Origin of the sequence: Rhizobium sp. NRK18 (assembly GCF_024385575.1) — a bacterium.
Classification (GTDB): Bacteria; Pseudomonadota; Alphaproteobacteria; order Rhizobiales; family Rhizobiaceae; genus JANFMV01.
This window is the reverse complement of sequence record NZ_JANFMV010000001.1, coordinates 4,018,858-4,063,999: the sequence shown is the minus strand read 5'-3', so window position 1 is coordinate 4,063,999 and position 45,142 is coordinate 4,018,858. Positions and strand designations below refer to the sequence as shown.

38 protein-coding genes and 1 riboswitch (1 of these 39 cut by a window edge) are annotated in these 45,142 nt (G+C 62.3%); of the genes, 25 read left to right on the top strand and 13 right to left on the bottom strand.

Going from position 1 to position 45,142, the window contains the following annotated elements; genetic code table 11:
• The first annotated feature begins 1,270 nt into the window (after positions 1-1,270).
• The 6 genes from NN662_RS19255 to NN662_RS19230 are packed head-to-tail and all read left to right on the top strand — an operon-like array spanning position 1,271 to position 8,931.
• On the top strand, positions 1,271-2,347 hold the full coding sequence (locus tag NN662_RS19255) for a sn-glycerol-3-phosphate ABC transporter ATP-binding protein UgpC (protein ID WP_315972605.1): 1,077 nt from the start codon (positions 1,271-1,273) through the stop codon (positions 2,345-2,347).
• A gap of 33 nt (positions 2,348-2,380) precedes the next feature.
• Positions 2,381-3,676, top strand: coding sequence for an ABC transporter substrate-binding protein (locus tag NN662_RS19250; protein ID WP_261931816.1), 1,296 nt, complete (start codon positions 2,381-2,383; stop codon positions 3,674-3,676).
• A gap of 58 nt (positions 3,677-3,734) precedes the next feature.
• Positions 3,735-4,628: a carbohydrate ABC transporter permease gene (locus tag NN662_RS19245; protein WP_261931815.1), complete on the top strand. Its 894-nt coding sequence runs from the start codon at positions 3,735-3,737 to the stop codon at positions 4,626-4,628.
• Entirely contained in the window at positions 4,625-5,452 is an 828-nt protein-coding gene (locus tag NN662_RS19240; RefSeq protein WP_261931814.1) for a carbohydrate ABC transporter permease, read from the top strand. The genes NN662_RS19245 and NN662_RS19240 overlap by 4 nt, the downstream gene beginning before the upstream one ends.
• Before the next feature lie 4 nt (positions 5,453-5,456).
• A complete protein-coding gene (locus NN662_RS19235) occupies positions 5,457-7,874 on the top strand; it encodes a glycoside hydrolase family 95 protein (protein ID WP_261931813.1) in 2,418 nt (805 codons plus the stop codon).
• Positions 7,875-7,887: 13 nt separating this feature from the next.
• On the top strand, positions 7,888-8,931 hold the full coding sequence (locus NN662_RS19230) for a LacI family DNA-binding transcriptional regulator (RefSeq protein WP_261931812.1): 1,044 nt from the start codon (positions 7,888-7,890) through the stop codon (positions 8,929-8,931).
• A gap of 126 nt (positions 8,932-9,057) precedes the next feature.
• On the opposite strand, the gene NN662_RS19225 is transcribed toward NN662_RS19230, so the two are convergent.
• Positions 9,058-11,376, bottom strand: a complete 2,319-nt coding sequence (locus NN662_RS19225; protein ID WP_261931811.1) for an FdhF/YdeP family oxidoreductase — start codon at positions 11,374-11,376, stop codon at positions 9,058-9,060.
• A 151-nt stretch (positions 11,377-11,527) separates the two neighbouring features.
• Positions 11,528-12,736, bottom strand: a complete 1,209-nt coding sequence (locus tag NN662_RS19220) for a DNA topoisomerase IB (protein WP_261931810.1) — start codon at positions 12,734-12,736, stop codon at positions 11,528-11,530.
• Positions 12,737-12,775: 39 nt separating this feature from the next.
• On the opposite strand from NN662_RS19220, the gene NN662_RS19215 reads away from it, so the two are divergent.
• Positions 12,776-13,678, top strand: coding sequence for a formate/nitrite transporter family protein (locus tag NN662_RS19215; RefSeq protein ID WP_261931809.1), 903 nt, complete (start codon positions 12,776-12,778; stop codon positions 13,676-13,678).
• Between the two features lie 164 nt (positions 13,679-13,842).
• Positions 13,843-15,060, top strand: a complete 1,218-nt coding sequence (locus NN662_RS19210) for an NAD(P)/FAD-dependent oxidoreductase (protein ID WP_261931808.1) — start codon at positions 13,843-13,845, stop codon at positions 15,058-15,060.
• A gap of 40 nt (positions 15,061-15,100) precedes the next feature.
• On the opposite strand, the gene NN662_RS19205 is transcribed toward NN662_RS19210, so the two are convergent.
• On the bottom strand, positions 15,101-15,739 hold the full coding sequence (locus NN662_RS19205) for a BA14K family protein (RefSeq protein ID WP_261931807.1): 639 nt from the start codon (positions 15,737-15,739) through the stop codon (positions 15,101-15,103).
• Between the two features lie 618 nt (positions 15,740-16,357).
• Between NN662_RS19205 and NN662_RS19200 the strand changes: the two genes are divergently transcribed.
• On the top strand, positions 16,358-17,098 hold the full coding sequence (locus NN662_RS19200) for a sulfite exporter TauE/SafE family protein (protein WP_261931806.1): 741 nt from the start codon (positions 16,358-16,360) through the stop codon (positions 17,096-17,098).
• Between the two features lie 55 nt (positions 17,099-17,153).
• Entirely contained in the window at positions 17,154-17,906 is a 753-nt protein-coding gene (locus tag NN662_RS19195) for an SDR family NAD(P)-dependent oxidoreductase (protein WP_261931805.1), read from the top strand.
• Positions 17,907-17,959: 53 nt separating this feature from the next.
• On the opposite strand, the gene tpa is transcribed toward NN662_RS19195, so the two are convergent.
• The 3 genes from tpa to NN662_RS19180 all read right to left on the bottom strand — a co-directional run bounded on the left by tpa (position 17,960) and on the right by NN662_RS19180 (position 21,922).
• Positions 17,960-19,342, bottom strand: coding sequence for a hypotaurine--pyruvate aminotransferase Tpa (gene tpa / locus NN662_RS19190; RefSeq protein ID WP_261931804.1), 1,383 nt, complete (start codon positions 19,340-19,342; stop codon positions 17,960-17,962).
• 108 nt (positions 19,343-19,450) lie between these two features.
• The gene (locus tag NN662_RS19185) at positions 19,451-20,956 is read right to left on the bottom strand and encodes a PLP-dependent aminotransferase family protein (protein WP_261931803.1); all 1,506 of its coding nucleotides are present in this window, start codon (positions 20,954-20,956) and stop codon (positions 19,451-19,453) included.
• 66 nt (positions 20,957-21,022) lie between these two features.
• On the bottom strand, positions 21,023-21,922 hold the full coding sequence (locus NN662_RS19180; protein ID WP_261931802.1) for a LysR family transcriptional regulator: 900 nt from the start codon (positions 21,920-21,922) through the stop codon (positions 21,023-21,025).
• 112 nt (positions 21,923-22,034) lie between these two features.
• On the opposite strand from NN662_RS19180, the gene NN662_RS19175 reads away from it, so the two are divergent.
• The 15 genes from NN662_RS19175 (at position 22,035) to atzF (ending at position 39,907) form a co-directional block, all read left to right on the top strand.
• Positions 22,035-23,060: a D-cysteine desulfhydrase gene (locus tag NN662_RS19175; RefSeq protein ID WP_261931801.1), complete on the top strand. Its 1,026-nt coding sequence runs from the start codon at positions 22,035-22,037 to the stop codon at positions 23,058-23,060.
• A gap of 12 nt (positions 23,061-23,072) precedes the next feature.
• Positions 23,073-24,281, top strand: a complete 1,209-nt coding sequence (locus tag NN662_RS19170) for a DegT/DnrJ/EryC1/StrS family aminotransferase (RefSeq protein WP_261931800.1) — start codon at positions 23,073-23,075, stop codon at positions 24,279-24,281.
• On the top strand, positions 24,281-24,994 hold the full coding sequence (locus tag NN662_RS19165) for an aspartate/glutamate racemase family protein (protein ID WP_261931799.1): 714 nt from the start codon (positions 24,281-24,283) through the stop codon (positions 24,992-24,994). Before NN662_RS19170 ends, NN662_RS19165 begins: the two co-directional genes overlap by 1 nt.
• A 134-nt stretch (positions 24,995-25,128) precedes the next feature.
• Positions 25,129-26,076, top strand: a complete 948-nt coding sequence (tauA, locus tag NN662_RS19160; protein WP_261931798.1) for a taurine ABC transporter substrate-binding protein — start codon at positions 25,129-25,131, stop codon at positions 26,074-26,076.
• A 71-nt stretch (positions 26,077-26,147) separates the two neighbouring features.
• The gene (locus tag NN662_RS19155) at positions 26,148-26,936 is read left to right on the top strand and encodes a taurine ABC transporter ATP-binding protein (protein WP_261931797.1); all 789 of its coding nucleotides are present in this window, start codon (positions 26,148-26,150) and stop codon (positions 26,934-26,936) included.
• Between the two features lie 68 nt (positions 26,937-27,004).
• On the top strand, positions 27,005-27,832 hold the full coding sequence (locus tag NN662_RS19150; RefSeq protein WP_261932039.1) for an ABC transporter permease subunit: 828 nt from the start codon (positions 27,005-27,007) through the stop codon (positions 27,830-27,832).
• 58 nt (positions 27,833-27,890) lie between these two features.
• Positions 27,891-29,195: a histidinol dehydrogenase gene (hisD, locus tag NN662_RS19145; protein ID WP_261931796.1), complete on the top strand. Its 1,305-nt coding sequence runs from the start codon at positions 27,891-27,893 to the stop codon at positions 29,193-29,195.
• 5 nt (positions 29,196-29,200) lie between these two features.
• A complete protein-coding gene (locus NN662_RS19140; RefSeq protein ID WP_261931795.1) occupies positions 29,201-29,959 on the top strand; it encodes an alpha/beta fold hydrolase in 759 nt (252 codons plus the stop codon).
• Between the two features lie 139 nt (positions 29,960-30,098).
• Positions 30,099-30,210: riboswitch (guanidine-I (ykkC/yxkD leader) on the top strand.
• A 73-nt stretch (positions 30,211-30,283) separates the two neighbouring features.
• Positions 30,284-31,357, top strand: coding sequence for a putative urea ABC transporter substrate-binding protein (locus tag NN662_RS19135; protein ID WP_261931794.1), 1,074 nt, complete (start codon positions 30,284-30,286; stop codon positions 31,355-31,357).
• 73 nt (positions 31,358-31,430) lie between these two features.
• Complete coding sequence (locus NN662_RS19130; protein ID WP_261931793.1) at positions 31,431-32,249, top strand: ABC transporter permease; 819 nt, start codon at positions 31,431-31,433, stop codon at positions 32,247-32,249.
• Complete coding sequence (locus NN662_RS19125; RefSeq protein WP_261931792.1) at positions 32,246-33,031, top strand: ATP-binding cassette domain-containing protein; 786 nt, start codon at positions 32,246-32,248, stop codon at positions 33,029-33,031. Before NN662_RS19130 ends, NN662_RS19125 begins: the two co-directional genes overlap by 4 nt.
• A gap of 41 nt (positions 33,032-33,072) precedes the next feature.
• Positions 33,073-33,900 (top strand): urea amidolyase associated protein UAAP1, encoded by an 828-nt coding sequence (locus NN662_RS19120; RefSeq protein WP_261931791.1) that lies wholly within the window; start codon positions 33,073-33,075, stop codon positions 33,898-33,900.
• A gap of 11 nt (positions 33,901-33,911) precedes the next feature.
• Positions 33,912-34,562: an urea amidolyase associated protein UAAP2 gene (locus NN662_RS19115; RefSeq protein ID WP_261931790.1), complete on the top strand. Its 651-nt coding sequence runs from the start codon at positions 33,912-33,914 to the stop codon at positions 34,560-34,562.
• Between the two features lie 3 nt (positions 34,563-34,565).
• On the top strand, positions 34,566-38,102 hold the full coding sequence (gene uca / locus NN662_RS19110; protein WP_261931789.1) for an urea carboxylase: 3,537 nt from the start codon (positions 34,566-34,568) through the stop codon (positions 38,100-38,102).
• The gene (gene atzF / locus NN662_RS19105) at positions 38,102-39,907 is read left to right on the top strand and encodes an allophanate hydrolase (RefSeq protein ID WP_261931788.1); all 1,806 of its coding nucleotides are present in this window, start codon (positions 38,102-38,104) and stop codon (positions 39,905-39,907) included. The genes uca and atzF overlap by 1 nt, the downstream gene beginning before the upstream one ends.
• 75 nt (positions 39,908-39,982) lie before the next feature.
• Here atzF and hisC read toward each other — a convergent pair whose 3' ends face one another.
• The 7 genes from hisC to NN662_RS19070 all read right to left on the bottom strand — a co-directional run.
• Positions 39,983-41,098 carry a histidinol-phosphate transaminase gene (gene hisC / locus NN662_RS19100; RefSeq protein WP_261932038.1) on the bottom strand — a complete coding sequence of 372 codons (1,116 nt, stop codon included), beginning with the start codon at positions 41,096-41,098 and terminating at the stop codon, positions 39,983-39,985.
• Positions 41,099-41,138: 40 nt separating this feature from the next.
• Positions 41,139-41,876, bottom strand: coding sequence for a histidine utilization repressor (gene hutC / locus NN662_RS19095; protein WP_261931787.1), 738 nt, complete (start codon positions 41,874-41,876; stop codon positions 41,139-41,141).
• 40 nt (positions 41,877-41,916) lie between these two features.
• Positions 41,917-42,708, bottom strand: coding sequence for an amino acid ABC transporter ATP-binding protein (locus tag NN662_RS19090; protein ID WP_261931786.1), 792 nt, complete (start codon positions 42,706-42,708; stop codon positions 41,917-41,919).
• Between the two features lie 2 nt (positions 42,709-42,710).
• A complete protein-coding gene (locus tag NN662_RS19085) occupies positions 42,711-43,373 on the bottom strand; it encodes an amino acid ABC transporter permease (RefSeq protein ID WP_261931785.1) in 663 nt (220 codons plus the stop codon).
• Complete coding sequence (locus NN662_RS19080; RefSeq protein ID WP_261931784.1) at positions 43,373-44,011, bottom strand: amino acid ABC transporter permease; 639 nt, start codon at positions 44,009-44,011, stop codon at positions 43,373-43,375. Before NN662_RS19080 ends, NN662_RS19085 begins: the two co-directional genes overlap by 1 nt.
• 92 nt (positions 44,012-44,103) lie before the next feature.
• On the bottom strand, positions 44,104-44,931 hold the full coding sequence (locus tag NN662_RS19075) for a transporter substrate-binding domain-containing protein (protein WP_261931783.1): 828 nt from the start codon (positions 44,929-44,931) through the stop codon (positions 44,104-44,106).
• 173 nt (positions 44,932-45,104) lie between these two features.
• Positions 45,105-45,142, bottom strand: partial view of a LysR substrate-binding domain-containing protein gene (locus NN662_RS19070; protein WP_261931782.1) — the 3' end only. The gene runs 892 nt beyond the window's last position; the window shows 38 of its 930 coding nt (coding positions 893-930); the start codon falls outside the window, past its right edge — the gene reads right to left on this strand; it ends in the stop codon at positions 45,105-45,107.

The following is a 45,142-nucleotide window of genomic DNA, read 5'->3' as shown; positions in this document are numbered from 1 at the left end:
GCAGCCCGGTAGCTCGTCAGGCTCATAACCTGAAGGCCGCAGGTTCAAATCCTGCCCCCGCAACCAATCCAGCACAAATACATAGCCGCTCCTCGCTAGGGGCGGTTTTTGCGCTCAGGGGGCGATATCAGTCCGAATGTCCGCGTTAGGGTTCGTCATCGGTCATCGTGCCGATGGCGATGGGGGATCTGTAACGTTCTGCATTGCCGGGGGACGCATGCATGAAGACCTGCAAGCCGCTGACATCCTGCTGCCCATGAGCGACTACCGCCGTGCTCTGGGAGACGAGTAGGGAGGGGCGCCGGCCAGCGGAGAGGTTTTTCCCGATCACGCTTGAATGGCCCGACTGTTTTAGAAACCCACGGGATAGTGATCTGCCGCTTGTCGAGCTCGACCGCCGACAGCATTCCGGTTCTGTCAGGCTTGCGTTTCCGGTTGTTGCGGACCGCGAGCTATTCGAACACATCATGCCCTGCCTGATCTCCGGAGCGCCAGGCCTGACGGAAAATCCGCCGGGTTCGGGCCAAAGTTCGCTTGCAGCGCCATGGTGTGGCGGCCGAGAGGTCAGGCGCGTCCTCCGGGCTTATCGACAGCCTGGATGCGCCGTGCGGTGAAGGCTTCACGCTCCCCGGCGATTGCCTCTTACTGCACATGCGGGAACCCACCGCGATGCGCCCTGGCATTTCACCTTGCCCGTGAACAACGGCGAGCGGGCCTGCACGATCGACCCGGTATCTGCCTTTTCCGCCTTCGGACTTGACGCTCCTGCCCGCCGCTGGAAGTTCGGAGTGGGTCTGCCGGCTGATCCCGCACCGTGGCGATCTGGAGGATGCGGCTCAAGGATCGGAGCGACAACGGGGGTCTCCTTCCGCAGGCGCATCACCCGTTCGCGCAATTCCGACGATTGCTGCGGGGAAGCGGCGACGGGAAAGGCGGGTTGGCTTCCGTCATCGTTCACTGTTGCGCCTTGCGGTCGACATTTCGGTCGAAGGACTGAATGCTGGTAGGATGACCGGGCAAGGCGTTCGCCGATCGGTGAGAGGCAGGTTGCCGAACCTTCAGCGTGCTGCTGACGGACAGAAAACGAGATCGATATCAATTGTAGGCAGTCCGATGTCGCCTTGTACATACCGCCAGATATGTTCGGCTATGGGCAGAACGATCGTTCGCTTGAGAGAACACGGAGATTTTGCGGAAGAGAACTGAAATATAGTTGACATCGATATCAACATGTAGATAACCGTATTGGTGAGGAAGAGGAGACTGTGCAGTGGGAGAATTTGTTCGCCTGGACGGAGTGACCAAGCGCTTTGGTGACGTTTACGCGGCTGTGAGTGCGGTCGATCTTTCCGTCGACGAGGGTGAGTTCATCGCGCTTCTGGGACCATCCGGCTGCGGCAAGACCACGCTCCTGAGAATGATCGCCGGTCTGGAAACCATCTCGGCAGGCAGCCTCTGCATTGACAATGAGCCGATGCAGGACAGGCATCCGCGCGATCGCGACATCGCGATGGTCTTTCAGAACTACGCGCTCTATCCGCATATGACGGTCAGGCAGAACCTGGAATATCCCTTGCGCCTGCGCGGTGTATCGCGCGAAGCCAGGGCGGCTCGGGTGGTCGAGATCGCCGCACTTCTCGAGCTCGAGGCTCTTCTCGATCGAAAGCCCGCCGCTCTTTCCGGCGGTCAGCGCCAGCGCGTCGCCATGGGGCGCGCATTGATGCGCAATCCCAAGATCTTCCTGATGGACGAGCCGCTTTCGAACCTCGATGCCCGCCTGCGCATGCACATGCGCGTCGAGATCGCCGGCCTTCAAAGACGGCTCGGCATCACAACTCTTTATGTCACGCACGATCAGATCGAGGCGATGACGATGGCCGATCGTGTCGTGATCATGAACGGCGGACAAGTGCAGCAGGTCGGTCGGCCGCAGGATGTGTACGATCGCCCGGCCAATCTCTTCGTTGCAACCTTCATCGGTGCGCCGGCGATGAATGTCTTCGAGATCGAACACCTGCCGATCGAGCCGAACGGTTCCGTAACCGCAATCGCGAAAGTCGGCATTCGTCCCGAGGATATCACCTTGGCGCCCGACGCCGAAGCGCCGGGCATCCGTCTGCCCTGCACCGTGTCGCTGGTCGAGACGCTCGGCGCTGATTCCATCCTGCACTTGACGAGGGTGCGTGGGGGCGAACGGGCAGCGGAGCCGGTCGTCCTCAGGATGAACGGCAATGCACGTGACTTACAGGGCCAGACGCTGGAGCTCTGTCTGCCGCTGTCGCGCCTGCACTTCTTTGATGCTTCGGGGGCGCGCGTCGAGCCCTCGCCAGCCTGGCTAAAGGCCTAAATTCGGCGCGTTGAAACTTTCTGGGAGGAAATCATGCGTGTTTCGAAATTCATCGTGCTGGCCGGGACGCTGGCCGTCTCATGGAATTCCTGGGCAGTGGCCCAGGAGCAGACGACCCTGACATTCTGGACCTGGGCTCCGCCCGCTCCGGTGGTCGACAGGATGGTTGCGGCCTTCGAGAAGGCCAATCCCAACATCGACGTCAAAGTGAACTTCCTCGAATCATCCGCCTATCAGCAGCGCCTGCCTCTGGCGCTCTCTTCAGGCGATCCGGTGGATGTCGCCGCCGTCCAGACGAGCAGCATGGTGAAGCTGGTCAAGGACTATCTCGAGCCCTTGCCGGAACTCTACAGCCAGTACGGCACGTCTCCGATCGAGACGCAGCTCGCGCCCAAGGCGCTCGAGCAGGCCAAACTCCTGGCGGGCGACGACACGCTTTACATCGCCCCCATGGGAACGCTCGGCTCGGTTGTTGCCTATTACAATCTCGATCTGATGGACGAACTCGGACTGCAGATTCCGAAGAACAGGGCCGAACTCGCTGCCTTCGTGAAGACGGTCAAGCAAAAGCGGCCCGATCTGGTGCCTGTCGCGTTCACCGGCGCAAACTGGTTCCTGGATGAGATCTGCGACACGATTATCGAGCAAGGCTCTCCGGGCTGGTTCAACAGGCTGCGGTATGACAAGGGCGGTCGCCTGGATTCGCCGGAGGCCAAGGCCGGTTTCGAAGCCACCGTCGGCCTCTTCAAGGACGGCATCTTCGGCAAGGATACCCTCGACCTCGACTATGGACGTTCCGTCGAGCTGTTCCAGCAGGGCAAATCGGTGATGTTCCTGCAGGGCACCTGGGAGATGGGCACTCTTTCCGTCCCTTTCCGCAAGGCCAACGGGATGAAGCTTGACAACGTCACGGTTTCGCCGTTGCCGGTCATGCTGGATGGCGGCACGCCTGCAATCCGCAGCTTCATCGAAGTCGGTCTCGCCGTGCCGAAGGCCTCCGAGCACAAGGCGGAAGCGACGAAGTTCGTGGAATTCATGACGTCGGGCGATGGCGTCTCTCAATGGGACGACACTCTCTTCGTGGTGCCGGCGAAGCAGAACTACACCCTACCGACGGACTACTTCTCCAGCGAAAGGGTCGCCAAGGATTACGGCGTGGTAGCGGATCTGATGCGCAATGCCTCAAGCGATCGAAACAATGTGTCGGACTTCTCCAATGTTGTCGGGGACGCCCTCATTCAATCGATAACGAGCGGCACGCCGGTCGACCAGCAGCTCAAGTACCTGCAGGGCGAGTGGGATAGCGGTCGCTATTCGAACGCCCTGTAATTCAGGCTGCCCCGTTGCGCGGTCAGCGCACGGGGCACTCTTCTCCGAAGGAAACGTCATGTCGAACCAGAAGCCGATCATCCATCGTCTCGGCCTGCGGGAATCCATTCTCTTCTTTGGCCCGCTCGCACTCATGTTCGCGGTCTACTATGTCTTTTCGACGGGCTTCCTGTTTTATACCAGCCTGCAACGCATCTCGATGTCACTGGTCAACGGCAAGTGGATCGGACTGCAGAACTTCGTGCTCCTGTTCACGGATCACCGCTTCCTCAAGGCCTTCGTCAACAACCTGGTCTTCGCGGGCGTCAGCATTGGCGCCGCCTTGACCCTCGGTTTCTTCATCGCCGTCACCCTGTCGGCAACATGGCGCGCACGAACCCTGCTCTACACGATATTTCTGCTGCCGGCGCTGATGCCCTTGTCGCTGGTCGCATCCGTGTTCCGCACCCTGCTGGAGGCGCGGTTCGGCTCGGTGAACGTCCTGCTGTCCGATATCGGACTGGGATGGATGGCGCAGAACTGGCTGATTGATCCGACGCTTGCCTATGGCGTGGTGATCATCCTTTTCGTCTACATCATCGGTCTGCCGGTGCTCTATTACACGGCCAATCTCAGCACCATCAACACCTCTCTGATCGAATCGGCCGTCATCGACGGCGCCGGAACCTGGCGTCTCTTCGTCGAAATCCTGTTTCCGATCATGAAGGGTACTCACCGGACGATTGTCATTTCCACGCTTCTGACCAGCTTTCGCGCCTTCGACATCGTCTTCTTCTCCACTGGCGGCGGCCCGGCCGGCGCGACGGAGATTACCGGTACCTACGTGTACGCGTTTTCAACCACCGGGGCGAATGTCGGATACGGGTCCGCGGCGGCCATCGCGACGCTGCTGGTGACCCTCGTTCTCTCCGCCATTCACATGCGGTTTTCCGGCAAGGATCGGCACCAATGAGCGCATCATCCGACATGCTGTATCGTCGCCGTTACGAAAAGATCGTGATGACGACATTCATCATCCTCTTGGCAGCGCTTTGGTCGCTGCCGCTGATCGCGGCGGTGTCACGCGGATTCGCCTTCAACGGCGTGCAGAACTTCATCGACGTGCTGACCCAGGAGATCGGCGGCGTGTCCTTGCTGCGCACCTATTTCAACTCCTTCGTCATCGCACTGACGCATGCGCTCGTTGTCGTGTTGATTTCCGCGCTTGCCGGCTACGGTTTCACATTCTTCGAGTTTCGGGGTCGCGAAGTCCTGTATTCGGTGGTGTTGATCTTCATGGCGGTGCCGCTCACCTCCATTCTGATTCCGCTGTTTTTCATTACGCGGGAGACGAACCTGCGCGACACGCTCATTGGCGTCGCTCTCCCCGAGGCCGCGATGACACTGCCCTTCGGTGTGCTTCTGGTTCGCAATTACGCGGAAAGCCTGCCGAAGACGTTCATCGAAGCGGCGCTGATGGACGGCGCCTCGCATTTCCGGGTCTTCGTCGACATCTTCGTGCCCCTCAGCAAGCCGGCGCTGGTCAATCTTGGCGCTCTTTCCATCATGTGGTCCCTGCAGGATTTCCTGTTGCCGTCCCTGTTTCTCTCGGACGTGACCCACACCACGGCGGCGCAAGCCGTGTTGCGCTTCAAGGAGGTGCTTGGCGCGACGCCATCGGGCATAGGACGTTACAATGCCAGCCTCGTCCTGCTGGCGGTCCCGGCCCTGCTGGTGGTGCTGTTCGGCTTGCGCTTCATCACGCAGGGCCTGACGGCTGGCGGCGTGAAGGAATGAAGAGATGAACGAGGACTGCAGACAGGCGGAGGCCGAAAGCCTCCCGACGACCGGGGATTGCCGCTTCCAGGACGAATATCACAGGCTCTTCTACAGTGCGCCGGGCCGCAATTTCAATGAAGCCCTTCCGTTGGGCAACGGCAACCTCGGAGCGATGATCCGGGGCGGCACGACCACAGACGTGATTTGCCTCAATGACGATCGCTTTTGGGCGGGACGGGATGCCCCCGCGCCGGTAGCCATGGGCCCCCTTGTTCTGGATGAAGTGCGCCGGCGTCTGTTTGCAGGTGACGTGGCGGGCGCCGAGGTTCTCGTCGAACAAAAGCTGCTCACCGAGTTCAACCAGCCATATCTGCCGGCGGCCGATCTGATCATCGGGTGGGATCACGAGGCCGTGGAGGGTTACACGCGACGGCTCGATCTCGGCACGGCGATCGCTGAGGTTGATTATGACGCACCGGAGGTCGGTCATGTCAAAAGACGGGCATTTGCGTCGGCTCCCGATCAGCTTTTCGTACTCGACGCCGGCTTCGACAATCCTTCACAGGCCAGAACCGTTCTTTCGCTCACGTCCAAGACCCGCCATGTGTCCCGCAGCACCGGTCGGGAACTTGTCATCTGGGCTGACGCGCCATCGATGGTGGACTGGTCTGGCGTGGACGAACGGGTCCGCGATGGCGAGAACATTTTTTATGAGGATGATCCGCCACGAAAATGCGTCACCGTTGTCCGCGTTCTCGGGGCATCCGTGGCATCGGATGGTGAAGGGCTGGTCGTCGAAGGCGATTTCACGCTGCTTGTCGCAACCTCTGTCGGATGTGAGGACGACGTGCAGCTTCGGGATTGCATGGACAGGCTAGATGCTGCCGAACGTTTGGGGTTGGCCAGTCTGCTTGAGCGACATGTGGCTGCCCATCGCGCACTCTACGACCGGGCCTCCCTGACGCTTGGCTCCCCGATCGGTCCGTCCGCCCTGGCGACGGACGAACGCCTGCAGCGCCAGGCGGGGCCCGCGCGCGACCCTGCCCTGGAAGCCTTGCTGTTCAACTACGGTCGCTATTTGATGATCTCGTCGAGCAGACCGGGGTCACGGGCGATAAACCTTCAGGGCATCTGGAACGACAAGGTACAGCCGCCATGGTGGTCCAATTACACCATCAACATTAACCTGCAGATGAATTACTGGCCGGCCGAGCCCTGCAACCTTGCCGAATGCCATCAACCGCTCTTCGATTTCATCAGTAGCCTGAGTGTGTTCGGCATGCGGACCGCGTCCGTGCAGTACGGGATGCGTGGCTGGGTTGCCCACCACCAGGTGGATGGTCGGTACCAGACCACCGCCATCGGTGCGCTCAACGGTCGGGCCCATGACTATCCGATCCGTTACGGCCTCTGGACCATGGGGGGCGCGTGGCTCTGCCAGCATCTCTGGCAACACTATCTGTTCGGCGGCGACAGAAAATTCTTGCGTGACACGGCCTGGCCGATCCTGCGCAGCGCGGCCGAGTTCTACCTTGACTGGGTGGTGGAGCTGCCGGACGGCAGCCTGACGACGGCGCCGTCGACATCGCCGGAAAACACGTATTTCCTGCCCGACGGAAGCCGCCACGCACTCAGCATCGGTGCGACCATGGACATCGCGATCTTGAGGGAGTTCTTCTCGACGATCGTCGATGCCGCCGCTGTTCTGGACATGCCCGAAGATGCGGTTGTGCTTGAAGCGGCAGCTGCCCTCACCCGGCTTCCGGGCTTTGGCATAGCCGCCGACGGGCAGCTTCTGGAGTGGAGCGAAGACCTGCCGCAGGCCGAGCACCCCCATCGCCACGTGTCTCACCTTTACGGCGTCTTTCCGGCGGCGCAGATATCGCCTGCCGAGACGCCCGAGCTTGCCGCCGCCGCTTCGCGCGTGCTCGAAGAGCGCGGCGATGTCGGCACCGGTTGGTCCTTTGCCTGGAAAGCGGCGCTCTGGGCGCGGCTCGGCCGTGCGGATATGGCCTATCGCAACATCGGGCACCTGCTGAACCCGGTCGACTCCACCATTGAGCGACAGGCCGATCTCGGCGGTGGCCTATATCCCAATCTTCTGACGGCCTGCCCGCCGTTCAACATAGACGCGAATTTCGGCTACACCGCCGCCGTCGCTGAAATGCTGGTACAAAGCCAGTCCGGCGAAGTCGTCATCCTGCCGGCTTTGCCTGGAGCCTGGGCCGATGGCGAGGCGCGGGGATTGAGAGGCCGGGGGCAGCTGGAAATTGATATGATCTGGTGCGGCGGCAGGCTCTCGGAGTTGCGGATCAGAAGCGAAATCGTGCAAGGTCGCACATTCAGACTGGAAGACGAGAAAATTGCCTTGACGCTGCCGGCGGGTGGAGAAGTCCGGTTGATCCGGTCTGCGGACGGCGGGATGAAAAGGGCGGCATGAGGGGAGGTCTTGGTTGAAATCGAAAGAGGATCCTGAGCAGGCGTCGACCATCACGCGGCCGCGCAAGCCGACCATTCACGATGTCGCTCGCGATGCCGATGTCGCGGTTGGCACAGTGTCGCGCTTTCTCAATGGTCGCCCGATCCGGATCTCCAGCCAGGAGCGGATCGAGGCGGCGATCGCACGGCTTGGCTTCGTCAAGAATGTCGCCGCCGCGACCATCCGCAAGGACGCCAGCCGGATGATCGGCTTCCTCGTTTCCTCTTATGATGAATTGCAGATTGCCATTCTGGCCGGGCTGACGGCCCGCATGCAGGCTCGGGGGCGCATCGTGCTGCCACTCACCCACGATGGCAGCCCGGACACGATGACGGAGGCGCTGCGGTTTTTCGAGGAACACAGGATCGAAGCGCTGATCGCCTCGGGTGACTTCGCGGCGATGCAGGCTTCGCCGCTGCTGACCGGGCTCGATACGCATATCATCCTCTTCAACAATGATGTGCCTGCGCTCGCCTGTGACAGGGTTCTGTTCAATGATGCCTCGGGCATGAAAAAGGCCGTCGAGCATCTTCTCGGCCTCGGGCATCGGCGCATTGGCCTGGTTGCGGGCCGCAAGGGGCACAGTTCGGCGGAAGGCAGACTTGCAGGATATTTGCGGACCATGTCCGATGGGCCGGGCGTCGACGAGACGCTCATCGTCGGTCATGATTGGGAGCGTCAGACGGGCTATTTTGCAGGTATCGAATTGCTTGATCGGCCGGATCCGCCGACGGCGGTCATCTGCGCCTCCTATTTGAGCGCGCTGGGACTTCTCGATCTTGCGCGGGAGCGCAACATCAGCATCCCGCGTGATCTTTCTGTCATCAGTTTCGGAGATTGCGACACCTTCGGACTGATCGGCCCCGGTATCGATGCGCTCAATATGCCGGTCAAGAAGATCGTCGAGCACATCGACTATCTCTATGCGAGCCGGGCGAAGGACAGACCCCGGACGCCGGCCCTGGTCGAACTGGAACTCATCGTACGGGGCTCTTCAAGCCAGCCGGCGACACCCTGACCGGTTTGATCATGAGGCCGCCTTGATGGGGCGGCCTCTGGCGCATCTCCTGTTCACCGAACGTATCGAAGGCCGGGATAGCGAGCGAGGGCAGCCAGCGGAGCCGGCGCGAGCACCGATGTCAGGTCATTCCAAAAGAAAGCGCACGGGCGTTCCCTTGTAGGCCGGCGTCTTAGAATGCTTTTCGTGGTAGGAGAGCGGAACGAGCGGGTTGAGTTCCGGGTAATATCCGGCAACGCAACCCGGCGGAAGATCGTATGGCGTAACGGTCAGGCCGGATACCGTGCGCTCCACCCCGTCATCAATGTCGCAGGTCAGCGACACGGTCTGCCCTTCGGTCAGGCCCAGCCGTCGCATCTCGTCGCGATTGATCAGCACCACGTTGCGGCAGCCCTCGAGGCCGCGCAGGCGGTCCGAATAGCCATAGATCGTCGTGTTGAACTGGTCGTTGGAGCGCAGCGTGATAAGCGTCATCCGTTCGGGAGAAGGTCCCGTGGCGCCGGCATCTTCACCCAGGCTGGTGATCGTCGTCGGCGTCGTGAACTCCGCCTTGCCGCTCTCGGTGTCCCATTTGCGCTCGCGCGCCGAATTGCCGCGATAGAAGCCGCCGGGCTGATGAAGCCGAGCGTTGAAGCCGTGAAACTGGTCCGGGTAAGTTTCGGCGATGAGGTCGCGGATCAGGTCGTAATTTGCTGTCCACTCGTCCCATCTCAGTCGTGGGTTTTTTTCGAGAGTGGCTTTGGCAAGACGGCAGATGATCGCGACTTCGGAGAGCAGCATGTCGCTCGGCGGTTCGGCATTGCCGATGGAGCCGTAGATATGGCTGAGGGAATCCTCCATCGAGACCGCCTGGCGACCGGTCGCCTGCTCGTCGATGTCGGTCCTGCCGAGACAGGGCAGGATATAGGAAACGGCACCCGGTGTGAGATGCGACCTGTTGAGCTTTGTGGCGATGTTCACCGTCACGCGAAGGCGCGGCCAGGCGTCCTCCATGCGGGTCCTGTCGGGCAGGGCACGCACCAGATTGCCGCCGAGCGAGATCAGCGCCTTGACCGACCCGTCGAGAATGCCTTCGCACGTCTCGACCGCGTTCCGTCCGTCCTCGCGCGGGGCCGTGAAGTTGAACATGGCTTCGAGCCTGTCGAGGGGGATGCTGGCGGTCTTCTCGCCGATGCCCACCGTGCGCTGGCCCTGGACGTTGGAATGGCCGCGAACCGGAGAAATGCCGGCGCCCGGGCGGCCGATATGGCCGCGAAGCAGGAGAAGATTGACGAGCATGCCGAGGTTCAGCCAGCCGTTGACATGCTGCGTCAGACCCATGCCGTAAATGCCGATGACCTTGGAGGAGGCGAGATAGACATCCGCCGCTTCCGAAATCATGGCGCGGCTCAGCCCCGAATGCGCCTCGATATCCGCCCATTGCATGGCTTCGACGGCCGCTCGCATCGACCTGAAACCCGTGGTCTCCCGGTCTATGAACCCCCTGTCCAGAGCGGTTCCGGGAGCCGCGTCTTCGGCGGCGAACACGCATTTCATCATTCCGGCCAGCACCGCGATATCGCCGCCCGGCCGTACCTGATAATACCGGCTGGAAATTTTCGTCGCCTTCCCGACAGTCATCTGGACGATATTCTGCGGATCGACGAACTCGATCAGGCCGCGTTCGCGCAAGGGATTGAAGGTCACGATCGTGCAGCCGCGGTCAACCGCCGCCTTCAGCTGATGCAGGAAGCGCGGACTGTTGGTGCCGGTATTCTGGCCGAAGAAGAAGATCGCATCGCACTGTTCGAAGTCTTCCAGCGTACAGGTGCCGACAGGCGTGCCGATGAACGTCTTCAGGTTCACGGACGTCGTTTCGTGGCACATGTTGGAGGATTGCGGCAGGTTGTTGTTGCCGTAGACGCGGGCAAGGAGCGCGTAGAGATAGGAGGCTTCCAGGCCGGCATGGCCCGATGCATAGAAGACGGTCTCCTTCGGCTCCAGCGCCTTGAGCTCCGCTCCGATCTCGGTGAAGGCTTCGCTCCAATCGACGGGAACATAGCGGTCGGTCGCCGCATCGTAACGCATCGGATGCGTCAGACGTCCGGCATGTTCGAGATCGTGATCCGGCCAGGTTTTGAGCTCCGTGACCGTGTGTTCGGCGAAAAACTCCGGCTTCACGCGCTTCGGCGTGATCTCCCAGAGTGTCGCCTTGGCGCCGTTCTCGCAGAACTCGAAGGTCTTTGTGTTTGCCGGCTTGGCCCAGGCGCAGGAAGAACACATCACGCCCTTTGGCTTGTTCAGTTTGGCGAGCACCTTGAGTGCCATGGGAGAGTTGCGCTCTTCGCCGTAAATTCGAGCCACGCCCTCCAGTGAACCCCAGCCGCCGGTCGCGCGGTCGTATTCGGGCGTTTCCGGATCATGCGACACCGCGCTGTGCGACCTGCCTGCATCATAGTCGTTCATTGCCGTTTTCTCCTCTTCCTCCCATCGACATCGAAGGGCAGATCATCTCCGGAGATGGCCGCACGCAGCCGTAAAAAATCGCCAGGAGGTCGATATGAAAACGCGGGGCCGCCAGCCTTTGTTCCTGGGTGCGACATTGATGCGGGGCTGCTCAAAGGTGATCCGCGATCCGGCTTCTCAGAAACGCCAGCAACAGGGATTCATTCGTGCTCAGTCCCCGATGGAGTTTCGCTCGCCGCCCGCGCCAGTTGCGGAAACGTTTCAGTATGTCCGCATCCCCGGAGGCCAGCGCCAGAACGCGTGGATGGACATAACTCTTGCGGCATATGGCCGGTGTGTTGTGAAGTTCAGCCGCTGCTGCCTCGCACAATGACTTTACGGTCGGAACCGTACCGGCATCGAGGGCCGCGACGGCGCAACCGAAGGCCGCAACCGTGCCGCCCCAGGTGCGGAAGGATTTCGCCGAGATCGCCTGTCCGGAAATGGTCTTGAGGTAGTCGTTGAGCCGGCCGGAATCGATCGATGCACGGCGCCCTTCTCCATCCGACCAGGCGAAAAGCTGCCGCCCCGGCAGGTCGGCGATCTCTTCGAGAAACTTTTGGAGGCGCCTGTTCTTGAGCGTCTTCTGGACGCGGTTCCCACCCTTCGCCACAAAACGCAGCCTGAGCCGCCCGTCCTCGATTTTCAGATGCCTCTTTTCCAGGGTCGTCGCGCCGAACGTCCGGTTCTCGATGGCGTAACGCTCGTTTCCCACACGGATATGAGTGAGATCGAGCAGCATGACGAGGGCCGCCAGCACGACCTTCTCCGCATCGCGACCATCGGCGATGTCGCGGGCAATTCGTCGACGGATGCGTGGCAAGGCGCTGCCCATCTGCTGGAGCTGGGCAAATTTCAGACCGCTGCGATGCTCCTGCCAGTCGGGATGATAGCGATATTGCTTTCGCTTGCGCGCGTCGAAACCCGTTGCCTGCAGATGCCCATGAGGATGGAGGCATATCCAGACATCGCTGTAGGCCGGGGGAACGCCGAGCCCGTTAATTCTCAGGATGTCGGTCTTGCTGCGCAGCCGTTTGCCGTCCGGCGTGTGGTAGCTGAAACCGTCGGCACCTGCGCGACGCGATATTCCGGGCTCGCAGTCGCTTGTGAAGACCAGACCGATCTGGGCGATCGCGCTCTGCGCCTTTTTCGCGGATTTGTGGCGCTCACGCGCGATCGACGGTGCGCCGACGTGTTCCTCTGTCATGTTTTCCTCCCGGACCGAGGGAACAGATTGGCCCGTCAAATTGTTCCTGACGCGCCAAAAGTCATGATCAGCAATCCGGCTTTGAGGGTGGCCAGTCCTGGCCGATCCGGGCATTCGATGACAAGGCCAGGCATTCGATGACAAGGAATGAGCATGACTTCGATATCCGGAACAGACGATGAGATCGTTGGCAAAGGGCCTGCCGATGCCGAGCAGCCGGCCGGTCGCGATGACGAACACCTGAGCCGAAACGAAAAGCGGGAAGTGGATGAACGCGTCCAGCTCAGACCCGTTGCCGTCTACGAAATCGTCAGAAAGGAAGGGGAGTCCGAACTCGCCAGACCGACCAGCAGCCTGTTGTGGTCGGGATTTGCCGCAGGTCTGTCGATCGGCTTTTCCGTCTTCACGCAGGCAGCCTTGCGCCATTACCTTCCGGATGCGGAGTGGCGGCCGCTGGTGGAATGCTGGGGCTATGCCGTCGGCTTCCTGATCGTCATTCTGGCGCGCCAGCAGCTCTTCACCGAGATCACGCTGACCGCCGTCCTCCCCTTCCTTGCCAAGCCCGATATCAAGTGCATCTGCTCCATCGCCAGGCTCTGGTCGCTCGTGTTTGCGGCCAATCTGGCCGGCACGCTGATTTTCGGAGCGGGACTGGCCTTCGATATTCTTCACACGCCCGAAATCCGGGCCGCTGCGCTGGAGATCGCCAACGAGGCGATGGAGCCCTCGCGTGGCTACATGTTCCTGCGCGCCGTCGCTGCCGGCTGGCTGATCGCCACGGTCGTGTGGCTTTTACCGTCGGCGGAGAGCTCCCGTTTCCCGGTGATCGCGTTGATGACCTATCTTATCGCGCTGTTTCACCTCTCCCACATCGTCGCCGGATCGGTCGAGGCGTCTTCGCTGATATTCTCCGGCAGTCTCGACATGGGGCAGGCCATCACCCATTTCTATCTTCCGACGCTGTTCGGAAATGTGTTTGGCGGCAGCGCTCTCTTCGCCCTCGTCAGCTATGCCCAGATTGCCGAAGAACTCGATATGTCCGCCAGGGAGAAATAGGAACCGTTCACGTTCAAAAAGGGGCAACAGGCCCTGCCTCGGTGCCTGCCTTGGCCGGCAAAATAGGGAGTTTCGGCCTTGGCCGATCCAGCTGCGTTGCCGGCCAGCCAACTGATGAAATCGGCCGGGATTGCCGCCATACCAACCGCGTCAGGATCTATGCGATGACAATCACGACCAAGGCGGACCTCCGCGCCGCACGACCTTTCTGGGCCGCGACACCGGATATCCGCGTCGAAACGCAGGCGCTCCCGGAGCGCAAGGAATATGACGTGATCGTCGTCGGTGCCGGCATTTCCGGTGCGATCGTTACCCGGATGCTGGCAGGCAAAAACCGCCGCATTCTGGTCGTCGACAGACGGTCGCCCGTTCATGGGTCGACGATGGCGAGCACCGCCATGATCCAATACGAGATCGATGTGCCGCTCTTCAAGCTCTCGGAGATGATCGGGGAAGACAAGGCCGTCAGGGCCTGGCGAAGATCCGCCAGGGCGGTCGAGGACCTTGTGGACCTGATGAAGAAGCACTCTGTCGATTGCGCCTTGGAGGAAAAGAAGACGCTCTTCCTGGCCGGTGACGACCTTGGCTACCGGGCGCTTCGCAAGGAAGCGGAGTTGCGTGCCGCCAAAGGCCTTTCGGCGGAATATCTGGAGGGCTCGCGGCTGGTTGAGGAATACGGGCTCGAAAGGACAGGCGCGATCCGCTCGGATCGTTCGGCCTCCGCCAATCCCGCCCGCATGACAGCGGGGCTCTTTCGCTCGCTGTCGCAAGACGAGGTGACCGTCTGCAGCCCTGTCGAGATCACCGATTACCGGGAAAGCGGCGACGAAGTGGTGCTGGCGACCGCCGACGGCCAGCTTCTTTCGGCCGGACATGTCGTCTTCTGCTCCGGTTACGAGTTTCTGAAGCCGATGCAGAGCGGGCATCATCAGATCATGGCGACATGGGCGGTGGCAACGCAGCCCCATGCGCCGAGGCCGGCCTGGCTAAGCTCCCACATCGTCTGGGAGGCGAGTGACCCGTATCTCTATTTTCGCGCCACGCCGGACGGTCGCATCATCGCCGGCGGCGAGGACGAAGCGACGTCGGCAACCATCACCGATCCCGATATCATGAAGCGGAAGATCGCCCGCATAGGCGAGAAGCTCGAAGCGCTTCTCGGGCGGCCGGTCGGCAAAATTGCCTATCGGTGGTCGGCGCGTTTCGGAACGACGGATGACGGCCTTCCGATCATCGATCAGGTCCCCGGCTGCAGCCGGGTTCTCTCCGTCATGGGCTTTGGCGGAAATGGCATTACCTTCAGCATGATTGCTGGCCAGATCGTCAAGAGCCGCATTTCCGGCAAGGACGATCCGGATGGCGATCTTTTCACCTTCCGATAAAACGGCAGATCCGGCGAAGGTCCGGCGGGGCGTTGTGAAATTACCGGCTTACCGGCGAAATGCAGGGACGGATATCGCCGCTATAGGATCGATACGTGTCGGTGCTGACATCGTATGAACGATAGTGGGACTGGCACCAGGCAACATGACCGGCGTCGCCGCCCGCGAGATCCTGCTGCGCCACGACCTGCTCGGCGGGCGTACTCGATGCGCCGGGATAGGCGCAGGTGCGTGTTTCGCCGCTATAGGCCCGATAGGTGTTGGTCTGCGGATCGTAGGAGCGATAGCGATTTCCGCACCACGCCAGCTGTTCCGGCGAAATCTGCGACTTGGCGCCGCTGTCTGACTGGAGGGTTGCGCTGCTGTCAGCCGACGAAATCTCGCTCACTGCATCGGCGGATATCGTCGCGGAGGTGGAAGTGGCACTTGCTGTTTTGCGTTCAGCCGCTCTTTTCGCGTCGCGCTCGGCAAAGGTGGACAGTCGCGGTGCCAGGCGTTCCATCTGTTGGCTGGCGATATCGACGCGTGTCGGCTTAGAGACCCAGAGTTGTTCGGCTTCCGACGGGCGCAACGGGCTGCTGCCCGAATAGGGCGTGACCAGCGATGCCACGGCGACGCCCGTCCAGACCAGCGCGATGGAACTGGCAATCCCAAAGGTAAGTGTGGCGACCGAACTCATTTTGTCCTCCAGTTCCCGACTGTTCCTTGATCGAAGACCGGTCAGACATCCGTAGGCATCTTAAGAAATGCGTGTGCTGGCTCGGCTCCGGACCTTCACCTAACAGACGCATGTCGAGCATATTTGTTCCCGACGAGCCTTGTTTTTCACCTTGTCTATCATTTGCATCGCCGCTTCTGCGACGGTCCTCAACATTCGGGGAACAAACCTGTGGCTTGATCGTTTTCAACAGGCCTACCAAGGAGAGATATCATGAACGGAATTATCTATCTTGTCGGCCTGGTCGTCGTTGTTGGATTTATTCTTTCGATGCTCGGATTTGCGTGAGCGTCATTCGACTGCCAAGCCTTTGAAAGTGAGCCGAAGTGCCATCCGGGACTTCGGCTCCTTTGCGTTTTGATGGTGCATCGACCCGTTCGACGAAGATGCACCTCGATGCATAAGCCTGCCCCCAACGACAGTATTGCGATTCCACTCATCCAGCGCCACGCCGCTTGGGGCCGCTGCGTGGTCCCATGGACGCTGAAGGCTGGTCCTGTACGATCGATGCCTGCCGTCCTAGAAGTGAGGGTGCGGTAGAAATTTCGGGCAGCGTGCGCAGCTGGAACAGGACGGCGGATGGAGTTTCTTCCAAACAGCATGGTTTCATTCGGCGCCGCCTTTTATCGGGGGATTACCGGTTTCGGTTATGCCCTGATCATGGCGATCGGCGTTTTCGGCGCCGTATCGCCCAACCTGCTCGTGCCACTGATCCTCGTCAATGATCTGGTCCTCACGGTCCTGATCCTGCTTGATCGCAAACATGGTGCGGTGGACTGGCCGGTTGCCCTGTTCCTGCTCTTCTTCGGCTTCTTCGGGGCCGTTTCAGGAGGCTTTCTGGCGGGTTTCCTGGACGAGGGCACCACGCGGCTGATGATCGCCGTGGTCGTCTTCGGTGCGGCCCTCGTCGCCATGATCCACGAGCCGCCACGCTGGCTGTCGGGAAAAGTGATCGGCGCCATCACCAGTCTTGTCGTCGGCCTGTTGCTGGCAACCTTTGCCGTCGGCGGTCCCCTGATTGCCGTCTGGCTTCTGGCCGGAGGGACCCGGCGAGAGACGACGCGGGGAACGCTCGCCATCTTTTTCGGTGCGGTTGACCTCTTCAGTATCCTGAGCCGGTTGTCCCTGGGGCAGATAGACCCGCAATTGCCGCTGCAGGCGCTTGCCTATCTGCCCGTGACGATAGCCGGTTACTATCTCGGACATTTCATCGGGCCAAAGCTCAGCCACAAGGCCTGGGTGCGGGTCGGCGCCGGCGGTCTGGTCCTGATTGCGGTCGTCAGCGCCTTCAAGGCGTTCCGGATGATCCACTCCGGTTAGGCACCGGTCCACGGACGGTCGCAGCTCCAAAAAATCTGACAACGGAAGGTGTAACATGACGAAGACAGCAATGATAACGGGGGCCAGCTCCGGCTTTGGCGACGCGATCGCCCGGAGGTTCGTGCGCGAAGGCTGGAAGATCATCGTCACCGGCCGCCGCAAGGATCGGCTGGAAACCCTGGTGGACGCGCTTGGCGGACCGGACCTGGTCTGTCCGCTGGTCTTCGATATTCGCGACGAGGCGGCGACACGCGAAGCGCTGGCCGCAATACCCGACGCCTTCAAGGACATTGACGCGCTGATCAACAATGCCGGTCTCGCGCTTGGAACCGGACCGATCGATCAGTGCGACCTCGATGACTGGAAGGTGATGATCGACACGAACATCACGGGCCTTGTGACCATCAGCCGGCTTTTGATCGACACGCTGATCGCCCGAAAGGGGCTGATCGTCAATCTCGCCTCCGTGGCGTCGAACTGGCCCTATCCGGGCGGCAACGTCTACGGCGGCACCAAGGCCTTCGTGCAGCAGTTCTCGCTCGGACTGCGCTCCGACCTCCACGGCAAGGGCGTGAGGGTGACCTCCATCGAGCCGGGCCTGTCGGAAAGCGAATTCACGCTCGTGCGGACCGGGGGCGACAAGGCGGCCTATGACCGGCTCTATTCCGGTGCCGATCCGCTGCAGCCGGAGGATATCGCCGAAACAATCTACTGGGTCGCGTCGCTGCCGGCGCATGTGAACATCAATTCCGTTGAAATCATGCCCGTCAGCCAGTCCTGGTCGCCGTTCCAGGTCGCACGAAAATAGGGAGCAGGCATGGCCCGCTCCCTTTCGTGTGTTTGTCGGATTGCGGGCGGAGCCTAGCCGAGAACCTTCGTCAGGGCCTTGTCGATGGCATCCGTGATGGCGTCGACATCGGCGGCGGTGATGATCAGCGCCGGGCTCAGGCACAGCGTGTTGTTCAGACCGGGCACGGATCGGTTGGTCGCGCCGATGATCACGCCTTGCGCCATGCAATCGGCAACCACGGCCTGGACCTTCTTCTCCTCCAGCGGCTCCTTGGTCTTGCGGTCGGCGACTAGCTCTGCGCCGCAGAACAGCCCAAGCCCGCGCACATCGCCGATCGCGGCGTGCTTTTCCTGGAGCGCCCGAAGATTGTCCAAAACGCGGTGGCCCATGTTCGTCGTGTTCTCGAGCAGGTTTTCGTCCTCGATGATCCGCATGTTCTCGAGTGCGGCAGCCGGTCCGGAGACGCATCCGCCGAAGGTCGAGATATCGCGGAAATGCGAGAGTGTGTCGGTCGGATCGTCCTTGAACATGTCGAAGATCTTTTCCGTCGTCACGGTGCAGGAAATCGCCGCATAGCCCGAGGCCAGACCCTTGGCCATCGTCACGAAGTCGGGCTCGACGCCGAAGTGCTGGTAGCCGAACCATTTGCCCGTCCGGCCGACACCGCAGACGACCTCGTCGATGTGCAGGAGGATATCGTACTTGCGGCAGATTTCCTGAACCCGCGGCCAGTAGCCCTTGGGCGGCACGATCACGCCGCCGCCTGCCGTTACCGGCTCAAGGCACAGAAGACCGATCGTGTCGGGGCCTTCGCGCAGGATGACCTCCTCGATGGCATTGGCCGCCCGTTCGCCGTAATTGTCGATATCGCCCCACTGGCTGCGGTATTCGAGGCAGTGCGGCACTTCGACGAAGCCTTCCGGCAGGGGCCCGTACTGAGCTTTGCGCTCCTCCTGTCCACCGGCGGCGAGGCAGCCGAGCGTGGTGCCGTGATAGTCGCGGTCGCGATAGAGGATCTTGTATTTCTTGCCGCCATGGTGGCGGTGCGAAATCTGCCGGACCATCTTGAAGACCTTCTCATTGGCCTCCGAGCCGGAGTTCGAATAGTATACCCGGGTCATGCCGGGCATCTTGGTCATCAGCTTTTCGGCAAACAGAGCGCTTGGGACCGAACCCGACGCGCCGGCGAAATAGTTGAGCTTGACGAGCTGGTCGCGGACCGCGTCGGCAATCGACGTGCGGCCGTAGCCGACATTGACGGTCCACACGCCGCCGGAGACGGCATCGAGGAACTCGCGACCGGTCGCATCCCACAGGCGCATGCCCTTGCCCTCGACGAAGACGCGCGGATCGATGGTCTCGAATGGCTTGTGCTGGATGAGATGGTGCCACACATGGGCACGATCGGCTTCGATGACATGGCTGAGGTCGTTGGGATTGGCAGCGATACCCATGATGCGCTCCTTGGCGGTTCGGTGATCGCTATCCATAGCATGGGGCCGCTGCCGGGCGGAGGCCAATCGGCGCTCTGGCTCCCCCAAAAGCCGAACCTGGCTGCCGGGTCAGGACCGGCAGTCGGAAATGGCTTCGGAAAGCAGGGCAAGGCCCGGGCCGATACGCTTTTCCGCAATCGCGGTGAAACCCAGACGAAAGAAGCGCCGCCCGGCCGACGCATCGGCGAAGAAGGCCGCGCCCGGCTCGATCAGGACGCCTTTTTCGCGGGCAGCCGCGGCAAGGGTCACGCAATCGACCCCCGGAGGAGCCTCGACCCAGAAATTCTTGGCGCCCGGACTGCGCTGCCAACGGCAGTCGGAGAGGTGTTCACCAAGCATTGTCGTCATGTGCTGGGCGCGTTTCGCCAGAACGATGCTCATCCGGTCCATGTGCTGGCGATAGTGACCGAGCGCGATGAAGGTCGCCAGAATGCGCTGATTGTTGATCGGCGGATGGCGCAGCAGCAGGCGGCGAAGCACGCGCAGCTCCCGGATCACCGAGGGCGGCGCGACGATGTAGCCGATGCGCAGACCCGGCGCGAGTGCCTTGGAAAAGCTGCCCACATAGACGACGCGTCCTGTCCGGTCGAGGCTCTTCAGCGACGGGACGTCCTGTTGCGGATCGGTCGAAAGCCCGCCTTCATAGTCGTCTTCGACGATCAGGACATTGTCCGCCTCGGCGCGTTCGAGGAGCGTCTGGCGCCGTGAAAGCGGCATTGCCGCCGTCGTCGGACAATGGTGGCTGACCGTCAGGAAGGCGATGTCGCAACGGCCGAAGGTCTCGTCGACAATGACGCCGTCGCCATCCATGTTGAGGTTCTGCCGACCGCTGGAGGCCAGATCTACCATGTTGCGGAGGTCGGCATAGCCGGGATCCTCGACGCCGACGATCGTGTCGCGGCCGACCATCAGCTGCACCAGCATCGACAGCGCCTGCTGCGAACCCAGCGTGACGATGATCTCGTCCGGATCGGCAAAGATGCCGCGTGACGGCAGGACCTGCACGCGCAACTGCTCGACGAGGTCCGGGTCGTCGTCATCCACCTGATCGCCCGCCCAACCGTAGATTTCCTTGACGCTCGATGTCACCCGGACCGCTTCGCGCCAATTGTTGGTGGGAAAAAGGGACGGGTCGAACTGTCCGAAAACGAAGGGGTAGGGGAAGGCGAGCCAGTCGCGCGGCTTGTCGATCTGCCGCTGGAGCGAGGGGCGGATCGCAAAGCCCGACTGCCAGCGCAGAGAACCCGCTTCATCCCGATGCCGGTCGGATGGGTGTTCCTGAAGTGACGGCGCGACGTAAATGCCCTGCCTTTCCGTTGCGACCAGAAAGCCTTCGTCCACCAGGGTCTGGTAAGCGCCCGTCACCGTGTTGCGCGCCACATTGAGCAAGGCGGCAAGCCGCCTGCTTGACGGCAGTCGTGCCCCTGCCGTCAGCGTGCCGGTCTGGATGGCATAGACCAGCGCACGCCGGATCTGGACATTCAGCTCGACGCCGTTGCGGTCGACCCCTGAAAATAGGCGGGTCCAGACGATGTCCGGATGTGTCGGTGCTGACTTTGAGATGTTGATGCTCATCGGTTCGGGTTGTGCGGCAGAAGCTGGTGCAGGGCCCATCTGCTGTTTCGAGTTAAGCGGTATGGGCTAGCCGGGACAATGGTTCAGGATCTCCTTCCAGAGGAATTCCTCGATGTCCGTATGCTTGCCGGCAAGCCGAAGCGCGGAAACCGTCAGCACGGTCGACGGCAGCACATCGCTGAGGTCGAAGAGCAACCCGCTCCTGATGCTGTCGCGCGCTATGCTTTCCGGCACCCAGGCGATGCCGACGGCGTTGACGGCAAATTGCAGTGCTGCAAGCGTCAAGGCGGTTTCCACCTTGCGCCGGACGAACTCGCCGCTGCGGATTTGCGGCAGGAGTTCCTCGTTGAAGATCCAGCCGAGGAAGGCGTCGCTCGGGTAGGCGACGATCGGGAGTTCGCCGCGCGCATAGCAGTCGTTGAGCAGGTTCAGGCTGCTTGACGCAAAGACCGGAATGAAGCGTTCCGTGTCGATCTGGGCCCGCTCGAAATAGTCTTCCGCGCGTGTGTCCGCTTCCGCGGCGGATTCGTAGTTGAGCAGAAGGTCCGCCTGCTTTGTCATGAGCAGGGCCAGACACTCGTCGCGGTTGGCCGAGCGCAGCCGGACGCTCACATCGATGCGCTTGGAAAGCGTCTCGACGATCGCAGGTGCGCGCGTGGCGGTGATGGCATGCTGGCTGGCGATGACGATGCGGTTGTTGGTCTCGCGTCCGTGCCGGCGCAGCTCGTAGACCAGCTCCTTCGTCTGTGTGACCAGCCGTTTGATATCTTCCTGTTGCGCGGAGATCGCCAGTTTCAGGCCGACCGGCTTGCGGTCGCGGTCGAACAGTTCCGCGCCGATATACTCCTCGATCGCCCGGATGCGCCTCGAGAAGGCGGGCTGGGTGATATTGCGCCGTGTGGCAGCCGCATTGAACGAGCCGGTCTCGATGACGGCAACGATATCTTCCAGCCACTCCAGCCGCATGGATCTCTCCTAACATGCAATATTTGCATAATAGGCGGAAAAAACGGCATTTGATCAAGGTCATAAAATGGGTTTCTTATGAATTATGCAATATTCATGAAGGTTGGTTCCCATGCATCTGTCTCGTTTCCCCCGTGTCCACCTGGCGCATCTGCCGACCCCGCTGGAGCCGATGAAGCGTCTTTCGGCCGAGCTCGGCGGGCCGGAAATCTGGATCAAGCGTGACGATTGCACGGGTCTGTCGACGGGTGGCAACAAGACGCGCAAGCTCGAATTCCTCATGGCGGAGGCCCAGGCGCTGGGCGCCGACATGGTCATGACGCAAGGTGCGACCCAGTCCAACCATGCGCGCCAGACAGCGGCGGCTGCCGCCAGGCTCGGCATGCAGTGCCATATCCTGCTGGAAGATCGCACGGGATCGAACGATCCGAACTACAATGCCAACGGCAATGTCTTCCTCGACTACCTCCACGGTGCTACGGCGGAAAAGCGCCCCGGCGGGCTCGACATGAACGCGGAAATGGAGGCGGTCGCGGACACCTTCCGAAAGAGCGGGAAGACCGTCTACACGATCCCCGGCGGCGGCTCCAACGCGACCGGTGCACTGGGTTACGTCAATTGCGCCTTCGAACTTGTCTATCAGGCCAATGAGCGTGGACTGGTGATTGATCATCTCGTGCATGCGACCGGCAGTGCCGGCACGCAGGCCGGTCTCGTCGCCGGACTGAAGGCCATCAATGCGCAGATCCCGCTCATGGGTATCGGTGTGCGAGCGCCCAAGCCCAAACAGGAAGAAAACGTCTACAAGCTCGCCTGCGCCACGGCGGAGAAACTTGGTTGCCCCGGCGTGGTGGAGCGCGACGATGTTGTCGCAAACACCGATTATGTTGGCCAAGGCTACGGCATTCCGACCCCTGAGACCATCAAGGCGATCGAGATGTTCGCTCAACTGGAAGGCATCCTTCTCGATCCGGTCTATTCCGGAAAGGGCGCCGCAGGGCTGATCGATCTGATCGGCAAGGGCGTGTTCAAGAAGGGCGAGCGGGTCGTCTTCCTGCACACCGGCGGTTCGGCAGCGCTGTTCGGCTACACCGGTGCATTTTCCTTCGATCACGCTGCGCCAATCGCAGCCGAATAGGACAAGATTTCCATGGCGCCACAGCCGTTTACAGGGGCTTTCACGCAGCAGGAGCAGCTCGACGATGCTGCCATTGCTGCCGCCGTACGGGTCATGAAGACCGGACGGCTGCACCGCTACAACACGGTTGCGGGCGAGACCTCGGAAGTGGCGCTGCTGGAAGCGGAGTTTGCGGCATGGCAGGGTGTCCCATATTGCCTTGCATGCGCCTCCGGCGGCTATGCGATGCATGTGGCGCTTCTCGCCGCCGGCTTGCGGCCGGGCGAGCCGGTGCTCACCAATGCCTTCACGCTGTCGCCAGTGCCGGGCGCGATCGTCAATGCGGGTGGGAAGCCGCTCCTCGTTGAATGCACGCGGGATCTGGTCATCGACCTGGAAGATCTGGAGCGCAAGGCCGTGTCTTCCGGCGCCCGTTTTCTGCTTCTCTCGCACATGCGCGGCCACATCGTCGACATGGACCGGATCGTCGCCATTGCCGACAAGCACGGCTTCGAGGTCATCGAAGACTGCGCGCACACCATGGGCGCGCAATGGGGCGGCCGGAAGAGTGGCAATTTCGGTCTCGCCGCCTGCTTCAGCACACAGACCTACAAGCATATGAACTCCGGCGAAGGTGGCCTGCTGACATCCGACGATCCGGAGTTCATGGCGAGAGCCATCATTCTCTCCGGCTCGTACATGCTCTATGAGCGTCATGGCGCTGCTCCGGAGGCGGAATACTTCGAACAGGTCAGGCTTGAAACGCCCAACTGCTCGGGCCGGATGGACAATCTGCGCGCGGCGATCCTCAGGCCGCAACTGGCGGGACTGACGGCCAATATCGCGCGCTGGAACGACCGCTATTATACGGTTGAAGAGGTCCTGCAGCGTTCCGGCCTGTTTCATCTTCCGGAGCGGCCCGCGGCGGAAAGTCCGGTCGGCAGTTCCATCCAGTTCCTGATCGAGGGCATATCGGAGGCGGATGCGCGGCAGTTCGTCAGCGATGCCAAAGCGCTCGGTGTCGAGCTGAAATGGTTCGGCGACGCCAATCCCGTCGCCTTCACCAGCAATCACCATAGCTGGAGATTTCTCGACGACCAGCATTTGCCGCAGACGGATGAGGTGCTGTCGGGCGTCTTCGACATGCGCATTCCGCTGACCTTCAGCCTTGAGGACTGCGCCCATATTGCCGAGATCGTCGTCCATTGCGGACGGTTGCTGGCGTTGAAGGGAGCTGCGTGATGGCAGCGGCAGGGCCCAGGCGGCGGATCGGCATCATCGGCGGCATGGGTCCCGAGGCGACAGCGCTGCTGATGAACCGGATCATTGCGGCCACTCCGGCCGAGGACGATGCCGATCATGTGCCGATGTTCGTCGACAACAATCCGCAAATTCCCTCCCGCATTGCAGCCCTCATTGAAGGCAAGGGCGAAGATCCGGGTCCCGTGATCGCCGGAATGGCATCGAGACTTGAGGCCTTTGGCGCAGAAGCGCTCGCCATGCCGTGCAATACGGCGCACCACTATGCGGACCGGATCCGTGCGGCCGTGACGATCCCGTTTCTCGACATGGTGCAGCTTTCCGCTGAGCGGATGGCGGCGCAGATGGGGACCGGCGCGAAGATCGGCATGCTGGCTTCGCCGGCGGTGCGGATCACCGGCGTTTTCGATCACGCGTTTGACGGCACGGGCTGCCAGCCCCTCTATCTCAAATACGACGCGCCTCTTCTGTCGCTCATCCGGCACATCAAGAAGGGCGGCAGCCTTGAGGAGGCGCGTGCTTCCATGCTGCGGCTTGCGCGAAGCCTTCTGGATCAGGGGGCGGACGGCCTGCTCGTCTCCTGTTCGGAGCTGTCGCTGGTTTCAGCGGCCGTGCCGTCTGACGCTTTTACACTGGATACCCTGGACGTTCTGGCGGAGGCCTGCGTGGCCTTCTCCACCGGCGAGGAGGGGTGATCCGATCGATACCTGTGGCCAGAGAAAAACAGCGGGAACTGGCCGCAGTCCCAAGCACAAAAGCCCGCATCAAACCAAAAAATCTGGAGAGTGGAATGTTTAGGACTTTATTGAGTGGTGCAGTCGCGGGTGTCATGACCGTGCTCATTTCAACCTCCGCAATGGCGGAAACGATCATCATCGGCCATTTCGGCAATCCGACACCGATGCAGCTCCTGGCGAGCTCGGACGCCATCCAGAAGGCGACAGGCTGGGACGTCGAATGGCGCAAGTTCGCGTCCGGCACCGACGTCATCGCCGCGATGGCATCCGGTGATGTTGTGCTGTCGGAACTGGGTTCCTCGCCCCTGGCGATCGCCACCAGCCAGGGCGTCGATATTCAGCTGATCGCCTTTTCAGACGTGATCGGTAGCGCGGAATCGCTGATCGTCAGCAATTCGTCCGGCATCAAGACGCTCGCCGACCTCAAGGGCAAGCGCATTGCCGTGCCGGTCGGCTCGACCGCGCATTTCTCGCTGATCGGCGCGCTGAAGCATGAGGGCATTGCCGAAAGCGAAGTCACCATCATGAACATGCCGCCGGACCAGATTGCCGCCGCCTGGCAGCAGAACGCCATTGATGCCGCCTGGATCTGGCAGCCGGTACAGTCCGAAATCCTGAAGACGGGAACGCTGCTGCTCGGCGCCGAGAAGACCGCCGAATGGGGGTATCCGACGTTCGATGCCTGGGTTGTGAACACCAAGTTCGGCGAGGAAAACAAGGACAAGATCGTCGCCTTCCTCAAGGAAGTCGATCGCGTCAACAAGTCCTATCTGGCCGATCCGGCCAAGTGGACCGCCGACAGCGAAGAGGTCAAAACGCTTGCGTCTGCGACGGGTGCCGATCCTGCACAGGTTCCGGAAATCCTGAAGGGCTTCACCTTCCTGCCGATGGCGGATCAGGTGTCCGATACCTGGCTTGGCGGCGCGTCCAAGACCCTCAAGGGCACCGCGGACTTCCTGAAATCCGCGGGCCGTATCGATACGGTTGCCGACGACTACACGCCGTTCGTCAATTCCACCTATGCGGACGCTGCGAAGTAACCCCATCGTAGTCCCGCATCCCCGGACCAAAGGCCTTGCCGAGGTCCGGGGAGCAACAGGAGCATGATCCCATGGTGCTGGAAATCAAGAATGCCTCCGTCATCTATCCCTTCGCCGGCGGCCGTGCTCCGGTCGAAGCGTTGAGGCAAATCGATCTGACGCTCGACGAAGGCGATTTCGTCGTCGCGCTCGGCGCGTCGGGATGCGGCAAGTCCACTCTTCTCAGCCTGATCGCCGGCTTCCTGTCACCCACAACCGGCGAGATTCTTCTCGATGGCCGCGGGGTGGAGGGGCCAGGGGCAGATCGCTCGGTGGTTTTCCAGAAACATGCGCTGATGCCCTGGTTGACCGTGCGCGAGAACGTCGCCTTCGGTTTGAAGCTGCAGGACCGGCCGAAAGCCGAACGCGACCGGATCGCCGACAATTTCATAAATCTCCTCGGGCTGAATGGCTTCGAGGAATCGCCGATATACGCGCTTTCGGGCGGCATGCAGCAGCGCATCGGCATTGCCCGGGCGCTGACCTGCGACCCGCGTGTCCTGTTGATGGACGAGCCTCTGGGCGCCCTCGACGCGCTGACGCGCGAAAAGGCGCAGGAGCTTATCCTGCAAATCTGGGAAAGCACCCGCAAGACGGTCTTTTTCATCACCCACAGCGTGGAGGAGGCGCTGTTCATGGGAACGAAGCTGATCGTCATGTCGCCGCGTCCCGGCCGCATCACGCATCGTTTCGACCTGCCGTTCTCTCGCCGCTTTATCGAGGGCGCGAAGGCCCGCGACATCAAGGCGTCGGCCGACTTCATCAAGCTTCGCGAACAGGTGCTGAGCATCATCTTCGCCGACGAGGAGAATGCAGCATGAGCGACGTCATCGAACAGAACACCGACAACGCCCCCGTCGAAACCAAACCCAACGCATCCGGCGGTGGCATTGTCAAACGCCTGTCCAAGGCGAAAGCGACACGGCCAGGCGAAACCTACGGCGTTCCGGGGCAGGGCGATACGCTGCTCCTCAGCGTGGCGACCATTTTCATTCTCATCGCCGTCTGGTGGCTCGTCACCGCCATGGGCTGGGTCAAGCCCCTTTTCGTGCCGTCGCCGGGTGCCATTGTCTCCAAGTTCTTCTCGACGCTCGAGTCCGGCTTCACCGGCACCTCGCTTCTCGTCCATGTCGGCGTTTCGACGGCGCGCGTCTTCAGCGCCTTCATTCTCGCCTGCGTCGTCGGCATTCCGCTCGGACTGGCCATGGGAATGAGCCCGCTCATTCGCGGCATTTTCGATCCGCCGATCGAGTTCTACCGGCCGATCCCGCCGCTCGCCTATCTGCCCCTGATGATCATCTGGTTCGGTATCGGTGAAACCTCCAAGGTGCTGCTGATCTTCCTGTCGGTCTTTGCGCCGGTGGCGCTTGGCGCCCGCTCGGGGGTCAAGTCGGCGGCGATCGAGCAGATCCATGCGGCCTATTCGTTCGGCGCCAGCCGCTGGAAGGTCATGCGCTATGTGATCCTGCCGGCCGCCATGCCGGAAATCCTGACCGCCATGCGGATCGGCATCGGCTTTGGCTGGACGACGCTGGTGGCCGCCGAAATGGTCGCCGCGACCAAGGGCATCGGCTACATGGTGCTCTCGGCCTCGCAGTTCCTGCAGACGCCGACGGTCATCATGGGCATCATCATCATCGCCGCCATCGCCTATGCGTTCGACATGCTGATGCGCTTCATCGAGCACAAGCTGGTGCCGTGGAAGGGCAAGGCCTGATCGGCTTACCGATACTCACAACCCCTATCGTCCCGGCCCAGTATCGAGGAAATGCCCAATGTCGCGTACCTATCTGAAAAAGGCGGACAAAACCGCCGAGAGCGATTCTGCCTCCGTCACCGAAACGGTGCGGACCATCCTGGAGGAAATCGAGAAGGGTGGCGATGCCGCCGCGAAGGCCTATGCGGCGAAATTCGATCGCTATGATGGAGACATTCTGGTTGGCCGCGCCCAGATCGAGGCCGCGGCGGCCAGCCTGCCGCAGAAGGTGAAGGATGATATTCGCTTCGCGCACGACAATATCCGCAAGTTTGCCGAGGCGCAGAAGGCGACGTTGACGGAGACGGAAATCGAGATCGTGCCGGGTCTCGTCGCTGGGCAGCGGGTGATCCCCTGCCAGGCGGCCGGCTGTTACGTACCCGGCGGACGCTACAGCCATGTCGCCTCGGCGATCATGACCGTGACGACGGCAAAGGTCGCCGGCTGCGGCCACATCACCGTCTGCTCGCCTCCGCGCGCCGACGGGGTTCACCCGGCCATTCTCTACACCGCCGACCTTTGCGGCGCCGACTCGATCCTTGCCATGGGCGGGGTGCAGGGCGTGGCCGCGATGGCTTTCGGCCTGTTCGGGCAGCCGAAGTCCGACATTCTCGTCGGCCCCGGCAATCAATTCGTCGCCGAAGCCAAGCGCCTTCTCTTCGGTCGCGTCGGCATCGACATGCTGGCCGGGCCGACCGACAGCCTGATCGTGGCCGATGCCACCGCAGACGCCGAGATCGTTGCCGCCGATCTCGTCGGGCAGGCGGAGCACGGCTACAATTCGCCCGTCTGGCTGGTCACCGACAGCATGGAGCTGGCAGAGACGGTCATCAGGATCGTCCCGGATTTCATCGACACCCTGCCGGAGCCGAACCGGGCCAGCGCGATTGCAGCCTGGCGTGATTATGCAGAAGTGATCGTCTGTTCAGACCGCGAGGAAGTGGCGGCGACGGCCGATGATTATGCGCCGGAACATCTGAGCGTTCAGGCAGCGGATCTCGACTGGTGGCTGGCGCGGCTCAAGTGCTACGGATCGCTGTTCCTCGGCGAGGAAACGACGGTCGCCTATGGCGACAAGTCGGCGGGCCCCAACCACGTCCTGCCGACCTCCGGCGCCGCGCGATATACGGGCGGACTGTCGGTCCACAAGTTCATGAAGGTCGTGACCTGGCAACGCGCGACGCAAGCCGGCTCCAGGCCCGTGGCGCTTGCGACGGCCCGCATCTCGCGGCTTGAGGGGATGGAGGGCCATGCCCGCACGGCCGATATCCGGCTGCGCAAATACTTCCCCGGCGAAAATTTTGACCTGTCGGCGGCCGAGTAGAGCGCATGACCATGCTCGCCCTGAAACGAACGGGAGAGAGCGGGCCGCCGCTCGTTTTCGTGCATGGCTATCTTGGTGGCGCGGGCCTGTGGGAGGAGCAGCTGCAGGCCTTCTCGGACGGCTTTCGTTGTCTCGCGCCCAATCTCGCGGGGTTCGGAGACAGCGCCGGCATGCTCGCGCCGGATACGATCGAAGGCCATGCCCGGCATGTGCTCGACACGCTGACCGAGGCAGGCGTCGACACGTTCCATCTCCTCGGCCATTCCATGGGCGGCATGGTGGTTCAGCAGATGGCGGCGATGGCGCCGGAACGCATAGAGCGGCTGGTTCTCTACGGCACCGGGCCGGTCGGCATGCTGCCGGACCGCTTCGAAGCGATCGACGTGTCGCGCCAACGTCTGAAGACCGAAGGGCTGCAGGCGACCGCCGCCCGCATAGCAGCCACTTGGTTTGAAATCGGCGAACGGGCCGAACGCTACCCCATCTGCCTTGCCGAAGGGGCGAAAGCCACGATGCAGGCCGCCCTTGCCAGCCTTTCCGCCTGGGAGACATGGGACGGCTCGGACAATCTCGCGGCTTTCCCCATGCCGACGCTGGTGATTTGGGGCGACGGCGATCGATCCTACGGCTGGAGCCAGCCGGAAAGGCTGTGGCGCACGATCCCGAATTGCCGATTGGCCGTCGTCCCCGGTTGCGCGCACATCGTGCACATGGAAAAGCCTGAGATCTTCAACGCCATCGTTCGGGATTTCCTGGCCGGATAGAGCGTCACTTATGCCCATATCTTGAGCGTCGAGCCTAAAAAGCGGACGTCAGACGGGAGTGGGCGCCCAAGGCAAAGTCGAAATCATTCTGATTTTAATGGATTTTTCGAGTTGGCACCGAACTTGCTTCGGTAGCAATAGAGTTGGCCGCTAGGGTTCCGGCGCTTCATGTGAAGCGTGACTGGTCCGAGAGCAGCCACCGGCAGGGAGACATCCTGTCGGGTGCACGGCGGGACAAAAGCCCGGGAGACCTCGTTAGCCAAGGGATTGGCGGCGTTGGTCTGTGCCGATCCCTTTTTGGAAAATGACAAAAGGGGAATACCAATGCAGACTTTCAAGAAAATCCTTTCCATCACCGCTCTTTCGGCTTCGCTTGCCGTGGCTGCCTTTGCGCCTGCGCATGCGGAAGCCAAGAAGGAGTTCAAGGTCGCCTGGTCGATCTATGTCGGCTGGATGCCCTGGGGCTATGCGGCCGACCACGGCATCGTCAAGAAGTGGGCGGACAAATACGGCATCACCATCGATGTCACGCAGTTCAACGATTACGTTGAATCCATGAACCAGTATACGGCCGGTCAGTTCGACGCCGTCACGCTCACCAATATGGATGGCCTGTCGATCCCGGCGGCCGGCGGCGTCGACACGACCGCGGTCATCGTCGGCGACTTCTCGAACGGCAATGACGCCGTCATCCTGAAGGACAAGGACAAGTTCGAGGACATCAAGGCCCAGAAGGTCAACCTCGTCGAATTCTCCGTATCGGAGTATCTGCTGGCGCGCGGTCTCGAAAGCATCGGCATGAGCGAGAAGGACGTCACCATCGTCAACACGTCGGACGCCGACATGGTCGCCGCCTACAAGACGCCGGACGTCACGGCCGTTGTCACCTGGAACCCGCTGGTCTCGACCATCCTGGAAGAACCCGACGCTCACAAGGTCTTCGACAGCTCGCAGATCCCCGGCGAAATCATCGACCTGATGGTCGCCAACACGGACGTGCTGAAGGACAACCCCGATTTCGGCAAGGCGCTCGCCGGTATCTGGTATGACACGATGAAGGCGATGGCGGGCGACAGCGACGAGGCCAAGGCCGCGCGCGAGGAAATGGGCAAGGCATCGGGCACCGATCTCGCCGGTTTCGACGCCCAGCTCGCCGCCACCAAGCTCTTCGACAAGCCGGAAGACGCCGTCAGCTTCACCACGTCTGCCGAACTGCCGAAGACCATGGACCACGTGCGCAACTTCCTGTTCGAGAAGGGCTTGCTCGGCAACGGAGCTGCGTCGGCAGACGTCATCGGCATCGAGATGCCGGACGGCTCCGTGCTCGGTGACAAGGGCAATGTGAAGCTGCGCTTCGCGACCACCTATATGGACGCTGCTGCCAAGGGCGCGCTCTAAGTCGGAAAGCGATGACGGGGGCCGGGCGGATTGCCGGTCGGTCCTCGTTGCCACTCGATCACCGGAGAGGACCATGCGCTGGATCAATACGCGCCCGTCGAACGGACTGAAGCTCGCGCTTGCGCTTCTGCCCTTCGCCGCATTGCTGACCGCCTACATGATAGGCTCGGCGGCGCGGCTGGCGGAAAACGCCAATGACAAGCTTTTGCCGAGCTTTGCGGGATTTGCCGACGCCATCAATCGCATGGCGCTGATGGCGGATGCGCGCACCGGCGACTATCTGCTCTGGACCGACACGGCGGCGAGCCTGACCAGGCTTTTCTCGGGCATCGGCATCGCGACGGCCATCGCGCTGGCAGTCGGCATGCTGATCGGCATGTTGCCCTATGTCAGAGCCTTTCTCGCTCCTTTCGTCGCCACGATCTCCATGGTGCCGCCGCTGGCGCTGCTGCCGATCCTTTTCATCATCATGGGCCTCGGCGAAGCCTCCAAGATCACCCTGATCGTCATCGGCGTGACGCCGATCATGATCCGCGACCTGGCTCTGAAAGCCCTGGAGCTGCCGCGCGAGCAGATCATCAAGGCCGAAACGCTCGGCGGCTCGTCCTGGCAGATTGCGCTTCGCGTCGTGCTGCCGCAGATCCTGCCGCGGCTGTTTACCTGCGTGCGCCTGCAGCTCGGCCCTGCCTGGCTGTTTCTGATCGCTGCCGAAGCCATCTCGTCGGATGCCGGCCTCGGCTACCGCATCTTCCTCGTCCGCCGCTATCTGGCGATGGATGTCATCTTTCCCTATGTCGTCTGGATCACGCTGCTCGCCGTTGGCACGGACCTGGTCCTCGATCGGCTGCGCATCGCCATCTTCCCCTGGTCCGACCTGGAGAAGAACGCATGAGCCGGCTGGTCATCGACAAGGTCTGGAAGGAATATGGCGACCAGATCGTTCTGGAAGACGTTTCCATCGAGATCGAATCCCGCGCCTTCGTTGCGCTCGTCGGCCCGTCGGGCTGTGGCAAAACCACTTTTCTCCGCATGCTGCTCGGCCAGGAGCGCCAGACGCGCGGCACCATCCTGATGGACGGCGAGCCCTTGCCGCCCGAACCGGGACCGGACCGTGGCGTCGTGTTCCAGCGCTATTCGGTCTTTCCGCACCTCACCGTCCTCGGCAACGTGCTGATCGGCAAGGAGATGACGGCGGCCGGCGCGACCGCGAGGCTGTTTGGCGCGGCGCGCCGGGCGGCGATCGACGAGGCGCGGGCCATGGTCGCCGAAGTCGGCCTCGGCCATGCCGAGGACAAGTATCCGGCACAGCTGTCGGGCGGCATGCAGCAGCGTCTGGCGCTCGCCCAGGCCCTCATCATGAAGCCGAAGGTGCTGTTGCTTGACGAACCCTTCGGGGCGCTCGATCCCGGTATCCGCGCCGAGATCCATCAGCTGATGAAGCGGCTCTGGCACGAGAACCCGATGACGGTGGTGATGGTCACGCACGACATGCGCGAAGCCTTCACGCTTGCGACCCGGGTCGTCGCCTTCGAGCGTCTGCGCGACCGGCCGGAGGAAAAGCTCCGCTACGGCGCGACGATTACCCGCGACATCGCGATCTGGCCGCCGCGCAAGGCCGGCCAGGCATCTCTCATTCGGCCTGACCGGGACGGCCCGGTCACGGAAGGCCACTAGCCGGGACGGCCCGGCCAACGTAACGACGAAGGAGAAGAACCGTGCACATCAGACGTTCTCCGGAAGAAATCGCCGCCAACCGCGCGCGCTATGAAGAGCATCAGAAGAAGGGGCTGGAATTCGCCCCGAAGGCACTGCCGGGCAAAAGCCCGTTGCCGGCGCCGACCATCGCCGCCGACAGGATCGTCCACCGCGAGGTCATTCCCGGCGGCTGGTACTGGTCGACGAAGGTGAAGAAGAACGAGGTGCTGCGCGTCAGCCTCGAAGACGGCTTCTCGACGCTTTCGCTCGTTGCCTGGAATGCCGCCGACCCGTCCGAAAGGCTGAACCTGCCCGATACGGTGAAGCTGCAGTGGACCACCGGGCTTGGCAAGGGCAGGGTGATCTTCTCCGACATGGGCAAGGTGATGTTCTCGATCGTAGAGGACACGTCCGGCGCTCATGACTGCCTGATGGGCGGCTCCACCGCCAGCTCCAATGCGAAGAAATATGCGACCGCCAACAGCCAGGCGATGCGCAACACGCGCGACAACTTCATCATCGCCACGACGAAGCTCGGCCTCGACAAGCGCGATATTCCCGCGGCGCTTGCGCTTTTTGCGCCGGTTCGGGTGGACAGCGACGGCCGGTTCGTCTGGAAGCCGGAGCTTCTGAACGGGGCCGACTATGTCGAGCTTCGTGCGGAGATGGACATGACCATTGTCTTCTCCAATTGCCCGCATCCCCTCGATCCGAACCCGGCCTATGCCCCGAATCCGGTGAGCGTGACCCGCATTGCCGCAAGCGAGCCGGCGGCGGACGACCTCTGCCGAACGGCAACCGCCGAAGCCGTTCGCGGCTTCGAGAACAACGCCTTTTCGGAAGCCTGAGGGAGGACATCATGACCGATTTTGTTGCAACATCACCCGCCCGCACGCCCGAGAATGCTGTTCAGGACCATTACATTCCGGCCGAAGCACCGTTTTCGACCTTCGTGAAAAAGGGACAGGTCCTGCGCATCGAGGACAGCTACGGCCAGCAGGCCGTCGATACGCTGTTTTATAACGCGACCGATTTCTCCGAGCGCTATTCCAACCAGGAGACCATGCGCGAGCAGGGCGCGGCCTACATCACGACCGGCACGAAGATCATGTCGAGCGAAGGCCGGTTGATGGCGATCATGACCGCCGACAGCTGCGGCCGCCACGACACGTCCGCAGGCGCCTGCTCCTGCGAGAGCAATACCGTGCGTTTCGGGCATGGCACGAAGTACCTGCATGCCTGCCGCGACAACTTTGTCATCGAAGTGTCGAAGCACGGGATGAGCAAGCGCGACGTCGCCCCCAACATCAACTTCTTCATGAACGTGCCGATCGAGCCGGACGGGAAGATGACCATCGTCGACGGCATTTCCGCGCCCGGCGATTATGTGGAGTTGAAGGCGGAGATGGACGTGCTTCTCGTCATCTCCAACTGCCCGCAGATCAACAATCCCTGCAACGGCTTCGATCCGACACCGATCCGCGTCCTCGTCTGGGACGATGAGGCCTGAGCCATGTTCAAAAAGGTGCTCATTGCCAACCGCGGCGAGATCGCGGTCAGGATCATCCGTACGCTGAAGAGGCTCGGGATTGCCTCGGTCGCCGTCTATTCGGACGCCGATCGCTTCTCGAAGGCCGTGCTGATGGCCAACGAAGCCGTTCGCCTGGGACCCGCGCCGGCGGCTGAAAGCTATCTTGACGTCGATGCCGTCGTCGCCGCCTGCAAGGCGACGGGGGCGGAGGCCGTGCATCCCGGCTACGGCTTCCTGTCGGAGAATATCGGCTTTGCCGAGCGGCTGAAGGCGGAGGGTATCGCCTTCATCGGCCCGAAGCCTGAAAACATCTCGGCTTTCGGGCTGAAGCACACGGCGCGCGAACTTGCCAAGGCAAGCGGCGTGCCGCTGTTGCCCGGATCGGATCTGCTCGACAGCGCCGATGCGGCCCTGGAAGCCGCCGAGGCGATCGGCTATCCGGTCATGCTGAAGTCGACTGCCGGCGGCGGCGGCATCGGCATGCAGCTCTGCGCCGATGCGGCGAGCCTCAAGGCGGCTTTCGAGAGCGTCCAGCGCACGGCGCGTTCGAGTTTCGGCGACGCCCGCGTCTATCTGGAGCGCTTCGTTTCAAAGGCCCGCCATGTCGAGGTGCAGATCTTCGGCGACGGCAAAGGCAGGGTGATCGCGCTCGGCGAGCGCGACTGCTCGCTGCAGCGGCGAAACCAGAAGGTGGTCGAGGAGACGCCGGCGCCGGGATTGTCCGACGCGGTCCGCAGCCGTCTGCACGCGGCGGCAATCTCGCTCGGCGAAAAGGTTGCCTACGCCTCCGCCGGGACGGTGGAGTTCATCTACGATCCGGCCCGCGAGGAGTTCTACTTTCTCGAAGTCAATACACGCCTGCAGGTCGAGCATCCGGTGACGGAAACCGTCTTTGGCATCGATCTCGTCGAGTGGATGATCCGCCAGGCGGCCGATGAAGACGTGCTGGCTGGAAACGAGACCCTGACGCCGCGAGGTGCGGCCATCGAGGCGCGCGTCTATGCGGAAATGCCGCATGCGGATTTCCGGCCGAGCGCCGGGCTCCTGACGGAGGTCGTCTTTCCGGCCGATGTGCGCGTCGATGGCTGGATCGAGACCGGGACGGAGGTCACGCCCTATTACGACCCGATGCTCGCCAAGCTGATCGTTTCGGGAGACGACCGTGCATCGGCGATCGCTGCACTGGAAAAGGCGCTCGACGGCACGTCCCTTTGCGGCATCGAGACCAACCTCGACTATCTGAAGGCGATTGCGACCTCTGACCTCTTCCGAAAAGGTGATGTCGCCACGACGGCGCTGAAGGATTTCGGCTTCGTGCCGGACGTGATCGAGGTGATCGCTCCCGGCGCGCAGTCGAGCCTTCAGGAACTGCCCGGTCGTCTCGGCCTCTGGCATGTCGGCGTGCCGCCGTCCGGCCCGATGGACGACTATTCCTTCCGCCACGCCAACCGTCTCGTCGGCAATCATGACGAGACGGCAGCGCTGGAGCTGACGGTTTCCGGTCCCGTGCTGAAATTCTTCTCCGACGTCACGATAGCCCTTGCCGGCGCGCGCATGCCGATGAAGCTCGATGGCGAGCCGGTGCCGCATGATACGGCGTTGTCGGTTAAGGCCGGCCAGACGCTCATTATCGGAACGATCGACGGCCCCGGCCAGCGCGCCTATCTGGCCGTCGCCGGTGGCTTCGCCGCTCCGGTCGTCCTAGGTTCGCGCGCAACCTTCGGTCTGGGTCAGTTCGGCGGCAATGCCACCGGCACGCTGAAGGCCGGCCATGTGCTCAGGCTCGCACGCGCTTCGCAAACCGACGTCACGCCTGCCGGCAAGCCGGCGCCGCTGACGCGGGAATGGCAGGTGGGCGTCCTCTACGGTCCGCACGGGGCGCCGGATTTCTTCCTCGAGGAAGACATCGAGACACTGTTTTCGACCGAATACGAAGTGCATTTCAACTCGGCGCGCACGGGCGTCCGGCTGATGGGGCCGGCACCGAAATGGGCGCGCGAAGATGGCGGCGAGGCGGGCCTTCATCCCTCCAACCTGCACGACAATCCCTATGCCATCGGCGCGATCGACTTCACCGGCGACATGCCGATCATCCTCGGCCCCGACGGGCCGAGCCTCGGCGGATTCGTCTGCCCGGCGGTCATTGCCCGAGACGAGCAGTGGAAAATGGGCCAGTTCAAGCCGGGCGACAGGATCCGCTTTCATGCGGTGCACCGCCCTGACGACGCGCTGGCCGGCCCAACGGTCATCGGGCTCGGCGAGACGGCAGGCTCGCCGATCATTGGCGGCAGTGACGAAGGCGAGGTGCCGGTCGTCTACCGCCGGCAGGGTGATGACAACCTGCTGGTCGAATACGGACCGATGCAGCTTTCGATCGGCCTCAGATTGCGCGCCCATCTGCTGATGCAGGCCCTGCAGGACGAGAAAGTGCCGGGACTCGTCGACCTGACGCCGGGCATCCGCTCGCTGCAGGTCCATTATCACGGCACGGCGTTGACGCGATCGCGCCTTGTCGGTCTGCTCGGCGAAATCGAAGCCTCGCTGCCGTCGATCAACGCGGTCAAGGTTCCGAGCCGCACGGTCTGGCTGCCGCTTTCCTGGAACGATCCGGATGCCGAACTGGCGATGCGCAAGTATCAGGAACTGGTTCGGCCGAATGCACCATGGTGCCCGTCCAACATCGAGTTCATTCGCCGGATAAACGGGCTTTCGGACGAGGAGGCGGTCAAGCAGACCATCTTCGATGCCAGCTATCTGGTGATGGGGCTCGGCGACGTCTATCTCGGCGCGCCGGTGGCGACTCCGCTCGATCCGCGCCATCGGCTGGTGACGACCAAGTATAATCCGGCTCGCACATGGACGCCGGAAAACGCGGTTGGCATCGGCGGCGCCTATATGTGCATCTACGGCATGGAGGGCCCCGGCGGCTACCAGCTGTTCGGCCGCACCATCCAGATGTGGAACACCTGGCGCCAGACGCCGGTCTTCGGTCACGGCAAGCCATGGCTTCTCGATTTCTTCGATCAGGTCCGCTTCTTCCCGGTAAGCCATGCCGAACTGACGGAGGCGCGCGCCGCCTTCCCGCATGGCGGTTACCCGATCCGTGTGGAAGACGGCGAATTCTCCTATGCGGACTACGAGGCCGGCATTGCGGCGAATGCCGCGTCCATCGCCACCTTCAAGGCAAGCCAGCAGGCGGCCTTCGAGGCCGAGCGGCGGCGCTGGAAGGAGCAGGGGCTCGACAGTTTCACCGTCGACGAAGGCCCCGGCCACCATGCCGGCGGGGATATTCCGGAGGGATGCTTCGGCGTCGAGAGCGCGGTGCCCGGCAATGTCTGGAAGGTTCTCGTCGAGGAGGGCCAGACCGTTGCGGCGGGGGATACGCTCGCCATAATCGAATCCATGAAAATGGAAATCACCATCACTGCCCATGCTGCCGGCCGCGTGAAGGAACTGCGCGCCGGAGCCGGGCGAAACGTAAGAGCCGGCGATGTGCTGGCCGTGCTTGAGGACATCTGATGCTGCCCGAAATTCTCGACCTTTCATCCATTCGCGACGCCTACGCCAAGGGAATGACGCCGCTCGATCTCGTCGAAGAGGTGATCGCCCGCTGCAATGCCTCCGACGACCCGGCGATCTTCATCACCCGTGCGCCGGACGACATGCTTCGTTCTGCCGCCAAGGAGCTGATGGCGCGCGCGCCGGAGGCGAACTCGCTGCCGCTGTGGGGTATTCCCTTCGCGGTGAAGGACAATATCGACGTCGCCGGGCTGCCGACAACGGCGGCTTGCCCGGCCTACGAATACAGCCCCGAAGCCGATGCGACCCTGATCGCCCGGCTGAAGGCGGCCGGCGCGCTGGTGGTCGGCAAGACCAATCTCGATCAGTTCGCAACCGGCCTCAACGGCACGCGCTCGCCTTATGGCGCGCCGCGTTGCGTGTTCGACAAGGCCTATGTCTCGGGTGGCTCGAGTTCCGGCTCCGCCATTGCCATGGCCTCGGGGCTGGTCGCCTTTTCGCTCGGGACGGATACGGCCGGTTCGGGTCGCGTACCCGCCGCTTTCAACAATCTCGTCGGCATCAAGCCGACGCCGGGTCTCGTGCCGAACACCGGCGTCATTCCTGCCTGCCGCAGTGTCGACGTCGTGACCGTCTTCGCCGCGACGGTCGGCGACGGCATTGTCGTGCGCCGGATCATGGAGGGCTATGACGCCGCCGATCCGTTCTCGGCCGAGGCCGTCCCGGTCGGCCTGCCGGCGTCCGGCCTGCGGATCGGCGTTCTCGACGGCGCCGAGCGCGAATTCTACGGCAATAAGGCCTATGAAGCGCTCTACGACGCCGCCATCGAAAGGGCGAAGTCGCTCGGCGCCACCATCGTTCCCTTCGACTATGCGCCGTTCCGCGAGGCGGCCGAGCTTCTTTATAACGGGCCGTGGGTGGCCGAACGGCTGGCGGCGGTCAAGGATTTCATCGCGACCAATGCCGATGATTTTGATCCGACGGTGCGGAGCATCATCGAAGGCGCCAAAGCCTACGACGCCGTGGCGGCATTCGAGGGCAGGTACAAGCTCGAGGCCCTGCGGCAGAAGGCCAAGGTCGAGTGGAGCAAGGTCGACGTGCTGATGCTGCCGACGTCGCCGACGACTTACAGCGTCGAGGAGATGCTGGCCGATCCGATCGCCAGGAACGGTCACTTCGGCCGCTACACCAACTTCGCCAATCTCTTCGGCTATGCCGGCATTGCCATTCCCGCCGGCTTCGATCCGGCCGGCCATCTGCCGTCCGGCGTCACGCTGATCGGCCCCGGTTTCTCCGACGGGGCGCTGGGCCCCTTTGCCGACGCCATGCACCGGGCGCTCGCCGCCGGCATGGGCAAGGACAAGACGGCCGCGATCCCCGAGGCAAGCCGCGTCAAGCCGATGGATGACGGCACGATTTCCGTCGTGGTCGTCGGCGCCCATCTGACCGGGATGCCGCTCAATCACGAACTGACCGGTCCGGGCGGCACTCTGGTCAAGTCCTGCCGCACGGCCGGCGACTATCGCCTGTTCGTCCTGCCGAACACCACGCCGCCGAAACCGGGCCTGATCCGCGAGCCGGGCTTCGATGGCAAGGGGCTGGAGGTCGAGGTGTGGAAACTGCCGCCGGCTGGCTTCGGCAGGTTCGTGGCCAATATCCCGGCGCCGCTCGGCATCGGCAAGCTTACGCTCGATGACGGATCGCAGGTCTCCGGCTTTCTCTGCGAAGCCCATGCGGTTTCGGGCGCCCGCGAGATCACCGAACTTGGCGGCTGGCGGGCGTATATCAAGGAACTGCGCGGTTAATCGTGCCGGCCTGTGGCGTGCATTACGCGATCGATGCCAGCGGAGATCCCGGTGGCATCGACTGCGCCTGTGTCGTCATGTCTTTCGCATGAAGGCAAGGAAATCCGCGACGAACTTGTCGTTGTCCTCCGCCTTGCCGATGCTGACCCGGATGAAGTGGCGGAAGCCTTCCTGACGCCAGGGTTTGACGATGGTGCCGCTTCTCAAAAGCGCGGTGGCGACGGCATCGGAGGGCTGGCCGGTGTCGACGAAGAGAAAATTGCCGGCCGACGGGGCGACCTTCAGGCCTTCATCCGTCAATATCCGGGCCAGCCTTTCCCGCTCGGAGCGGATGTAGCGCACCCCGGCCTGCACATGATCTTCGTCGGCGATGGCGGCGAGTGCGGCAGCCTGGGCGGCCGCATTGACGTTAAACGGCGTGCGGACCCTGTCGAGATAGGACTTGAAGTCAGGGCTGCTGGTAATGCCGTAGCCGATCCGCAAACCCGCCAGACCATAGGCCTTCGAGAGGGTTCTGAGGACAAGCCAGTTGAGCTCGGAGCCCTTGAGCGCCTCGAGCGCCGACGGGAAGTCGTCTTCGAGCGCCGCATATTCGAAATAGGCTTCATCGACGACCAGCAAGGTGTCCTTCGACAAGGATGCTGTCAGCCTGCGAAACGCCTCGGTGCCTAGCCAGGCGCCGACCGGGTTCATCGGGTTCGAGAAGATCAGCATCTTGGCGCGATTGGCGGCTGCGATGAGGTCGTCGAGCGGAATGGCGAAGTCGTCGCCGATGACGATCCGCTCGACCGTCGCCCCCATCGTCGTCGCGTAGTCCTCGTGAAGCGGGAACGAGGGATAAAGCGTCGCCACGACATCGCCGGGGTTCAGCACAGCCCGGCACACGGCGCCGATCAGGTCTTCGGATCCGTTCCCGAAGATAATCGTCTGCGGGTCGACGCCAAGCTTTTCGGCCAGTGCGGTGCCGACACTGCGGGCCAGAGGGTCGGGATAGAGCGCAATCGACGAGCCGAGAGCGTTCATCGCCTGAACGGCCTTCGGCGACGGCCCGAAGGGGTTTTCGTTGGAGCCGAGCTTGGCGATGCTTGCGGGCTGATAGGCCGCCATCACTTCCTCGATCGTCAGCCCGGCATTGTACGGTGTCAGTGCCCGGACTTCGTCGCGTATATGCTTGCCCAATGGCATGGTGATCTCCCGATTACGGAAAAGAAATTGGGTATGCGCCCGCCCCTCAGTTCTGCGAGGGGATGAAATGTGCGGTCAGCGTCCATTTGTGGCCCGGATAGGTGAGCCGCGCGAAGGTCACCGGTTCGCCAGCCCGCCATGTGCGACGTTCGATGGCGAGGCATGGCGCACCCTCCGCCATATTAAGGTTTTTCGCCGCCGTCTCCGAAGCCTCTATCGCCGCGATCCGGTGCTCGGCCGCCGTCCATGGCACATGGTTGAGAAGCCAGGCGCCCGGCGACAGCGTCTTGAACTCTTCCTCAGCCGCATCCGGCACAGCGGCGAGGTGTATGCTCCGTTCCTCGAGGCAGAACGGCTGGCCATCCGCCAGATGCAGGCACTCGACGTCCAGCATCTGCTGCCGCTTGGACGGCTGCGAGCCGGCTTCCTCATCCTTGGAAATCGGCCGGATGCGCCGCGCCAGAATCTGGTAGCGATACGGCAGGCCGAGAGCCTTGACCTCGTCCTTGACGTCGGAAATCTCGAGAATGGCGCTGTGTGTCCGTTGCGGCAGAACGAAACTGCCGGTCTTGCGCCGCCGGACGATCAGGCCGGCCCGGGCAAGCTGGGCCAGCACCTTGCTGACCGTCATGCGCGAGCACTGGTATTGCTCCGTCAGGGCGATTTCGGATGGTACCCTGTGGCCGGGAGGCCAGGCGCCGGTCAGGATGTTCTGCTCGATGTCGCCAAGGATGCGCTGATGCAGTGACGGTGCGACGGTCGATGCTTTGGTCCTGTCGTTCATGGCGTCATCTCGTCTCGCATCGTTTCGCGACCGCCCACTCTCAAAGCAGCGCGGAGGCGCCCCGGTCCAGATAGGTGTCGAGGAACTGTTCAAGCCGCGGGTGGCGCGGTTTCTGGAAGACCTCCGACGGCGGGCCCTTGAAGAGCAGCTTGCCGTGATCGAGGAAATTGATCTGGTTGGCGACGGAGGCGGCAAAGCCGATTTCATGCGTGACCACCACCATGGTCATGCCTTCCTCGGCAAGGCTGCGCATGACGTTCAGCACTTCGCCGGTCAGCTCCGGATCGAGCGCCGATGTCGCTTCGTCGAACAGCATGATCTTCGGTTGACGCGCCAGCGCTCTGGCAATCGCCACGCGCTGCTGCTGGCCGCCGGAGAGCTGCGACGGGTAATGCGAGGCGCGATGCTCCAGACCGACCTTCTTCAGCTGCATCATGGCAATCTCTTCGGCCTCGGCCTTCTTCATGCCGTCGACCGTCTTCAGCGCCTCGCTTACATTGCCCAATGCAGTCATGTGCGGCCACAGATTGAACTGCTGGAACACCATGCCGATCCGCGAGCGCACCTCACGGATGGAGGATGCTGGGAGGCGTTCACGCACGCCCTGGGCGTTCTCGAAGAAGCCCAGCGCCTGCCCGTCGATCGAGATCGTGCCCTGCGAATGCTCCTCAAGAAAGGCGATGCATCTGAGCAGTGTGCTCTTGCCGGATCCCGATGGGCCGATGAGGCAGGCCACCTGGCCTTGTGCGACTTCCAGGTCGATATCCTGGAGAACGGTGACGTCGGCGAATTTCTTCGCGAGGTTTCTGACTTCGATGGCGGGTGTCGTCATGGCTAGGAGAACCTGTATCTGGAGAGCCGGGTTTCGGCGGCGCGGCCCAGTCTGCCGGCCAGTTCCACGAGACCCCAATAGATGATGGCGAGCAGGAAGATGGCTTCGAGGAAGGCATATTGCTGGGAGCCGAGAGCGCTGATCGTCAGCGTCATTTCCGGAACGGTGATGATCGAGAGAACGGCCGTTTCCTTGAGCAGAATAATCGACATGTTGGTCGATGGCGGCAGCACGAGCATGGTCATTTCCGGCAGCAGGATCCGCCGGATGATCTGTCCGCGGGTGAAGCCGAGGCACTCCGCGGCCTCGATGTGGCCTCTCGGAACAGCGAGGAAGCCGGCGCGGAAGATCTCGCTGAAATAGGCCGCGCCATAAAGGCAGAGGCAGAGGAGGCCGGCCGGAATGGGATCGAGCGATATCCCGGCATAGGGCCCGCCGTAATAGAGAAGGAAGATCTGGATCAGGAAGGGCGTGCCGCGGAGGACCTCGACGCAGAGCGCAAGGACAGCCGCTGCGGGCGCCGGACCATAGCGCCGGACGACCGCCACGAAGAAGCCGAGGATCACGGCGCCGATCGTGCCGCCGATCCACAGCGACAGGGTGACCAGCGCTCCCTTGAAGATCGCCGGCAGGCTGTCGAGGATCAGGGTGGTATCGAAAGTCATCAGGCTTGTCCCGGCAAGGTTCGTTCAACGACGCGTCCGAGCAGCGCGACCACCCAGTTGATGATGAGGTAGAGAAGGCCGGCGGCGGCGAAGATCGGCAGGGGCTGGAATGTGCTGGCCGACAGGTCCTGCGCCATACGGGTCAATTCGACAACGCCGACAACGGAAATCAGGGAGGACGATTTCAGGATCAGGATGGCCTCGTTGATGAGCGCCGGAAGCGTCATGCGGATGGCGAGCGGCACGCGGATGCGCCGGAATGTCTGACGAGGGCTCAACCCGGCCATGTCGGCGGATTCGATCAGGCCGACCGGCACGCTTTCAAAACCGCCGCGAAGGTTTTCCGCCTGATAGGCCGACGTGCAGAGCGCCAGTCCGGCAATCGCCGCGACCACGCTCGGCACGTTGATGCCGATGACCGGCAGGAGATTGTAGATCAGCAGCAGCTGCACGAGCAGCGGCACGCCGCGAAAGAAGCTGACATAGATGCGCGAAAGCTTCACCAGCCATCGCTTGCCCGAAAGCAGGCAGGCCGAGATGAGGATCGCCAGGATGAGGCCGATCACGATCGACACGATGCTGATGACGACCGTATGGACGGACGCCTGCACAAGCAGCCAGAACAGTTTTGTAGACATTGCCTAGGTCGTCCGCATTTGCTCGACGGCGGAGAGGAAGAGGCCGGATGCGGAGCGTGTTGTGCTCCCGTCCGGCCTCCGGCCGATAGATGTCAGAGTGCGGGTTCTTTGACGAAATCAGGCGTATCGAAGCTGGCGCCGAACCACTTCTTCTGAATTTCGGCGAGGCGACCGTCTGCCTTGATCTTCAGCATGGCCTGGTCGATCGCGTCCATCAGCGACGCATGGTCGGCATCCTTCATGCCCGGATAGCCGAAATAGGCCTTTACGCCGAAGGGCGGGAGCACGACGGCGAACGTGTCAGGACGCTGCTTGGCGACGAAGGAGATGTTCGGAAGCGAATTGGCGACACCGGCGATGCGGCCGGCGGCGAGGTCGGCATAGGCTTCGGTATTGCCCGGATATTCGCGGATTTCCACGGGCTTGGACAGGGTGTCGCCGAAGGTCTTGAGCTGATCGAGCTGGGCGGACGCCTTGCCGGCGCCGATTGCCTTGCCGGCAATGTCTTCCGGCTTGCTGATCGTGTCATCGCCAGCCTTCTTCAGGATTGCAACGGTTGCTTCGGCGATCGGCGGCGTGAAGCGGTAGCGCTCGGTACGGGCCTTGGTGATGGTTGCCGGGCCGGCCACGATGTCGAACTTGCCGGCTTCGAGGCCCGGCAGAACGCCTTCCCAAGGCAGGGCGACCCATTCGATCTTCACGCCGAGTTCCTTGCCGATTTCGGCGAAGAGATCGACGTTCAGGCCGACATGTTCGCCGGCGTCGATATAGTCGAACGGCGCGAAGGCGGTTTCCGTGCCGACCTTCAGGACGCCTGAGCTCTTGACGCTTTCAAGGACGTCCGCGGCATGCGCGCTGAGCGACGAGGCAAGAATGATGGCGGTGGCTGCGGCCGCCTTCAGGATACGATTCATCCGCATGGTTCTCTCCAGTTTCCCCCAACACGATGGGGCGTTATGTTCCCGGTGATAGCGCAGGTTTTGGTCCTGCTTCTGTATTTGACTATACAAATAGATCGAGAAGAAAACGATCTGTCAATATGGTTGTTTCGGATTCGGAAACGGCATCGATGCCAGGCCGCGCGGCTGTCTGCCTAACGCGCAACCGGAGGTGCGGACAGGCGCGCCTGTT

What these genes read in the sequence shown, in the direction of transcription:
- NN662_RS19220 (WP_261931810.1), bottom strand. Translation starts at nt 12,736, where the DNA reads ATGCCCGGATCGGCCAGGACTGGCCACCCTCAAAGCCGGATTGCTGAT.
- NN662_RS19125 (WP_261931792.1), top strand. Translation starts at nt 32,246, where the DNA reads ATGAGCCGGCTGGTCATCGACAAGGTCTGGAAGGAATATGGCGACCAG.
- NN662_RS19195 (WP_261931805.1), top strand. Translation starts at nt 17,154, where the DNA reads ATGACGAAGACAGCAATGATAACGGGGGCCAGCTCCGGCTTTGGCGAC.
- hisD (WP_261931796.1), top strand. Translation starts at nt 27,891, where the DNA reads ATGTCGCGTACCTATCTGAAAAAGGCGGACAAAACCGCCGAGAGCGAT.
- NN662_RS19250 (WP_261931816.1), top strand. Translation starts at nt 2,381, where the DNA reads ATGCGTGTTTCGAAATTCATCGTGCTGGCCGGGACGCTGGCCGTCTCA.
- NN662_RS19090 (WP_261931786.1), bottom strand. Translation starts at nt 42,708, where the DNA reads ATGACGACACCCGCCATCGAAGTCAGAAACCTCGCGAAGAAATTCGCC.
- NN662_RS19170 (WP_261931800.1), top strand. Translation starts at nt 23,073, where the DNA reads ATGGCGCCACAGCCGTTTACAGGGGCTTTCACGCAGCAGGAGCAGCTC.
- NN662_RS19085 (WP_261931785.1), bottom strand. Translation starts at nt 43,373, where the DNA reads ATGACTTTCGATACCACCCTGATCCTCGACAGCCTGCCGGCGATCTTC.
- NN662_RS19180 (WP_261931802.1), bottom strand. Translation starts at nt 21,922, where the DNA reads ATGCGGCTGGAGTGGCTGGAAGATATCGTTGCCGTCATCGAGACCGGC.
- NN662_RS19115 (WP_261931790.1), top strand. Translation starts at nt 33,912, where the DNA reads ATGACCGATTTTGTTGCAACATCACCCGCCCGCACGCCCGAGAATGCT.
- NN662_RS19210 (WP_261931808.1), top strand. Translation starts at nt 13,843, where the DNA reads ATGACAATCACGACCAAGGCGGACCTCCGCGCCGCACGACCTTTCTGG.
- NN662_RS19200 (WP_261931806.1), top strand. Translation starts at nt 16,358, where the DNA reads ATGGAGTTTCTTCCAAACAGCATGGTTTCATTCGGCGCCGCCTTTTAT.
- NN662_RS19235 (WP_261931813.1), top strand. Translation starts at nt 5,457, where the DNA reads ATGAACGAGGACTGCAGACAGGCGGAGGCCGAAAGCCTCCCGACGACC.
- NN662_RS19155 (WP_261931797.1), top strand. Translation starts at nt 26,148, where the DNA reads ATGGTGCTGGAAATCAAGAATGCCTCCGTCATCTATCCCTTCGCCGGC.
- NN662_RS19165 (WP_261931799.1), top strand. Translation starts at nt 24,281, where the DNA reads ATGGCAGCGGCAGGGCCCAGGCGGCGGATCGGCATCATCGGCGGCATG.
- NN662_RS19130 (WP_261931793.1), top strand. Translation starts at nt 31,431, where the DNA reads ATGCGCTGGATCAATACGCGCCCGTCGAACGGACTGAAGCTCGCGCTT.
- NN662_RS19215 (WP_261931809.1), top strand. Translation starts at nt 12,776, where the DNA reads ATGACTTCGATATCCGGAACAGACGATGAGATCGTTGGCAAAGGGCCT.
- NN662_RS19205 (WP_261931807.1), bottom strand. Translation starts at nt 15,739, where the DNA reads ATGAGTTCGGTCGCCACACTTACCTTTGGGATTGCCAGTTCCATCGCG.
- atzF (WP_261931788.1), top strand. Translation starts at nt 38,102, where the DNA reads ATGCTGCCCGAAATTCTCGACCTTTCATCCATTCGCGACGCCTACGCC.
- NN662_RS19225 (WP_261931811.1), bottom strand. Translation starts at nt 11,376, where the DNA reads ATGAACGACTATGATGCAGGCAGGTCGCACAGCGCGGTGTCGCATGAT.
- NN662_RS19075 (WP_261931783.1), bottom strand. Translation starts at nt 44,931, where the DNA reads ATGCGGATGAATCGTATCCTGAAGGCGGCCGCAGCCACCGCCATCATT.
- NN662_RS19245 (WP_261931815.1), top strand. Translation starts at nt 3,735, where the DNA reads ATGTCGAACCAGAAGCCGATCATCCATCGTCTCGGCCTGCGGGAATCC.
- uca (WP_261931789.1), top strand. Translation starts at nt 34,566, where the DNA reads ATGTTCAAAAAGGTGCTCATTGCCAACCGCGGCGAGATCGCGGTCAGG.
- tpa (WP_261931804.1), bottom strand. Translation starts at nt 19,342, where the DNA reads ATGGGTATCGCTGCCAATCCCAACGACCTCAGCCATGTCATCGAAGCC.
- NN662_RS19185 (WP_261931803.1), bottom strand. Translation starts at nt 20,956, where the DNA reads ATGAGCATCAACATCTCAAAGTCAGCACCGACACATCCGGACATCGTC.
- NN662_RS19140 (WP_261931795.1), top strand. Translation starts at nt 29,201, where the DNA reads ATGACCATGCTCGCCCTGAAACGAACGGGAGAGAGCGGGCCGCCGCTC.
- NN662_RS19135 (WP_261931794.1), top strand. Translation starts at nt 30,284, where the DNA reads ATGCAGACTTTCAAGAAAATCCTTTCCATCACCGCTCTTTCGGCTTCG.
- NN662_RS19175 (WP_261931801.1), top strand. Translation starts at nt 22,035, where the DNA reads ATGCATCTGTCTCGTTTCCCCCGTGTCCACCTGGCGCATCTGCCGACC.
- hutC (WP_261931787.1), bottom strand. Translation starts at nt 41,876, where the DNA reads ATGAACGACAGGACCAAAGCATCGACCGTCGCACCGTCACTGCATCAG.
- tauA (WP_261931798.1), top strand. Translation starts at nt 25,129, where the DNA reads ATGACCGTGCTCATTTCAACCTCCGCAATGGCGGAAACGATCATCATC.
- NN662_RS19080 (WP_261931784.1), bottom strand. Translation starts at nt 44,011, where the DNA reads ATGTCTACAAAACTGTTCTGGCTGCTTGTGCAGGCGTCCGTCCATACG.
- NN662_RS19240 (WP_261931814.1), top strand. Translation starts at nt 4,625, where the DNA reads ATGAGCGCATCATCCGACATGCTGTATCGTCGCCGTTACGAAAAGATC.